Origin of the sequence: Kinneretia sp. DJ1R-11, assembly GCF_025717595.1 — a bacterium.
Taxonomy (GTDB): domain Bacteria; phylum Pseudomonadota; class Gammaproteobacteria; order Burkholderiales; family Burkholderiaceae_C; genus Paucibacter_A.
This window is the reverse complement of record NZ_JAJIRR010000021.1, coordinates 1-52,110: the sequence shown is the minus strand read 5'-3', so window position 1 is coordinate 52,110 and position 52,110 is coordinate 1. Positions and strand designations below refer to the sequence as shown.

Genomic DNA, 52,110 nt, shown 5'->3' with positions numbered 1-52,110 from the left:
AGCCGCTTCCTTGAACAGCGCCCAGGTGGCGGGCCTGACCACTGAGCAAGTCGCCAATCTGGCCACCGACGACCTCCGGGCCATCAACACCGGCGCTCTGCGTGCGTTGAACTCCGAACAGCTGGGCGCCTTGACTTCGGATCAGATCCCGAACCTCAGCACTGCCCAGGTGAACGCGCTGACCAGCAGCCAGATTCAGTCCCTGAGCACCGAGGATCTCAATGCCTTGAGTTCGGACCAGTTCAGGGCCATCAGCTCTGGGCAAGTTGCGGCCTTCACGACCGATCAGGTCAAGGCCCTGACGTCCGATGATTTCGCTTCCATCGGTACGGGTGGCTTGCGCGGTCTGACTTCGGTCCAGGTCGGCGTGCTGACCACCGAACAAGTCGTGGCCCTGACGACAGCCCAAGCAGCGTCCTTGAACAGTGCCCAAGTCGCAGGACTGACGACCGAACAGATCGCCATCCTGGCCACAGACGACCTCAAGGCCATCAATACCGGCGCGCTGCGGGCACTGAGTTCTGACCAGTTGGGTGCGCTGACCTCCGACCAGATCGCCCAGCTGACCACGGCCCAGGTCACCGCCCTGACCAGCAGCCAGATTCAAACGCTGAGCACGGAGGATCTGAATGCGCTGACCAGCACGCAGTTCCGGGTTCTGAGCTCCGGTCAAGTCGGCGCCTTCACGACCGACCAGGTCAAGGCTCTGACCACGGAAGACTTCGCCGCCATCGGCACGGCAGGTTTGCGTGGTCTCAGCTCGGTGCAAGTCGGTGTGTTGACCACAGAACAGATCGTGGCCATGACGACCGCCCAGGCGGCCTCGCTGACCAGTGCACAGGTCGTCGGCCTGAGCACCGAGCAGATGGCCATCCTGGCCACCGATGACCTCAAGGCCATCAACACAGGTGCTCTGCGTGCGCTGAACTCCGACCAACTTGGCGCCCTGACCTCCGACCAGCTCGCAGAGTTGACCACGTCCCAGGTCAATGCGCTGACCAGCACGCAAATCCAGACCCTCAGCACCGAGGATCTCAATGCCTTGACCAGCACCCAGTTCCGGGCCATCAGCTCCGGTCAGGTCGGCGCCTTCACGACCGACCAGGTCAAGGCCTTGACCACGGAAGACTTCGCAGCCATCGGCACGGCCGGTCTGCGCGGCCTGAGCTCGACCCAGGTCGGCGTGCTGACCACGGAGCAAATCGTCGCGCTGACCACGGCCCAGACGGCTTCGCTGAGCAGTGCCCAAGTCGCCGGTCTGACCACCGAGCAGATGGCAACACTGGCGACCGACGACCTGAAGGCCCTGAACACCGCTGCCCTGCGTGCACTGAGCTCCGATCAGTTGGGAGCCCTGACTTCGGACCAGATCCCGAGCCTCAGCACGGCGCAGGTCAATGCCTTGACCAGCACTCAGATTCAGAACTGGAGCACCGAGGATCTCAATGCACTGAGCTCGGATCAGTTCAAGGCCATCAGCTCCGGTCAAGTGGGGGCCATGACCACCGACCAGATCAAGGCCCTGACCACAGATGACTTCGCAGCCATCGGCACCAGCGGCTTGCGCGGTCTGAGTTCAACCCAGGTCGGCGTTCTGACCACCGAGCAGATCGTGGCCCTGACCACGGCGCAAGCGGCCTCCTTGAACAGCGCCCAGGTTGCGGGTCTGACGACCGAGCAAGTCTCCATACTGGCCACCGATGATCTCAAGGCATTGAACACCGGGGCTCTGCGAGCTTTCAACTCGGAACAGTTGGGAGCATTGGGTTCGGATCAAATCTCCAATCTGACCACCTCCCAGGTCAACGCCCTGACCAGCACACAGATCCAAAGCTGGAGCACCGAAGACTTGAACGCGCTGACCAGCAGCCAGTTCAAGGCCATCAGCTCGGGTCAGGTCGCGGCCTTCACGACCGACCAGTTCGCAGCCCTGACCACGGATGACTTTGCCGCCATCGGCACGGCCGGCTTCCGCGGCATGAGCTCGGTGCAGCTGGCGGTGCTGAGCACGGACCAGATCATTGCCTTGACCACGGCTCAGGCCAATTCGCTGACCAGTTCCCAGGTGGCGGGTTTCACCACCGAGCAAGTGCACAACCTGGCCAGCGATGATCTGAAGGCGATGACGACGGCAGCCCTGCGCAGCTTGTCGACCGATCAGTTCGATGCCCTGACGTCCGACCACATCATTGCGATGTCGACGACTCAGCTGCAGGCGATCACGACCGGCCACCTGGCCACCCTGGGCACCGAGGAAATCAACGCCCTGGGCACCGCCCAGGTCGCCGCCTTCACCTCAACCCAGCTGGGCAGCTTGAGCACGGATCAGTTCCGAGCCTTCCAGACCGACGACATCAAGGCCTTCACGACCGGCCAGATGGCCGGCCTGACCACGGATCAGATTGCCAGCATCACCTCGGACCAGATCAAGGGCTTCGACGCCGAGGACCTGGCCAAGCTGAACATGACCCAGGTCTATGCCTTCCAGACCGAGGCCTTGGCTTCGCTGACGGCAGCCCAGCTCGACGGCCTCTACCTGGCCACACCGATCGTGCTGGATCTGGACGGCAACGGCATCAGCACCTTGTCTGCCGCCAACGGTGTCCACTTCGACACCTACGGCACCGGCACGGTTCAGAAGTGGGGCTGGGTCGGCGGCAACGACGGTCTGCTGGTCCGCGATGTCAACGGTGACGGCGTGATCAACAACGGCAAGGAGCTGTTCGGCTCGGGCACGGTGCTGGCTGACGGTCACCGCGCGGCCGACGGCTACGCCGCGATGTCCGCCCTGGATGCCAACCACGACGGCAAGCTCAGCATCCTTGACAAGGAGTGGGGCGAGCTCAAGGTCTGGGTCGATGCCAACCATGACGGCAAGACCGATGCCGGCGAGTTGAAGTCCCTGCAGGACCTGGGCATCACCGAGCTGAATTTGGCCTCGCAAGCCAACAGCGCGATCGACAACGGCAATTTGGTGGGTCTGGTGTCCGACTACAAGACCAGCGACGGTCAGACCCACAGCATGGCTGACGTCTGGTTCGCCAAGGATCTGCCGAAGGACGGTGCGGCCGATGCGGCGCCGCCAAGCCTGGGCGACTTGCTGGCCGGACCGGCGGGCACCTTGCTCGGCGATGGCAGCGCGGTCCAAGGCAGCAAGCTGGAGCACGCGGCGCCCGAGGCTCACTTTGTCCACAAGCCCAAGCTGGACGACGACGACCTCGATCGCATCACACCGCTGATCTGAGCCTAAGCTCGGCAAGAATGGCCGGGCCCTGTGGCCCAGCCGAACGCGGCCCCGACGGTGACTCTCCAGTCGCCGCCGGGGCCGCGTTTCCTTTATGCTGCGCCACCTGGAAGTTCAGCCACGCCACAGCCATGACCGAGACATCGCCGCCCCCCCGCATCCATCCCCTGGCCGATGTACAGACGACCCAGATCGGGCCCGGCTCTCAGATCTGGCAGTTCTGTGTGGTACTGGCGGGCGCGCGCATCGGCCGTGATTGCAATATCAATGCACAGGTCTTCATCGAGAACGATGTGCAGATCGGCGACCGGGTGACGGTCAAGTGCGGGGTGCAGCTCTGGGACGGTCTGACCGTGGCCGACGGTGTCTTCATCGGCCCCAATGTCACCTTCACCAATGACCGGCTGCCGCGCTCCAAGCAGTACCCGGCAGCTTTTCAGCGCACGGTGATCGAGGCGGGCGCCTCGATTGGCGCCAACGCAACCATCCTGGGCGGCCTGCGCATCGGCGCGGGCGCCATGGTCGGTGCCGGCAGCGTGGTGACGCGTGATGTGCCTGCGGGCGAACTCTGGGTCGGCAACCCGGCACGCTCCCGCGGGTCGGTACCGAAACCTGAAAGCGCAGACTGAGCTGAGGCGCTAGATCGCGGCCAAGGGCGGCGCCATGGCCGCAGGATCATCACCAGTCAGCGGCTGCGGAAACAGCGCCGCCTGCGCGAGGTAGCTGGCGTGGTAGGCGCTGCCCGACTGCAGCAGGCCGGGGTTGCGGATCCACTGCACATGCTCGCGCACAACCCGGGCTGGGTTGCCGGCCAAGGCCACATGGGTTTGACTGAAGCGCTTGGTCACCACGCTGCAGGCGCCGACCACAGTCTCGTCGGCGATGCTGACCGACTTGGTGATGTAGACGCCCTCGCCCACCCAGACATGGTTGCCGACCTCGACGCCTTCGCTGATGTCCAGGTAGGCACCGCTCTCGCTGTCGAAGATCAGATGCGGTGATTCGCCGCAGCGCAGGGTGATGGAGCTGGAAAACATGCACTCGCGGCCTATCGTCAGGCGATTGCCGGAGTTGTAGAGAAAGAAGCGGCCGCCCGCCTCGATGGTGAACTCCGGGCCGATCTGGATCACGGTGTTGTGAGCCCGGATGTGGTTGCCGCAGCAAATGCCCAGTCCCTTGATCTCGGAGTCGCGGTCGATGAAGACGCGGTTGTTGTCGCCATTGATGAAGAGATGCAGCTTGGATGCACCGGCGGTGTCGCGAATCTCGATCTGGTTGTTGTCACCGTTGACATAACCGAGCAGCTCGACATTGGCGCCCACGCTGACCCGGTTGCCGCTGCCGCGCTGCTGGAAGCCGGCGCTTTTTCCTAACCCAGTGCCGCCACTCATGCCGAGGCCCTCACGGCCGCAATCACCCGCTGCACCTGCGCTTCGCTCATGCCCGGCCAGAGCGGCAGGCTGAGCACCTGGCTGTGGATGGCTTCAGAGATGGGGAAATCACCGGGGCCGTAGCCCAGCTCGGCATAGGCCGGCTGCAGATGCGGCGGCACCGGGTAATGGATCAGGGTGCCAATGCCCTGGTCTTGCAAGTCGGCCTGAAGCCGGTCGCGCGCCTCGTGACGGACCACGAACAAATGCCAGGCCGATTCGCAACCCTCGGGTTCGATCGGCAGTTGCAGTGGCAAGCCGGCCAGGCCATCGAGCAGCTGGGCGGCGATGCGGCGGCGCGCCTCGGTGGCCGCCCGCAGATGGGGCAGCTTGGCGGCCAGCACGGCGGCCTGGATCTCGTCCAGGCGCGAGTTGATGCCTTTGAGCTCGTTGTGGTACTTCACGCGAGAGCCGTAATTGCGCAGCACCCGAACCTGGGCGTCCAGCTCAGGGCTGCTGCAGCTGACACCGCCGCCATCGCCCATGGCGCCGAGGTTCTTGCCCGGGTAGAAGCTCCAGGCCGAGATGTCAGCCAGGCTGCCCACGGGCCGGCCGCGGTAGCGGGCCGCATGGGCTTGCGCGCAGTCGTCCAGCACCTTGAGCCCATGGCGCTGCGCCAGGGCCTGGATGGCGTCCATCTCGGCCGGCAGGCCGTAGAGATGGACGGGCAGGATGACCTTGCTGCGCGGCGTGATGGCCGCCGCGATGCGGGCCGGGTCCATGTTGTAGCTGCGCGGATCGGGTTCCACCGGCACCGGGCGGGCGCCGCACTGGCTGACGGCCAGCCAGGTCGCCACATAGGTGTTCGAGGGCACGATCACCTCGTCGCCCTCGCCCACGCCAAGTGCGCGCAGGCTCAGGGTCAGCGCATCGAGGCCGTTGGCCACACCGGCGCAATGCGCGCTGCCGCAGAACTCCGCATAGGCGCGCTCGAAGGTCTGCAACTCCTGGCCGAGCAAGAACCAGCCGCTGCCGGCCACGCGCAAGAGGGCCGCGTCGATATCGACCTGGGCCTCGCGGTAGGCCGGCTGCAGATTCAAAAAGGGAACCGTGATTTCAGCGGCACTCATGCCTGGCCTCCAGCGCCGGCCGCCACGGCAGCCAGGAATTCGTCGTAGTTGCGGATGTAGTCGTCCGCGGCATAGGTGTCCGAAGCCAGCACCAACAGCACGGCGTCGGCCGAGAACTGGTATTGGATGCCCCAGACCATGGGCGGGATGTGCAGGCCCAGGCGGGCGCTGTCGAGCAGGATCTCGTCGCGCTGCCCGGCGCCGTCGTCCACCACCAGGCCGACCGAACCTTTGACGCAGACCAGGAACTGGTGGCAGGCCCGGTGCGCATGCTCGCCCCGCACCTCGCGGCTGGGCACGTCGTAGACCATGAAGAAGCGCTGCGGCGTGAAGGGCAGATGGGCACCGATCTCGCCGAAGGACAAGGCACCGCGCATGTCCACGATCTTGGGCAGGCGGTGCAAGGTGGCACGGGCCACGTTCAGACGCGGCAGCTCTGCAGCCGCCGCTGCCGGCCCGGCTGCCACGGTCTGGCCCGGCAGGTCGAGATGCGGTGTGTTGGCGTAACCGGTGATGTGGGCGGGGTTGCCGGCGACGATGGCATTCGGCGGCACATCGCGGGTGACCACCGCGCCGTCGCTGACCAGGGCATTGGCACCGATGGTCAGGCCGGGGCGGATGGTGGCGTTGGAGCCGATGCTGGCACCCTTGCGCACCAGGGTCTGAACGAAGCGCTCGGGCCGCTGCTTGCTGCGCGGGAAGGCATCGTTGGAGAAGGTGACATTGGGGCCGATGAAGACATCGTCCTCGATGCGCACGCCGTCCCAGAGCTGCACACCGCATTTGACGGTGACCCGGTCGCCGACCACGACATCGTTCTCGATGAAGACATGGTCACAGATATTGGCATCGCAACCGATGCGCGCACCGGGCAGGACATGGCTGAAGGCCCAGACCCGGCTGCCGGCGCCGATCTGTTGCGATTCGACCAGGGCCTGCGGGTGCACATAGACATCGAGCATTTTGCGGGGGTCTGCGGGCGGCGGGGCGCTGTGGCTGGGCATAGAGGGGGCTCGCTGCTGTTCCTGGAAAACCGGGTGCCGCACAAGCCGCACCCTCGACCGGAGCAAAGATAGCCGATCACGGCCGGGCCAATGCACCGTTGAAGGCGAGAATTACGGCACAACTCGTGCGGCCGGCGGTATCGGCCCCCCGCGCGGGGAATTGAGGCCGCTGCCGGGGACTGTTCACAGGATCTGGGCGACCGGACAGGCTCTATTCTTCAGCGCATGTACAGCAAGGGACATTCATGAGCAAAACCGCACTGATCACCGGCGTGACAGGCCAGGACGGCGCCTACCTGGCCGAGCTGCTGCTGGACAAGGGCTACAAGGTCCACGGCATCAAGCGCCGCTCCAGCATGTTCAACACCGACCGTGTCGATCATCTGTACCAGGACCCGCATGAACCCGACCCGCGCCTGCAACTGCACTACGGCGACCTGTCCGACAGCACCAATCTGATCCGCATCGTCCAGCAGGTGCAGCCCGACGAGATCTACAACCTCGGCGCCATGAGCCATGTGGGCGTCAGCTTCGAGCAACCCGAGTACACGGCCGATGTCGACGGCATCGGCACCCTGCGCCTGCTGGAGGCGATCCGCATCCTTGGGCTGGAGAAGAAGACCCGCTTCTACCAGGCCAGCACCTCCGAGCTTTACGGCCTGGTGCAAGAAACCCCTCAGCGCGAAAGCACGCCCTTCTACCCACGCAGCCCCTATGCCGTGGCCAAGCTCTACGCCTACTGGATCACGGTCAATTACCGCGAGGCTTACGGCATGTATGCCTGCAACGGCATCCTGTTCAACCACGAAAGCCCGGTGCGCGGCGAGACCTTCGTCACCCGCAAGATCAGCCGCGCCATCGCCCGCATCGCCATCGGCACGCAGAACTGCCTCTACCTTGGCAATTTGAGCGCCCTGCGAGACTGGGGCCATGCCAAGGACTATGTCCATATGCAATGGCTGATGTTGCAGCAAGAGGTGGCCGAAGACTTCGTCGTCGCCACCGGCGTGCAGCACAGCGTGCGCGATTTCGTCCAGCGCGCCGGTGCTGAACTGGGCCTGACGATTGAATTCCAGGGCCAGGGCGTGGACGAGGTCGGCGTGGTGACGGCCGTGGCCAAGAACGAGCTGACCCGCAATCTGCCGCCGCGCTGCAAGCCCGGCGATGTGATCGTGCGCGTGGACCCCGGCTACTTCCGCCCCACCGAGGTTGAGACCCTACTCGGCGACGCCAGCAAGGCGCGGGACAAGCTCGGCTGGCAGCCACAGATCACGTTTGCGGACATGGTCAAGGAAATGGTGCAGAGCGACTACACGGCCGCCAAGCGCGACAGCCTGGTCAAACTGGCCGGCTTCAACGCCTACGACCACCACGAATAATCGGCCGCAGCGCCATCAAAGAAGCCGCCCTCGGGCGGCTTTCTTCATGGGGCGAGCCCTGCACTTCAGGCCAGGCTCAGAACCCGAACGGCGGCCCAGTGGCGGGCGTCCGGCTGGCCTTGCTCCAGCCAGGCCAGGTGCTGCGCATCGCGCCAGCGCGCGCCTTCGATCAGTTCCAGCTCGGGCGCAAACAAGTAGCGCATGGGGTGGGTTTCATGGAACTGCTGCATGGGGCTGCCGTCCGCGGGCTCGACCAGCATGGTGTAGTTGACGTCGCAGACATTGCGCGACCAGTGCATGACCGGCTCGGCCAGGCGGGTGACACGCATCTGCGCATCGCCGAGCCGGCGCACACGCGTCTGCGGCTGCTGACTGAGCACGGCCGGGCCATACCAATGGTCGTGCACGAACACACCGCCGGGCGCCAGATGCCAGGCGGCGGTCTCATGCGCGGCCTGCAGATCGGCATTGCTGGTCTGGTAACTCATGACATGGAACAGGGTGATCACCGCGTCGAAATCGGCTCCGCCGCCCTGCCCCACGCGCACCTCGCGGGCATCGCCGGGTCCGAAGCTCAGGCGTTCAGACAGCTCCTCGGGCAAGGCGGCCCGGCGCGCCTCGGCGCGGGCCAGCATGCTGTCGCTGAGGTCGGTGCCGTGCACCGTGAAACCCAGGCGAGCCAGATGCTCGGCATGGGCACCGGTGCCACAGCCCAACTCCAGGATCCGGCGGGCCTGCGGCAGGCGCTGACGAATCAGAGCGGCCACATAGGCGGCCTCGGCTGCATAGTCCTTGTCGGCGTAGAGCAGGTCGTAGTAGCGGGTGTAGAGCGCAAAACGCGCGTCGGCGGACACGGCCGCCATTTCAGGCGTGCTGGACATGGGCATGCTCCTGGGTGGCACTCATGGCCTGTTCCATCACCTCTCGCACCGCCTGCGCCGAGGCCACCATCTGCTCCTCGCTCAAGGCCAGGCCGCTGGGAATGTAGAAACCACGCCGGGCGATGCGCTCGGACACCGGATGCGACTCGCCCGCCATGAGTCCCATCTTGCGAAAGACCGGCTGTTCATGCATGGGCCAGAAGAAGGGACGTGTGCCAATGCCCCGCTCACCCAAGGCCTTCATCATGGCCTTGGCATCGAGCGGCACCGCATCGTCGAGCACCAGGGGGTAGACCCAGTAGATGTTGTCGGCCTCGGCAGTCTGAGCCACGGGCAGCTGAAGGCCCGGCGTGCCGGCCAGCAGCTCGGTGTAGCGTTGCCCCATGCGGCGCTTGCGGGCCACGAACTCGTCCAGGCGCTCGAGCTGGGCCAGGCCCAGGGCGGCTTGCAGATTGGTCATGCGCATATTCCAGCCCAGCTCCTCATGGACGAAGCGCTGCTCGGGCTTGAAGCAGAGGTTGCGCAGGCTGCGGCAATGGGCGGCCAATTCGGGGCTGTTGCAGACGATCATGCCGCCCTCGCCCGTGGTGATGTGCTTGTTAGGGTAGAAGCTGAAGGTGGAAATGTCGCCAAAGCTGCCGCAAGGCCGGCCCTTGTAGGTCTGACCGTGCATTTCAGCGGCATCTTCGATCAGCTTGAGGCCATGCTGCTGCACCAGGTCCAGCAGCGGGTCCATGTCCACGGGCAGGCCGTAGAGGTGAACCACCATCACCGCCTTGGTGCGAGGCGTGATGCGGGCGGCCACCGCCGCTGCACTCATATTGAAAGTCAGCGGATCGCAGTCGACCACCACCGGCGTGGCACCGGCGCGCACGATGGCGGCGGCGCAGGAAATGATGGTAAAGCTGGGCAGAATCACCTCGTCACCGGGGCCGATACCGAGCGCCACCACGGCCGCATCGAGTGCCACCGAACCATTGCTGACAGCGATCGCATGCTGGCGTTGCACACGCGCGGCAAAAGCAGTTTCAAACTCGGTGATGAAGGGCCCTTCGGACGAGATCCAGCCGCTGTCGATGGCTTGCAGCAGGTACTTGCGCTCGTTGCCGTCGAGCAGGGGTTCATTGACAGCGATCACAGATCGGCTCCTTGGGTCGTTGCCGCCGCAGCAGCGGCAGAGGGAATGTCGGCGCTTCTCAGCTCCGCGGCAGAAACCGGGGAGAAGCGCAGCTTGTCACGGTCGCCGGCATATGGGCCTTGCTTGACCTCGATGATCTCGGCCGCCTCCAGCATCTCGAAGCCATGGCCGCCCTGGGCGAGCAAGACCACATCGCCGGCCTCCAGCACCGCCGAGCGCAGGTACTGCTGCTCCGGGCTGTAGAAGTCCACACGCACCCGGCCGCTCTTGATGAACAGCACTTCTTGGGTGAACTGCACCTGGCGCGGCACCGGCAGATGCACATGGGGCGCAATCACATAACCCTGAGGCCGATGCATATAGCCCAGCTGCTGGGTGCTGTCGTCGCCGGTGAAGAAGGTGATGCCGTCCTGGCGGTGGTGGTGACGCAGGATCAAGGCCAGGTTCAGGCCTTGGTGCACGATCGATTCCAGACTGGGGGGCATGGCGGGACTCGGCTTCATGGGGACATGGGCTCAAGCGGCCGCAGGCACGGCCTGAACCGCAGCGGCCGGATCGACAGGGGCTGCCGGCGCAGCGAGCAAGCCTTGCCACAGCTGCACATGGCGACGCGCGAAGCCGTCCCAGTCGCTGAGGCGCTGACGGCGCGCGTGGATCTCGTCCAGCTCACGCTGCAGGCCTTGGGCGACCGCCAGGAGCTGCTCATGGGTGGCGTAGGTGATGATGTCGCCCTCTTGCTCCAGGTGGTAGCCCTGTGCCGTGACGATGGGCGTGACGCCGTAGAGCAAGGCATCCAGGGTGGAGAGCGCGCCCTCATCATTGCCGGTGTAGAGCAGGTAGTCGCTGCTGCGCAGCCAGTCGATATAGCGGCCGCGCTCGAACTGCGGCTGGTGCTCGACCTGATAGCCCTCAGCGATCAGCTCGGCCAGGCGAGCCTCCCAGCCGGCGCCCATCACACGCAGCAGCAGATCGCCAGGTCGGAAGGCCCGGGCGAAATCAGACACCCAGGCTTCGTTCTTGCGGCCGTCTTCATACAGGCGGCCCGAGACCATCACGGTACGCCGGGTCCGCTCACCCGGCAGCATGGCCGGTGGTGCGAAGTTCGCAAATCGGGGCACGCCGGTGAGCGTGCTGAGCCGTCGGCTGGTTTCCTCGGACATACACAAGCCCCAGATGCCAGCGCGCGCCTGGGCCTGCACCAGGCCAAACTTCTCAGGCGTGTCGATATGGGTCACCATGGTGCAGTGCAAGCCCGGCACCTGGACCTGGCGCAGACAGGCGTAATTGACATGCAGGGTGACATCGAAACCCGGCATCTGGGCGAAGCCGACCACGGCCTCCTGCACATGGGGCGCCAGCGCGGCGGCCAGGCGGGCGGCGTAGTCGTAAAGAATCCAGCCACCGGCCGGCTCATAACTGAGAACGTTGACGCGCATGCAGATCTAGCTGTGGTGGAAATCAGTGGAAGCGAGCAGCAAGGCACTCACTGGAAGCAGAACTCGAGGCGCCCTGATGTCCGCACTGTAAGCCTTGGCGCCAAGGCTGGCGCTCGGAACAACAAAGGGAAAGGAGCTCAGCTCTTCGCCAGGGCCGGGCCAGCCGCCGAAGGCGCCCAGGAAAAGGCCAGCAAGCCATTGGCCAGGGCCTCGGTGGCGCCGTCATGCTGCGTGCCATGGAGCTGGGCCCGGCAGCGGCCGGTGCCGCCCAGGCGCGCCGTCAGCGCCGCCTCCACGGCCGCCACCTCGGACAGCTCGCAGCCTTCGCTGCCCAGCAGGCACAGCAGGCCGCTCGGCAAGAGCGCGCCGGCCACCAAGGTGTGGATCGCGCGCAAAGACGCACCCGGCGCGCCGATCACCAGCACCAGGTCAAAGCCAGCGTCCTCGGGCCGGAAGGCCAGCTGGCCGCCGGCCAGCTGGGCCTCGGTCAAGTCGATGCGGGTGCCACGATGGGCCGGCAGAAAAGCGCACAGCGCGGCTTCGGCACGTGCCCGCTCCTCGGCATCAAAGGCCAGCGGCCCGGCTGCGGCCACCTGGACCAGCAAGAGCCGACCACCGGCCTGGCGGCGCGGCTGCAGCAGCTGCTGCAAAGCGCTGGCCATCTGCCGGCGCGGCGCGACTCGCGAACCGAGGCTGGAGCCATGGCGGTGGCACAGGAATTCCAGCAGTTCCAGGGGCGCGCTGAACTGCTTGCTCTCATGCCGACCATGATCCAGGTAGTGCTGACGCGGGTCCTTCTGCGCGGCCGCATCGCTGCGATGCTGCCAGGCGTAACGCACGGCGTCGAAGTTGGCGTGAACCCGGTTGGGGCTGATATTGGCCGAGTTCTGAATCAAGTCATTGTCATGCTTGAGGCCGGCAAAGTAGCGGATCTGCGCCCCACTCCACTGGCGCGCGAAGTCGAAGGACATCTGGTCGCGTTTGCAGAAGTTGAGGATCTGCTCCCACCAGGTTTGGCCGAAGCGGATCAGGGTCGGGTGCATGTGCTGGCGCAGGATGACCGTGCAAGTGCTCAGCGGTGTGATCTCGGCCAGCGCCTTCTTGCCGGCGTAGAAATCAAGCTGACCACAAATGCGTTCGGCGCTCTCGTAGCCGAGCTGGATGATGGCCTCGGCCTCCTGCTGCGGGTTGCTGCGGGTGGTGTGCGGGAAGGTGCGAAAGACGGGGCTGCCGGCGGCGAACTCCGGCGCATCGAGGGCCAGATCGCGCTGCTGGGGCAGACGTTTGAAGACGACGATGTTGTCGACGTAGAGGCTGTAGTCCCAGTCCTGCAGATACTCATGCGGCAAGGCCTTGGGTCGACGCGAGAGTTTCTCGGCCGGCAAAGGGATGTCGTCGATGTAGCGGAACTGCCAGACCTCGGAGCGCAAGGCCCGGTTGTCGGTGAAGCAGACGAAGCCGATCTCCAGGTCGCTGTCCTGGCGCAGGCCAGGCGGCATGCCGGCCAGCGGGTCACCCAGCGGCTCCTTGGAACCGGTCAGCACGGTGTAGATGACCAGGCGTGGGCGGGCAGCAGTCGTCGTCATGGTTCAGCAGTCAGCAAGGCCTAAGGGCAAGAAACGAAGGCAGCGCGGCTCAGCGGATCGGCGTCAGCACGCCGCGCCCCATGGACCACATCATGGCGACCGCCTGCTGGCCGTCGAACAAGGCGTTGACATGGGCGACCCGCAAGGAGAAATAGTCGGCCTCGCTGCCCATCACGTCGAACAGCGAGCGGCGCCCGAGTTGCTGCCACTGCTGCAAGGTGGAGGCGCGCAAGCGGTCGCTGTTGCGCAGGATGTCGACAATACGGCGCGCCCGGTCGAAGGACGAGACCGCGGATTCATGGATGTCGGCGATTCGGTAACGGCGCGCCTCGATGCCATCCTCACGCTGCAAAACTGCCGCTTGGGCCCGCTTGCGGGCCGCACTGATGGCGGGCTCGGCCGTGGCGTTGTAGAGGGGCATCGACACGCTGAGCCCGGCCGACCAATCACCGCCCTTGCTCATTCCGGCCATGGCCGTGCTGGTGCCGATGACATTGATCTGCGGCTTGTAGCCTGCAGCGACCGATTCCGCATAGCTGGCCTGCGCCTTGGCCTGCGCGTCGAGTTGGCCCACTTCGGGAGACAAGGCCACATCGCGCTGCATCTCGGACAGCTCGGGCACTTGAATCAGCAAGGCCGAATAAACCGCACTGCGCGGCAGCTGATCGCCGACGAAGCGACGCAGCTGTGTCTCCACCTGGGCCAGTGCAGAATCGGTCTGCTGCACGGCCAGCTCCGCCTGCTGCTTGTTCTTGGTCGCCTGCACCAGTTCGCTGGCACGGCCTCGGTCCGCCTTGACGATGGTGTCCAGGGCCTCCACCAGGCAAGCCATCTTGCGCACGTATTGCGCATAGACCTGGGCTTGCAGCTGATAGCGGCTGCGGTCCATGGCCAAGGCGACCGTCTGCAAGGCCAGCTGCTGCTCGGCGCTGGCCAGCCCCAGGCGGGCCGACTCGGCCAACTGGCTGCGCCAGTTGGCCAGCTGTGCCGTGCGGCCGAAGTCATAGAGCGGCGCACTGATGCTGAGGATGGCGCGGCCCTGCATGCCATGTTCCAGAGGCCGGTTGTCGGACTTCAGCCCGATGTGGTTGAGCGATCCGCCCAAATTGATCTGGGGCAAGCGCGCCGCACGCGCTTCCTGCCAGTCGGCATGCGCGGCCTGCGCCAGCAAGGTAGCCGCGCCCAATGACTGGCTGCGCTGCAAGGCCCGGTCCACCAGTTCCTGCAACTGGCTGCGCGGATCGATGGCGCTGGAATCGAGCATCTGGGTGTCTCGGCCCGAGCTGGACGGCAAAGCGTCTTCCTCGCCACACTGGCTCTGCGTGGGGCTGCGCTCGGCGGCGGGCGCCGGAGCGGCTTTGGTCGCGGCCTTGCTGGCGGCTACAGCGGCCGTTGCCTTGGCGCGCGTCTGCGCCACAGCAGCTGCGGGAGGCATCAGGCAGAACAAGCCCAGCAGCAGGGGCAGGTGCTGCAGCATGGCGTGCAAAGGGGCTGCCTTGCGCGCCGTTTTTTCGCCCCGGAAGTTATCGGTCCACATGAACCGTACTTGACCAGTTTGGGCGCCGAGCGAAGCCCGGAACAACAGGCCTTAGCCTGGGCAAATCAAGCGCCTAACTCAGCGTTCGCTCAGGGCTTCACGGGTCTTGAGCACCGGGCGCAGCAGGAAGCTGAGCACGGAGCGTTCGCCGGTCTTGATCTCGACCGTGGCGCTCATGCCGGGAATCACCGCCACGGTCTCGCCCTTGTAGCGCAGATTGTTGCGCTCGGAACGGACCAAGGTCCGGTAGTAGCGGCCGGCACCGGTCTTGTCGGCCTCGCCCAGGGCGTCGGGGCTGATGTACTCAACCCGGCCTTCCAGGCCGCCATAGACGTTGTAGTCAAAGCCTTGCAGCTTGATCTTGGCCGGCATGCCCACGGCCAGATAGCCGACCTCGGCCGGCTTGATCTTGGTCTCGATCAGCACCGCATCGGTCAGGGGCACGATCTCCATGATGGGCGACCCGGTCGTGATGACGCCACCGACGGTATTGGCGCGGATGTTCTTGACCATGCCGCGTACCGGCGAGGTCAGCACGGTGCGCTTCAGGGCATCGTCGCGCACCACCATCTGCTCGTCCTGCATGGCCAGCTCGTTCTGCAATCGCACCAGCTCGGAGCTGGCCTCCTGCCTGAAGCGGCTGATGCGCTCGCTGCGCTGCTGCTGCAACTCATTGACTTGGCGCGACAGGTGCATGACCTCGACATTGGACATCAGCCCCTTGGCCGCCATGTCCTGAGACACCTTGAGCTCGCGGCCCAACATGCCAATGCTGCGCTCGATGCTGGCCACGGCCTCATCGAGCAGACGCTGGCGAGCGGCATAGGCTGCAGCCTCAGCGGCGACGATGGCCGGCACGGCATTGAGCTCGGCCGGGAACTGCAGGGGCTTGCTGGTGGCCTCGGCCGTCAGGCGGGCCACGGTGGCGCGTGAGGCCAGGCGCTTGACCTGCCCCTCGTTCTGCTGCGCCTCGACCCGGGTCGGGTCCAGTTTGGCCAGCACCTGGTCTTTCTCCACCCGGTCGCCCTCGCGAACCAACAGCTCGCGCAAGATACCGATCTCAGCGCTGGCGATCACCTGCTCGCGCCCATCGGGCACGATCACGCCCTCGCTGCGGCTGAGCTGATCGACCTCGGTGAAGGCCGCCCAGACCACGGCCGTGACCAGGGCCGCCAGCAGGAGGTAGAGCGCCCAAGTGACACGCGGCAATGGCTCATCGACCTGCGCGGCCGCCAAGCTGCTCAGAAATGCCTTGTCGCTTTGACCGACGTTCATGAATTCCGTCCCATCCCCATCATTTGCTTCTTGTTCATCGTGGCGCCAATTGCTGCCTGCACAGGCGCGGCCTCAAACTGAGGCGGAGCGCTGCACGGGCTGGGCTGCTGGATGCAGATGCAGATTGGACGCATCGCCCGCGGCCGGCTGGCTCGGGCGCACGCCGGACAGGGCCGCCAGCACCTGGTCGCGCGGCCCGTCCATGACCAGGCGACCCGAATCCATGACCATGATGCGCGTCACCAGCTCCAGCACGGCCGGACGGTGCGTGACCACCACCAGGGTGCAAGCCCCGGCCGCATCGCGCAGCTGGCGCAGAAAGGCCACCTCGGACTGGGCGTCCATGGAACTGGTCGGCTCGTCCATCAAGAGAATCTGCGGCTTGGTCACCAGACTGCGCGCCAGAGCCACCAGCTGACGCTGGCCGCCGGACAACAAATTGCCCATTTCGCCGACCGGCAAGTCCCAGCCCATGGGGTGGTTGGCGACGACGCGGTCCAGGCCGGTCAGGCGTGCCACCTCGACCAGGCGGCTGGCGTCGATATGGGCGCGGCCCATCAGGACGTTGTCCCGCAGGCTGCCATGAAAGAGGCGCGGGTCCTGCGAAACAAAACCGACCCGGGCGCGGAACTCGGCCGGGTCGACCTGACGCAAGTCGATGCCGTCGACCTCGACCATGCCTTCGGTCGGCAGGTAGAGACCGGCCAGCATGCGCAAGACCGTGGACTTGCCGCTGCCGATGCGGCCCAGCACCGCAACGCGCTCGCCCGCAGCCAAACGCAGGCTGACGGCACGCAAGACCTTGGGGGCACTGCCCTCGCCTTCCATGGGATAAGAGAAGCTGACGTCGTGCAAGCCCATGCTGCCCGAGACGCGGGACAGCGGCACATAGTTGCGGCTGGCATCGCGCTCGGTCGGGCGGGCCATCAGTTGATTGAGGGCGATGAAGGCCGCTTGCGCGCTTTGGTAGCGCGAGGCCAGGCTGACCACGCTGTTGAGCGGCGCCATGGCGCGGCTGGCAAACATGATGGCGCCCATCAAGGCACCGGCCGTGATGCTGCCGTCCTCGATCAGATAGACGCCCCAGACCAGCATCACCAGGGTGATGACCTGCTGCATGCTCATGGCGACATTGCTGCTCAGACTGTTCAGGCCGCGGCTGCGCATGGCGGCATCAGCGGCAATCGCTGTGCTGGTTTCGTAGCGCTGCACAAAGCGGCCTTCGGCGCCCGAGGTCTTGAGGTCCTCAAGTCCTTCAATGGCCTCGACCAGGGTGCCCTGCAGATCGGCTGTCTCGTTCATGTGGCTGCGCACCGCATTGCGCATCTGGCTCTTGATGGCCAAGGTCAGCCCCAAGGTCAGCGGGATCGCGCCGACCAGGACCCAGCCCAGCGGCCCGCCGACCATGAAGGCCATCAGCACGAACAAGGCAATGAAGGGCAGATCGGTCACCACGGTGACGCTGGCCGAAGCGAAAAACTCACGCACCACCTCGATCTGCGAAATCGTGCTGGCATAGGAGCCGGCCGAGGCGGGCTTGTGCTCCATGCGCACGCCCAGGGTCTGGCGGAACAGCTTGGAACCGATGATGAGGTCGGCCTTGCGGCCGGCAATGTCGATCACATGGGTGCGCAGCTGGCGCGCGCAGAGGTCGAAGATCACGGCCAGACCAGCGCCCAAGGCCAGGGTCCACAAGGTGACGAAGGACTGGTTGGGGATGACCTTGTCGTAGATGACGGTGGTGACCAGGCCGGTCACCATCATCAGCACATTGCTGAGAAGAGCCGCCACCATGGCGGCGCGGTAGTAGGGAATGAAGCGCTTGAGCGTGCCCCAGAGCCAGTGACTGCCGTCGGTGCGCAGCAGCGGCTCGCCGCGGTTGCTCGCCTGCGAAGTTTCGGGCAGGGTCAGCAGCATCAGGAAGCCGCTGTACTCGGCCTCGAGTTCGCTGGCCGTGGCGGTGCAGACATTGGCATCCGCCCCCGGGAACACGACCTCGTAATGAACCTCGGCGCCTTCGCTGGCCGGCTCCAGGCGGCGCACCAGCACGCAGGCGTCGCCGCCATTGAGCAGCATCACCGCGGGCAGCAGCAAGGGGCTGACTTCCTCGATCTTCTTGCGCGCCAGGCCCGCGCTATAGCCGGCCTCGCGCATCAGGCGCAGCGCCTGGTCGGGGCTCAGTGCGCCTTCGAAATGACTGCCCGCGCAGAGCGACTCGGCCGAGCGCGCCCGACCGAAATGCTGGGTCATCCAGACCAGGGCATGGAGCAAGGGGTTGCCGACATCGGAGCCGGCCTCGGCTTGCCAGCTCTCGTCCGTCACTTGGGCTTGCGCAGGCGCGGCGCTGCGATCGGCAGCCAGGTAGATACCGGGCTGCGCCGCTGGCTTGCCGCCGTCAAAGAAAGGGTCGTGTCGCTGAGTCACGTGAGTCCTTCAGCGCGAGCTGGATCGCTGCGGTCAACGCACATCGCGTTCTCGCTGCGACAGGGCCATGGCTTCCAGTTTGTTTTCGAGATCCCGCACCAGGCCGGGAATGTCGAACAACTTGGACTGCCGCCCCTGTTCGCGCAGAAAGCGCTTGTAAGACTGCGCTCTGGCTGGATTTTGGCCGATCTGAACCGCCCGCTGCTCATATTCAGCCAGGGAATACGTGACAAGGTCCGGCAATCCAACATTGCTGAGCAAGCTGCCGGCCATGCGCGAGATGTAGGTGCGGCCGGAACGGGTCAGCATGGGGGTGCCCATCCACAGGCAATCGCTGGCCGTGGTGCCGGCGTTGTAGGGGAAGGTGTCCAGCACCAGATCCGCCAGCACGAAGCGAGCCAGGTACTCGGGCGGCGCCACCCGGGGCGCGAAGATCAGACGCTCGGCCGCGACACCATGGGCGGCAGCGACCTTGAGCATATTGTCATGGGCCCACTCGTTGTCGGCGAGCAGCCAGAACACGCTGTCCGGCACCTGCTGCAGGATGCGCATCCAGCAGCTGAACATTTCTTCGCTGAACTTGTGGTTGTTGTTGAAGCTGCAGAAGACGAACTTGTCCTCCGGCAACTGGTACTGGGCGCGGGTCGGCTCGGCGCCGACCTGGCGCTGACGGTCGCTGATCTGGTAGCAGTGGTCGAGGTAGATGGGCCGCTCGGTGCAGTAGGGCAAATAGTCCTCGGGCATGACGAAACGGTCGGCAATCATCCAGTCCACGCCCGGCAGGGCCGAAGTGGCGGGCAAGCCCATCCAGCAGGCCTGGATTGGCGCCGGCCGGTAGGCCAGGATATTGGGCCGGGCACCATTTGTGAGCCCTTGCAGGTCGATCAGCACATCGATGCCGGCTTCGGCAATCAGGCGGGCAGCCGTGTGGTCATCGACGCCGGCCAGACGCACATGGTGGTCAAAGCCTTGCAGGATGCGAGCGCGCAGCGCCGTCCCGTCGTCGCGGCTCCAGCAGAAGGCATGGGTCTCGAAGCGCTCGCGGTCATGCAGGCCGTAGAGCTCGGCCGTCATCAGGCCCACCGCATGCATGCAGAGGTCACCCGAGAGATAGCCAATCTTGATGCGGCCGCTGCGCGGCTTGCGTTCGCTGGCCAGCTCATGCAGCGGCCGGCCCTTGTAATTCAGCACCTTTTCGTGGACAAAGCGCTGCGCCACCATCAGCTGCAGCGCCGGGTCGTCGCTGGCGCTGAGCATGGCCAGCAAGGAGGTACCGACCAGCAACTGATTCTGCGTCAGCTCGCCCACGGTCTGGTAGACCGGCCAGTCGCATTGCTTCTGGCGGATGTGTACATAGTGCTGAACCACCGAGCCCTGGCTGGGCTTGAGCTCCAGGCTGCGCCGCATCAAGGCCTGCGACTCGCCATAACGCTTGTGGGTTTCCAGCATGCGCGCGCTGTTGTTCAGGGCATGAAGGAGCAAGTCCAGTGATTCCGGGCCCTTACGGAGCAGGCTGTCATCGGCGGCGACGCGCTGCCACTCGGCCAGCGCTTCGTCGATGCGGCCCAGGTGTTCGAGCTGATGGCCCAGGTTCAAGCGGGCTTGGGTGAAGCCCTCGTTTTGACTCAGGGCCAGGCGGTAAGCATTCTCGGCCGCCGCGTGCTGCTGCAGATTGCCCAAGAGAGTGCCCCAGTTGTAGCAGGCGACATGGCGCATGGGCGAAGGCGTGCTGGCAATCCAGTTCTGATAGACCAGGGCAGCAGCCTCCAGCTGGCCCGCCTGCTGCAGGGCCCCGGTGCGGTCCATCAGTTCCGCCAGTTCCATCTGCCCGGAGCGGGCCCGGCTCAGCAATTGCTCGACATCATTCATGGCGGCCTTGGGGCGGGTGGCGGGCGGTGTGGAAAGGTCCATGGCAAGGGTGGCCGCGGTGACGGCGCAAAGGTGGAGCAATCGGCGCTCGGTGCCAAGGCTCTGGCGCCGAACCCCGAACGGGGACCCGTGCGGAAGCTCAGCCGGCCCCAGGGCCATCAGACCGGTCGCTGAGACTCGATGGTAGGAGCGCAAGGCCCTGAAAGGCGGGTCGATTAGGGCGGGAAAGCCTCGCCTATTCAGACCATGGCAGGCCTGCTGCGCCGGGCCCAGCCCTTCTGGGCGCAGTGCGCCCACCGAAAGCACCGTGCCGGATTTGCTCGGTTTTGGCCCGCCACTTCCAGGCTTCATGCCAGCGGCCGACTGATCAGAATCGCTTCACCCTGTAGGAGGGGGAGGCGGTCGAACCCGACCGTCGAATGAACAACAACACCACATCAAATGTTGAATGACATTCTGAGCCGTTGGGCCAGACGGCGCGCCGCATCCCTGCATCGTCTGCCAACCAGCGGCGGTGACAGCAGCCACATGGCCTCCGGGCGCAGCGGGCAAGCCGTGGACACGATCTGGCAAAGCATCCTGCGCTGGATGCCGGGCGAGGCCGACCCCTGGGGTGCGGCCAGCCCGCCACCGCACCAACGCAGCGACAACATGCCCGCCGCCCGGGCCGAATTCGAGGCCTGCTTGCGCGGGCTGGACAGCGAACGCATCGCCGAGCTGCAACGCAGCATCCGGCGCAGCCGCAGCCTGCGCGACCTCTGGCATCTGCGCACCTGGCTGTACACCGAGGTGGCGCGCAGCTTCTCGCAAGCCGAGGCCGAACTCCGCCTGCAAGCCCTGCGGCCAGTTTTCCAAGGCCAGGCCGGCCTGCGCGCCGACGCCGCCGCCACGGCACAGCCCCGCCACTGATGTCAGCAACGCCATGAACGACACCCTCGCCTCCCCGGCCGTCAGCGGCCGCATCGCCCTGCGCCGCAGCTTCGTCGAACTCAAGCTGTGCTTCATGCAGGCCGCGGCCACTGTGGGCGGGATCACGGGCCAGCACCTGCAGACCCTGGTGCGACAGTCCAGCGAACCGTCCGAACTCTGGCTGCTGCGCAGCAGCCTGCTGGCGGCCCTGGCCCGCCAGGGTGACAGTGGCCTGGCCCATTGCACACGCATACAACTGGCCTCACAGCGGGTCTACCCCGAGCGCCGGCGCCCCTGAACCGGCCGCCAGCACGGCGACACTTGCGTCAGGGTGCAAAATAGCCCTCACGCATGAAAATCATCATCCTTGACGACTATCAGGACGCGGTGCGCAAACTGCACTGCGCGACCAAGCTGGAGCATCTCAATGCCAAAGTCTTCACCAACACGGTGAAAGGCAACGGCCAGCTGTCGATACGGCTGCGCGACGCCGAGGTGCTGGTGCTGATCCGAGAACGCACCCAGTTTCCCCGCCAACTGCTGGACAAGCTGCCCAAGCTCAAGCTGATCGCCCAAACCGGTCGCATCGGCAACCACATCGACATCGAAGCCTGCACGCGCCTGGGCATTGCCGTGGCCGAAGGCGTGGGCTCACCGGTGGCACCGGCCGAATTGAGCTGGGCGCTCATCATGGCCGCCATGCGCCGCCTGCCGCAGTACATCGGCAACCTCAAACATGGCGCCTGGCAGCAGGCCGGGCTCAAGGCTGGATCCATGCCGCCCAATTTCGGCGTCGGCATGGTTTTGCGCGGCAGGACTTTGGGCATCTGGGGCTACGGCAAGATCGGCCAGTTGCTGGCCGGCTACGGCCGCGCTTTCGGCATGCAAGTGCAGGTCTGGGGCAGCGAAGCCTCGCGCTTGCGCGCCCAGAGCGACGGCTTGATCGCTGCCGAAAGCCGCGAAGCTTTTTTTGCCAGCAGCGATGTGCTGAGCTTGCACCTGCGCCTCAGCGATGAAACACGCAGCCTGATCACGCCCGAAGACCTGGCGCGCATGAAGCCCACGGCCCTGCTGGTCAACACCTCACGAGCCGAGTTGCTGGCCGACGGCGCCCTGGTCTCGGCCCTGAACCGAGGCCGGCCCGGCATGGCCGCCATCGACGTGTTCGAGAGCGAACCGATTCTGCAAGGCCACCCTTTGCTGCGCCTGGAAAACGCGGTTTGCACGCCGCACATCGGCTATGTCGAGCAGGACAGCTACGAGATGTATTTCAACGCGGCCTTCGACAACATCCTGAACTTCATTCGGGGCGAACCGACCAATATCGTCAATCCCGAAGCGCTGAAAGTCCAGCGATGAGCCTTCCCGCGCCAGACGCGCCCGAGCTGGCGCAAGCGCCAGGCGCACCGCAAGGCCCGGCCTCGCTCTGGGTTCTTTACCTGGCCTTCAACCGCCTGGCCCTCCAGGGTTTTGGCGGTGTGCTGGCGGTGGCGCAGCGCGAATTGGTGGAGCGCCTGGGCTGGCTGAGCCGCGAAGAGTTTGTCGAAACCCTGGCCATCGCCCAGGTGCTGCCTGGCCCCAATGTGGTCAATCTCTCGCTGATGATTGGCGACCGTTACTTCGGCCTGCGCGGTGCTTTTGCGGCACTGGCCGGCATGTTCGTCCTGCCCTCGCTGCTGGTGCTGAGCATGGCGGCGCTCTATGGCAGCGTGGCGCAACATCCCGTGGTGGGCAACGCACTGCGTGGCATGGGCGCGGTCTCCGCCGGCCTGATCCTGGCTACCGGCCTCAAGCTGCTGCCGGCTGTGCATCGAAACTCCATGGGCCCTGTGCTGGCGGCTGTGCTGGCCGTGGCCACCGTGGTGGCGGTGGTGTGGCTGCGCGTGCCCCTGCCCTGGCTGGTCCTGATGCTCGGCGGCCTGGGCATGGCGGCCGCATGGCACGGCCTTGCTCAGACGGCTGAACGTGCATGATGCTGAGCGCTGCGCATGCGGATCTGCTGGACTTGTTCCTGCATTTCCTGACCCTGTCCCTGCTGTCCATCGGCGGCGCCATCAGCACTGCCCCGGACATGCACCGGTACTTGGTCGGTGAGCGGCACTGGCTCAGCGACACCGAGTTCACGTCCTCGATCGCCCTGGCCCAGGCGGCACCGGGGCCCAACATCCTGTTTGTGGCCGTGCTGGGCTGGAATGTGGCCGGCCTGAGCGGCGCCTTGGCCGCCATGGCCGGCATCATGTTGCCCTCTACCACCCTGGTTCTGGCCGCCACACGCTGGGCGCGTCGCAACAAGGACAGCCTGGGCGTGCGCGCCTTCTCGGCCGGCATGGCGCCACTGACCCTGGGCTTGATGCTGGCCACCGGATGGCTGCTGGCCGAACCCTATCTGCGCCTGCCCAAGCACCGCCTCGCCACCCTGGCCCTGATGGCCGGCACGGTGCTGCTGACGCTCAAGACCCGGATCAGCCTGGTCTGGATGGTGCTGGCGGGTGGGGTGCTGGGTGCCCTGGGCTGGGTGTGAAGGCGGGTCGCCTTCAATGATTGAAAGAAGGCTACGGCGCTTACAGGTCCGCACTTCAGGCCAGCCGGTGTCGGCCAGCTGATTCCTCAATTTCTTCACCCACCAGGCCAAGGCTTGGCGCATGAAGGTCGGTGAGTCCCTCCTGCCCTTCGACATCAAGCCCGACCTGTCGATGCGCCTCAAGGCAAGGCGTATGTGAGGGTCCGGCGAGAACGTCGCAGGATGGACCTGCTGGAACAGCCCTTTGAATGAAGTCTGGGCCTGTCATCTTCGTTCGAGACACACAGGGCCGGGGCCGGGGCTCCACAGAATCGGCCGCTCTTGCAACTCCCTGAGCCCAAGTCAACATGCACAACACGACCCAACCCACCCGCCAGCGCCGCCGCGCACTGGGCACCGTTCTGTCCCTGCATCTGCTGCTGGGCAGCCTGCTGCCTGCTGCGCCTGCTCATGCTGAACCCGAGCGCCATGCCCAGGAGAACCTGGCGGCCAGCCAGCTGATCGGGCTGGACGTGAACCTGCAAATCGAAAAGGCCACGCCGGCCGCCTCGCTCCCCAACCAGGGTGCGATCGTCAAGCGCTACCTGACGTTCGGGCGCTGGACTTCTCAGGGCGCCGGCGGCACTGGCCACCGCCTGGCCAGCGGCAGCTACCAGCTGCGCCATGCTGGCCCCAACACTTTGGAAGAACGCACGGTGGACGACAGCGGCTACGGCCAGTCCACCACCCGCTACAGCTTCGAGCACCCACGTGGCGGCACCTGGGTGCAGAGCTTCAACAATGGCCAACAGCAGCTCAGCGGCCATTTCAGCACCGCGCCCAGCCAGCCCAGCCCGGCCCAGCAGCTGGCCCCGGCCAGCAATGCCGGCCTGCATGTGGCGCTGATCATCAAGAGCGCGGTGGCACCGATGCTGCCGCCCGGCGTCTACCCCTCGGCCGGCCTCGTGCTGCAGAGCTACGCCAGCGACGGCACGCTGAGCTTCCAGGGCTTCGGCCCCGGCACCCTCAACTCCAAGGGCACGTACGTCTACAAGCGACTCTCGGCCAACACGGCAGTGGAGGAAACCATCCAGACCAGTGATTTCTTCAAGGAGCCCTATACGATGGTCTACACCTTCAAGACTCCCAACTCCGGCACTTGGTATCAGAACTTTTCCAATGGCCTGATCCGCTTTTCCGGAACCTTCGACACCTTCCCGCGTTGAACCACAGGTTCGGGCGGCGCGCGGCCGCCCATTCATCGACATGACCCTCAATGCCGAAGCGCTGAAAGCCTGGCTGCTGTTCTCCTTCAGCCTGGGCTGCTGGACCTTGCTGACCCTGCTGCTGAGCCGGCGCGGTGAACGCCGCAACCGAGTCACGATGGCGGTCTTCGTGGGCTTGCTCTTGCTGCCGCCCTTGCAGGCCTATCTGGAGCTGGCACTGGGTGGAACGCCCCTGCCCTGGCTGGACCTGCTGCGCTATCGGCTGACCTGGGCCTATGGGCCCTTGCTGTGGCTGTGCCTGCGCCAGGCGCTGCTGCTGCCGGCGCTGCCTGGGCGCCAGTTGCTGCTGCACGCCTTGCCGATGCTGAGCGTCTGCGCCCTAGGGCGGGCGCAGGCCGATTGGCTCGGTTCGCCACTGCTCGTCGCTGCGCTGCTGCTGCAAGTCTTGGTCTATGCCGTCAGCGGCGTACGCTTGCTGATGCGGCACCGTTCAAGGCTGGCACAGCTGACGTCCGGGCATCGCAACAGCAGCTATTACTGGCTGCTCTATCTGGCAGGCGGCCTGCTGGTGGCCACCTGTTTTGATCTGGTGGTGCATGCCATGGCCTGGCAGGGGCAATTGCCGCCACGCTCCCTGCTGCTTGGCGCGGCCCTGCTGTTGGCCCTGTATGTGGACTTGATGGCCTTGTTCGCGATCTACCAGCCCGAGGTGTTCGTAACCGAGTCGGGCGGCACCGAGGCCCCTCCCCCGGTACCGCTGCCGGCTGAAGAGTTGGCCGCAAGCCCGGCCGAGCCGCCCAAGGGTGCGCCCTTGCGGGTGGTGGAGCTGTCTCCCGAGTTGGCTCGCGAGCTGGCCCAGCGTCTGCAAGCGCTCGCGCAGCAGGACAAGCCCCATCTGGACGAGCACATGTCGCTGGGCAAACTGGCGGCCCTGCTGGATCTGACCTCGCACCAGCTCTCCGAGCTGCTGAACCTGCACATGGGCAGCAGCTTCTACGACTATCTGAACGAGTTGCGCTACCAAGAAGCCCTGCAACTGCTGGAGCAGCCGGAGGGCCTGCAGGCCCTGACGGTGGCCGACATCGCCTACCGTGCCGGCTTCAACAACCGCAACAGCTTCTACAAGGTCTTCAAGGACAAGACCGGCCTCACCCCGGCCGAATACCGCAAGCGCTGGGCCAAGCAAGCCTGAGCCTGAGGCGAAGTGCCCTGTTATGCGCCATGCAGGGTCTTTGGCAGCTCGCCGCTTGGACGGCCAACCCGCGATAGTGCAACTTCACATGGCCGAACTGGCGCTTGATGAACCGGAACGGGTGCTCCACCTTGGCGCTGCAACTTGTCAATCAGGCGGACCATCTCTTCGAGAAGCACCCGGCGCCACGTGCCCTGGCTCAATGGCCCCAAGTCCAAGATTTGTCTGCTCAGGAGCTGAATCGTGCCTGCCATTCAAGCTTCGTGTTTGCCGCGTTGCCCGGGGGGTAGGCAGACGCTGCTTAGCCTTCCAAGATCGAAAGAGGGCTACTAGCCCTCTTTCGTCCCGAAGATTTTGTCGCCGGCGTCGCCGAGGCCGGGAATGATGTAGCCCTGCTCATCCAGATGGCTGTCGATGGCCGCAGTCCAGCAGCGCACATCGGGGTGGGCCGCGGCAAGCGCGGCGACACCCTCGGGTGCGGCGACCAGCACCAGGGCTCGGATGTCCTTGCAGCCACGCTTCTTGAGCAGGTCGATGGTGGCGATCATGGAACCACCGGTGGCCAGCATGGGGTCAACGATCAGGGCGGTTCGCTCATCGAGCTGGCCGACAAAGCGTTCGAAGTAATGGACCGGCTGCAGGGTCTCGTGGTCACGGGCCAGGCCCACGACCGAGATCTTGGCGTTCGGGATCATGTCCAGCACGCCGTCCATCATGCCCAGACCAGCACGCAGGATGGGCACGACCGTGACCTTGCGGCCAGCAATCTGGTCCACGGCCGTCGGACCGCTCCAGCATTCGATCGTGGTCTTTTCCAGCGGAAAGTCGGCCGTGGCCTCGTAGGCCAGCAGGCGGCCGACTTCGCCCGTCAACTCGCGAAACTTCTTGGTCGAGATGTCGGCCTCGCGCATCAGACCAATCTTGTGTTTGACGAGGGGGTGCTGGACTTCAATGACGGCCATGGCTGTGCTCTTCTTGGGTGCGAAAAAGGGGGAGCCGCCGATTATCCCTGGCTGGGGCGGCGTTGGCGCAGCGCCTCGTAGAGGCACACCCCTGCTGCGACCGAGACATTCAGGCTTTCGACCGCGCCCAGCATGGGAATGCTGACCAGCTCGTCACAAGTCTTGGCGGTGAGCTGGCGCAGGCCGTCGCCCTCAGCGCCTAGCACCAGGGCGACCGGGCGGTTCAGGTCGATGTCGTAGATCGATTTGCTCGCCTGGTCGGAGGTGCCGATGATCCAGATGTCTCGTTCTTTCAGCTCATTGAGCGAGCGGGCCAGGTTCGTCACCATGAGGTAAGGCACGGTCTCCGCCGCGCCGCTGGCGACCTTGGCCACGGTGGCGTTCAGGCCCACGGCATGGTCTTTGGGTGCGATCACGGCGTTGGCGCCGGCGCCATCGGCCACGCGCAGGCAGGCGCCGAGGTTGTGCGGATCGGTCACGCCGTCCAGTACCAACAGCAAAGGCATCACCTCGGCCGCTTCCAGGTCTTCCATCACGGCGTCGAGCGAGTGTTGCATGGCCAGGGGCTGCACACGGGCGACCACGCCCTGGTGACGGCTGCTGCCAGCCAGCTTGCCCAGTCGATCGTCATCGCTGTCCACCAGCTTGGCGCCGGCCTCGGTGGCACGCTCGACAAACTGGCGCATGCGCTGGTCGCGCCGGCTGGCGTCGACATGGATCTCGCTGATCGATTTGGGATGCGTCTTCAGGCGCACGGTCACGGCATGGAAGCCAAAGAGAATTTTGTTGCTGCTGCTGCTCATCCCCGCATCGTAGCGGCTGCGCCCAGAAAACCGATCAAAACCGGTTGATGCAACATGTAGAAACTCAAAGACCAGCGGCCCAGCAACGCCAAGGGCTGCAGGGGCGCCGTCAGCCCGCCAGCCAGCCAGGCTGGGCGCGTGTCCAGCAGCCAACGGCCTGCGGCATAGCCCCAAAGCATCAGGCCCAGCCAAGGCAGGACCGGCACAAAGTCCTCGGTGATAGGCAAGCGCGTGACCAGGCCGACCCAGTTGGTCCAGCGGCTGTCAAAGAAAGGATGCGTCCAGAGCTGCGGGGCGCTACAGGCCAGCAGGCCCAGGCCCAGACAGGCCCAGAGCGGCAGGCGCGGCCCGAGCGCACGCAGGATCAAGAGCATCACCGCCATGCCGTGGAGCACGCCGAAGCTGATGAAGCTGCGCGGAAACATCAGCGCCGAACCCGCGCTGACCAGCAGGGCGCAGCCGGCCACCTGGGCCCAGCGCCGCCAGAAGCGAGACCAGGGCTGGCCCTGGTGCAAGGCCAGCGCCTGGCCCAGGCCGGCGCACAGCAGAAAGAGGCTGACGATGGCCGTGCGCTGGCCCGTCCAGAAGGGGTCGCGGTGGAAGTTCTGCGTGATCCAGCCAAAGTGGTTGAGGTCGAAGCAGAAATGGAAGGCCGCCATCCAGACGATGGCGGCGCCGCGCAAGGCGTCGAGGCGAGGCACGCGCTTCAGCGCGGAGTTCGGGGCGGGAGTCAGGTCGGGGGCCAAAAGCATGCCGCGAGAAGAGTCAGAATGGCGGCAGTCTACGGGCAAGCCGCCCTAAAACGCGCTGCCGGACTTGAAACGCGGCCCGGCACAACGATCTGAAGTGTTTGCCCTCTAGAACCTCTTCACCACGCCCGATGAAACTGCCCACCACCCTTGCCTCCCAAGCCGCCCTGCTCGCCCTGGCCTTGTTGGCCGGCGTGACCTTGAGCGCCTGCTGGCCCAACACCGCCCAGAGCAAGCCGCAGGCCGAACCACGCGCCGTGCAGCCGCGCGGCCCGCTTGACGCTGGTGAACAGAACAACATCCAAGTATTCAAGAAGGTCTCGCCTTCCGTGGTGCACATCACCACCTTGGCCCTGAGCCGCGACATGTTTTCCATGAACATCACCCAGCAGCCGCGCGGCACCGGCAGTGGCTTCATCTGGGACGATGCCGGTCATGTGGTAACCAACTTCCACGTCATCCAGGACGGCGACGCCGCCACCGTCACGCTGTCAGACCAGAGCAGCTACCCGGCCAAGCTGGTCGGCAGCTTCCCCGACCGCGACCTGGCCGTGTTGCGCATCGAAGCGCCCAAAGAAAAATTGGCGGCCATCGCGATCGGCAGCAGCCGCGAACTTCAGGTCGGACAGTCGGTCTATGCCATCGGCAACCCTTTCGGTCTGGACCAGTCCTTGACCTTGGGCATCGTCAGCGCCCTCAACCGCGAGATTGAGTCCGTGACCCGGCGAACCATTCGGGGCGCCATCCAAACCGATGCAGCCATCAACCCAGGCAACTCGGGCGGCCCCCTGCTCGACTCGGCCGGCCGACTGATCGGCGTCAACACCTCGATCTACAGCCCGAGCGGCGCCAGCGCCGGCATCGGCTTTGCGATTCCCGTGGACGAGGTCAACCGCATCGTGCCACGGCTGATCCGCGATGGCCGCCTGATCCGCCCGGCCCTGGGCATCACGGCTGCGCCGGACAACGTCAACCAGGCGCTCAAGCTGCCCAAGGGCGTGGCCCTGCTGCGTGTCACCCCGGGCAGCCCGGCGGCACAAGCTGGCTTGCAAGTGTTCGCACGTGGTCGCGACGGCAGGGTGATCCCGGGCGATGTCATCACCGCCGTCAATGAGGAACCCGTGCGTGACCTCGATGAAATGCTGAGTCTGCTCGAGCGCCGCCAGGTCGGTGAGCGGGTGACCCTGAGCCTGTGGAACGCCGGCAAGACACGCAAGCAGGCCGTGCAACTGGGCAGCGCCGACTGAAGCATCAAGCGCTCCACTGCAGGCACTTTCCCGGCTGGCGGGTCGCCGGCGCTGTGATACCGTCGACTCAAACCGTCTTCTTCGCGACCCAGCCCACCGGCGATGAGCCCGCAACCCCAGCCCCAGTCGCCCCCCATCGCCAGCCCCGCGCCTGAACGCCCGAGTCTTGTCCGCACGCTGTTGGCCTACTGGCCGGCCTTGCTGACCGCCGTCATCAGCCTGAGCCTGTGCATCGCCCTGGCTTGGTTGCGTCACGGACAGACCCTGGCCGAGGAGCAGGTCAGGGTTCAGCAGGAGCTGAACGCCTTGCGCAGCCGGCTCGAGGCCGTGGCACAGACGACCTTCGCGCCCACCCTGGGCCTGGAGGCACTGATTCGCCTGGACGGCGGTATTTCCGAGGCACGCTTCCAGGCCATGAGCAGCCAGGTGATCCGCCTGCTACCCCACGTCCGCAGCATCGTCGCCGCACCCGATGATGTGGCGGAGTACGTCTACCCCCTGGCCGGCAATGAAGCCGTCCTGCACCTGGACTACCGCAAGATTCCGCGCCAACACGAGCAGATTCAGAGGGCGCGCCAGCTGGGCCAGCCACTGCTCGTCGGGCCGGTCAAGCTGGTGCAAGGCGGCTATGGCTTGATTCAGCGCGTGCCGGTCTTTCTGCCAAAACGGGAAGGCGGGGCTCCGCAATACTGGGGCGTGATTTCGGTCGTGGCGGACCTGCAACGCTTCGTGCAGAGCACCGGGCTGGAGGGGCGCAGCGACCTCCGCTTGGGCCTCTACTTGCCGGGTCTGAACGCCGACAGTCTTGGGGAGTCGATCTGGGGTGAAGGCAACCTGACCCAAGGCCAGCCCATGCTGCTGGCCGTGAATCTGCCGGGCGCTGTCTGGATGCTGGCAGGCGTCCCGGCCCAGGGCTGGAGCCAAGGCCCGAGCTGGCGCTCGATGGAAACCGTGTTGTCCGCGGGCGTGAGCCTGGCGCTGACCTGGCTGGCCGGTCTGCTGGTTTACCGCCGCCGTCTGCTGCTCATTCACAACCAAACCCTGGGCGAAGAGATCGATCGCAGCCGCCAGATGCAGGCGGCACTGGATTCCGAACAAGCCCGCTTTCGCAGCTTGACCGAACTGTCCACCGACTGGGTCTGGGAGCAGGACCGCGAGCTGCGCCTGAGCTTTGTCTCGCGGCCGGCGGAACGCGCCACCCAGGTTCCCTCGCAGCTCTTGCTGGGCCTCAAGCGCTGGGAATCGCCGGCTCTGGTTCCCGGCACAGACTGGTCGGCTCACCAGGCCCTGCTGGAACGGCACGAACCGTTTCGTAACTTCGAGTATGCGCAGTATGCAGCCGACGGCAGCATCCGCCATGTCAGCGTCTCGGGCGTGCCCTTCTTCGACGCCCAGGGTCAGTTCGCCGGCTACCGCGGCACCGGCCGCAACATCAGCGCGGCCAAAATCGCGCAACAGGCCCTGCTGGAGTCGCAGGCGGCGCTCACCGACACCTTGAATCGCCTACAAGCCATCCTCGACTCGGCCAGTGACGTCGCCATCATTGCCACCGATCTGGCCGGCCGCATCACGGTCTTCAACCGCGGCGCCGAGCGCATGCTGGGCTACAACGAGCGCGAGATGCTGGGCCGCTACCCCGACTTTCTGCACCGGCGCGAGGAAGTGCAGCAGCGCGCCGTCGAGCTGAGCGCTGCTCTGGGCGAGACCATCCAGGGCTTTGACACCTTCGTGGCCTTGGCCAGGGTCCATGGCAGCGAAACGCGGGTCTGGACCTATCTGCGCAAAGACGGCAGCGCGCTCGATGTCTCATTGACCGTCAGCCTGGTGCGCGACCGCGGCGGTCCGGCCATGGGCTACCTGGGCATTGCTCGCGACATCACCGAGCAGCGCCAAGCTGAGCGCGCCCTGGTCAAACTCAATGCCGAACTGGAAGACCGCGTCAGCAGCCGCACGGCCGAGTTGACCGAGGCCATGCACACCCTGCGCCAGGCCCAAGACGAGCTGCTGCGCTCGGAAAAAATGGCAGCCCTGGGCTCACTGGTCGCCGGCGTGGCCCATGAGCTCAACACCCCACTGGGCAACTGCCTGACCACGGCCTCGACCCTGGAGGAGCGCACGCGTGAGATCCAAGCCGAGTTCAACGGCCCGGGCATGCGTCGCCAGCACCTGGCTGACTATTTGCGCGACGCCGGCACGGCGGCCAGCATCCTGCTCCGCTCGCTGAGCACCTCGACCGAACTGGTATCGCATTTCAAGCAGCTCTCGGTCGACCAGACCAGCTCACAGCGTCGCGTCTTCGACCTGGCCAGCGCCCTGGACGATGTGCTGAGCCTGCTGCGACCTCGCATGCGCACCACACCGTTCGAGGTGATCTGCGAGGTGCACACGCAGCGCCCCCTGGACAGCTACCCCGGCCCCCTGGGCCAGGTGATCAACAACCTGGTGCTGAACGCCCTGCTCCATGCCTTTGGCGGCCGCGACCATGGCCGCCTGTCCATCCGCGCCGACGAGCTCTCGCCCGACTGGCTGTTGTTGGTCGTGGAGGACGACGGTGTGGGCATGAGCGAGGCGGTACGGCGCCGCGCCTTCGACCCTTTCTTCACCACCAAGATGGGCAGCGGCGGCACCGGCTTGGGCCTCAACATTGTCTACAACATCGTCACCGGCATCCTGGGCGGCCAGATCGAACTCAGCAGCGAGTTGGGCAAGGGCAGCCGATTCACCTTCCGCCTGCCTTATGTGGCACCGCAGCACTCGGCCAAGGCCGAAGAGCGCGCCCATGACCCCAGGCCGGTGCCGAAGCCGCCGAACTCCTAGACTCGGGGCATGACCCCGCTCTCCATCCCGCTTTCAATTCTCGACCTCGCCCCTATTGTTGAGGGCAGCGACGCGCGCAGCGCTCTGCTCCACAGCATCGCTCTGGCTCGCCATGCCGATGCCATGGGCTACCAGCGCTTCTGGGTGGCCGAACACCACAATATGGAGGGCGTGGCCAGCGCCGCCACCGCGGTCTTGATCAGCCAGCTGGCCGCCGCGACCACGCGCATCCGGGTCGGCTCGGGCGGCGTCATGCTGCCCAACCATGCGCCGCTGACCGTGGCCGAGGCCTTTGGCACCTTGGCCACGCTCTACCCCGGCCGCATCGATCTGGGCCTGGGCCGCGCACCGGGCACCGACGGGCCCACCATGCGCGCTCTGCGCCGCCATCTGAGCAGCGCTTCTGAGGACCGCTTCCCCGAAGATGTGATGGAGCTGCAGGCCTATCTAGCGCCGGCCCGGGAGGGCCAGCTCGTGCGCGCCATCCCCGGCCAGGGCACCGAGGTGCCGATCTGGCTGCTGGGCTCCAGCCTCTACAGCGCGCAGCTGGCGGCCTATCTGGGCCTGCCCTTTGCGTTTGCCTCGCACTTCGCGCCCGAGTTGCTGCAACAGGCGCTCGATCTCTACCGCAGCCAGTACCGGCCCAGCGCGGCACACCCGAAGTCCCACGCCATGGTGGCGCTCAATGTGATCGTGGCCGACAGCTACGCCGAGGCGGGTCGCTTGTTCAGCTCCCTGCAGCAGCGCTTTCTGGGCATGCAGCGCGGCCAGCGCGGGCCGCTGCCGCGGCCGGTGGACAGCATGGCGCCGCTGTGGGCCGCTGCCTCGCCGGCCGAACGTCTGGGGGCTGAGCGCATGCTGGCCGAATCCATCGTCGGCTCGCCAGTGACGGTGCGCGCGGGCTTGCGCGCCACGCAGGAACGCACCGGCGCCGACGAGTTCATCGTCGCCACGGCGGTGCATGATTTCCAGGCCCGGCTGCGCTCCTACGAGCTGCTGGCGCAGCTCGCGGAGCTCAAGAGCTGAGCTATTGCCCCTGAGCGTGAGGATTTTCGTAGCGAGCGGCTGTCAGGCTAGGCTGAGCCTGGACTGATCCAGTCCTGAGGACTGGATCAGCCTGGCGAAGGACTCGGCCTCTGGCCGAGGCGGACGGAGCACAGGAACCGGAACGTACTTTGGTACGTGAGGATTCCGAGCACCGGACCAACGACGCCTGGCGGCCGCGCAGTAGAAAATCAGCCCAAGGCCTTGCGGGCGTTGCGGAACATGCGCATCCACGGGCTGAACGCGCTGACATCGCCCGAGGTCCAGCTCAGCTGCACATTGCGGAACACGCGTTCCGGGTGCGGCATCAGCACGGTGAAGCGGCCATCGGCCGTGGTCACCGAAGTCAGGCCGTCCGGGCTGCCGTTGGGGTTGAGCGGATAGGTCTCGGTGGCTTGCCCCGAATGGTCGACATAGCGCATGGCGCGTGCGACCTGGGCGGCATCGCCGCGCTGCGAGAAGTCGGCAAAACCTTCACCATGCGCCACAGCGATGGGCAGGCGGCTGCCGGCCATGCCCTGGAAGAACAGGCTGGGCGACTCCAGCACTTCCACCATGGCCAGGCGGGCTTCGAACTGCTCGCTCTTGTTGCGCGTGAACTTGGGCCAGTGCTGCGCGCCCGGGATGATGGGCGACAGGGCGGCCATCATCTGGCAGCCATTGCACACGCCGAGGGCGAAGCTGTCGCTGCGGGCGAAGAAGGCCTTGAACTGCTCGGCCAGCACCGGGTTGAACATCACCGAGCGGGCCCAGCCTTCGCCGGCACCCAGGGTGTCGCCGTAGCTGAAACCGCCGCAGGCCACAAAGCCCTTGAACTGCTCCAGCGTCACTGCGCCGGCCTGCAGATCGCTCATGTGCACGTCGAAGGTGTCGAAGCCGGCCTGCGCCATGGCATAGCTCATCTCGACATGCGAGTTGACGCCCTGCTCGCGCAGGATGGCCAGCTTGGGGCGAGCGCCGGTGGCGATGAAGGGCGCGGCCACATCCTCGTTCGGGTCGAAGCTCAGGTGCACATGGCGGCCGGGGTCGCTGGCCAGGCCCGCCTGGGCATGCTCGCTGTCGGCGCAAGCCGGGTTGTCGCGCAGCTGGTTGATGCGCCAGGACACCTCGTCCCAGCTCTTGTGCAGGTTTTCCAGCGATTCGCTGTAGACCTTCTTGGCATCGCGCCAGACCTCGACCTGGCCGTTGCCATTGGGCTTGCCCACCACATGGCTGAGCTTGGACAGGCCGTGGCGGCGCAGCACCTGCAGCACGGCGTCGCGGTCGGCGGTGCGCACCTGCAGCAGCACGCCCAGCTCTTCGCTGAACAAGGCTTTGAGCGTCAGCTCTTCGCGGCGCGCGCCCACTTGCGTGGCCCAGTTCTTGGCGTCGCCGGTGTCGGCGCGGCTGTCGCTGACGCCATCGCCTTCGGTGACCAGCATGTCGACATTGAGGCTCACGCCCACATGGCCGGCAAAAGCCATTTCGCAGGCCGTGACCCAGAGTCCGCCGTCACCGCGGTCGTGGTAAGCCAGCAGCTGGCCGGCAGCGCGCAGCTCATTGACTGCGGCGACCAGGCTCTTCAGCAAGCCCGCGTCGTCCAGATCAGGCACGGCACCGCCGAACTGGTTCAGGGCCTGGGCCAGGATGGAGCCGCCCATGCGGTGCTGGCCAGCACCCAGGTCGACCAGGATCAGGCTGGTGTCGCCGGCATCGGTCTTGAGCTGAGGGGTCAACGTGCCGCGCACGTCGACCACCGAGGCAAACGCGGTGATGATCAGCGAGACAGGGGCCGTCACCTGCTGCTCGCTGCCTTGCGCATCGCTCCAGCGGGTGCGCATGGACAGGGAGTCCTTGCCCACCGGGATGGACACGCCCAGGGCCGGGCACAGCTCCATGCCGACCGCCTTGACGGTGTCGAACAGGGCGGCATCCTCACCAGGCTCGCCGCAGGCGGCCATCCAGTTGGCGCTGAGCTTGACGCGTGGCAGCTCAATCGGCGCGGCCAGCAGGTTGGTGATGGACTCGGCCACCGCCATGCGGCCGGAGGCCGGGCCGTCCACGGCCGCCAGCGGCGTGCGCTCGCCCATGGCCATGGCTTCACCGGCGAAGCCCTTGTAATCGGCCAGGGTCACGGCGCAGTCGGCCACCGGCACCTGCCAGGGGCCGACCATCTGGTCACGGCTGTTCAGGCCGCCCACGGTGCGGTCACCGATGGTGATCAGGAAGCGCTTGGAGGCCACGGTCGGGTGGCGCAGCACGGTGGGGGCCACGCTGGCCAGGCTGACGCCGTTCAGGTCCAGGCGGCCGGCATCGCGGGCGACGCGGCTGACCTCGCGGTGCATCTTGGGCGGCTTGCCCAGCAACACGTCCATGGGCATGTCCACGGCACGCTGGCCGCCGGGGCCGTCTTCCAGAATCAGCTCGCGTTTCTCGGTGGTCACACCGACCACGGCAAAGGGGCAGCGCTCGCGCTCGCACATGCGCTGGAACAGGTCCAGGCTGTCGGCGGCGATGGCCAGCACATAGCGCTCCTGGCTCTCGTTGCACCAGATTTCCTTGGGCGCCATGCCGGACTCTTCCAGCGGCACCTTGCGCAGATCGAAGACGGCGCCGCGATGGGCATCGTTGACCAGCTCAGGGAAGGCATTGGAGATGCCGCCGGCGCCCACATCGTGGATGGCCAGGATGGGGTTCTTCTCGCCCAGACCCCAGCAGTGGTTGATCACCTCCTGCACACGCCGTTCGATTTCGGGGTTACCACGCTGGACCGAGTCGAAGTCCAGGTCGGCGGTGTTGGTGCCGGCGGCCATCGAGCTGGCGGCGCTGCCGCCCATGCCGATGCGCATGCCGGGGCCGCCCAGCTGCACCAGCAGGGAGCCGGCCGGGAACTCGATCTTCTGCGTCTGGTCGTCGCGGATGGCGCCCAGGCCACCGGCGATCATGATGGGCTTGTGATAGCCGCGCTGAATGCCGTCCACCTTCTGCTCGTAGACGCGGAAGTAGCCGTTCAGATTGGGGCGGCCGAACTCATTGTTGAAGGCCGCGCCACCGAGCGGGCCTTCGATCATGATCTGCAAGGCGCTGGCGATGTGGCTGGGCTTGCCGACCGGGTTTTGCTCCCAGGGCTCGCTCAGGCCCGGCAGGTGCAGGTTGGAGACCGAGAAGCCGGTCAGGCCGGCCTTGGGGCGGGAGCCGCGACCGGTGGCGCCTTCGTCACGGATTTCACCGCCGGCGCCGGTCGAGGCACCGGGATACGGCGAGATGGCGGTCGGGTGGTTGTGGGTCTCGACCTTCATCAGCACATGGGCCAGCTCTTCGCGGGCCTGGTACTGCGGGGCGCGCTGGTCGCCGGCTGGCATCCAGCGCTCGATGCGGTGGCCTTCCATGACCGAGGCATTGTCCGAATAGGCCTTGACCGTGTGCTGCGGGCTCAGCTTCTCGGTGTTGCGGATCATGCCGAACAGGCTCAGGTCCTGGTCGACACCGTCCACCGTGAACTTGGCATTGAAGATCTTGTGGCGGCAATGCTCGGAATTGGCCTGCGCGAACATCATCAGCTCAACGTCGCTGGGGTTGCGCTTCAGGGTCTGGAAGGCGTTCTCGAGGTAGTCGATTTCGTCTTCGGACAGGGCCAGACCGAAGGTCTTGTTGGCGGCCACCAGGGCGGCGCGGCCCTGGCCCAGCACATCGACATGCTCCAGCGGCTGGGCGGTCTTTTCGTCGAACAGGTGGGCGGCGTCTTCACGGGCCAGCAGCACGCTCTCGGTCATGCGGTCGTGCAGCAGATCGGCGCAGGCGATCAGCTCGGCCTGGCTCAGAGTCTTGGTGCCGCCCAGCAGGCCGCTCTTGAGGGTGATGCGGTACTCGGTGACGCGCTCGACGCGGTGGATGTTCAGGCCGCAGTTGTGCGCGATGTCGGTGGCCTTGGAAGCCCAAGGGCTGACCGTGCCCAGGCGCGGGGCCACCACCACCAGATGGCCGTCTTCGCCGCCCACATAGGCATCGCCATAGTTCAGCAGCGCGGCCAGTTTGGCACCAGCATCCGCATCCAGGGCCGCATCGGCCCAAACCCAATGCACATGGCGCGCTTGCACACCGTTGATACGTTCGTTGATCGCCTGCAGCTGCGGCAGCAAGGCCTGAGCCCGAAAGGCGGATAGAGCGTTGCCGCCCTCGAAAGAAAGCAAGTGCTTGGGTGTTGCCATGGTGTCCCGCGTGGATGGCACGGCCAAGATGCCGTGTGAAGGTGCGGGATTCTACCGAGAGCGCGGGACCTGGCCGGACAAAGCAGCGAAGGGGCCTGCCAAGAATTCCTGGCGGCCCCTCTTTGCTTCAGCTTTCCCGAGCTTCAGCGCTCGGTTTTCATGGCATGGACGATGGCGTCCACGCGGTCCAGCAGGGCGCCCTGATCCAGAGTGGTCAGCTCTCGGCCCTTGAGCACGCGGCGACCGCCGACCCAGACGTCGGAGACATGCTCGCGGCCGGCCACGTAGACCAGCTGCGCGTCGGCGTGGTAGACCGGGCGGCATTCCAGCGCGTCGAGCGAGACGGCCACCACATCGGCCAGCTTGCCCACTTCCAGCGAGCCCAGATCCGCCTCGCGGCCCATGGCCTTGGCGGCGCGGATGGTGGCCATTTCCAGCGCGGTACGGGCCGAGACGGTGGTGCTGTTCTGCGTCGTGCCCTTGGCCAGCAAGGCTGCGGCGCGGATCTCGCCGAACATGTCCTGGCGGTTGTTGGAGGCCGCGCCATCGGTGCCGAGGATGGTGTTGACGCCGGCCGCCTCCAGGGCCGTGATGGGCGCCACGCCCGAGGCCAGCTTGAGGTTGGAGTTGGGGTTGTGCACCAGGTGCACGCCCTGGCGGGCCAGCATGGTGATTTCGTCCTCGTTCAGGTGCACCATGTGCACGGCCATCATCTTCGAGTTCAACACGCCCAGCTTGTTCAGGCGCTCCAGCGGGCGCATGCCGTACTGCTTCAGGCTGCCTTGCACTTCGTCTTCGGTTTCGTGGATGTGGCAGTGCATCTGGATGTCCAGGCGCTCGGACAGCTCGCGCAGCTTGACGAAGGTTTCGTCCGACACGGTGTAGGGCGCGTGCGGTGCGCTGGTCCAGTCCAGCAAGGCCTCGCCCTTGAACTGCTCATAAGCAGCCACGCCCTTGGCGATGTAATCGTCCGGGCCGGAGGCATAGCCGGTGGGGAAGTCGATCACATTGATGGACACGCCAGCGCGGATGCCAGAATCCACCGCGGCGCGGGCCATGGCCGTGGGGAAGAAGTACATGTCATTGAGGTAGGTGACGCCGCCTCGCAAGGCCTCGGCGGCCGAGAGCAGGCTGCCCTGGTAGGTCCAGTCCTCGCTGACCCACTTCTTCTCCAGCGGCCAGATGTGGTTGTTGAGCCAGTCCATCAGCGGCACATCGTCGGCCACGCCGCGCAGCAAGGACATGGCCGAGTGGGTGTGGCCGTTGATCAGGCCGGGGATCAGCACGTGTTGACCCAGTTCCACGCGCTGTGCATCGGGGAACTGCGCTTCAGCCTCGGCCCAGGGCAGGATGGCGGCAATGCGCACGCCCTGCATGACCAGGGCGTGCTCGTTCAGCACCTCGCTGCCGGGGGTCATGGTCAGCAGCCAGCGGGCTTTCAGGATCGTCGTCGTGCTCATGGTCGGGAACTCCGGGGATGAATGGGTGGATGGGGCCAGACAATGGGTGGATGGGGCCAGACTTTAGGCGGCCGGGCGATCGAACGATGGGTCAAACACCTGCTCAAAAAGCGCCAGAAGTCGCGGGCCGTCGACGGCCACGCAGACCTGCTGCACGGGGCACTGGTCCCAGGGGGCCGTCAGGCTGGCCGCGGGCCGGGTGTTCTGAATGGTCTGGCCCACAGCCAGGCCCTCGGTCACCACCCGCACCGGGCCGGCGCGCAGGGTGAACAGGCTGGGGTCGATGCCATAGGCAATCGCGCTGGCGTCGTGGCCGTAGATGCCCTCGATGCCGGCCACGCTGCGATAGAAGTCCTGGTAGTGGCGGGTGGCCTGCCAGAGAAACTCGCCCACCGCAGCGCCCTGCCCGCCCCGGCCGCGCAGGCCGTCGAGGTAGGACTCCTGCATCACCACCGCATGGGTCACGTCCAGACCGACGACCACCACCGGCCAAGGCGCGGCCAACACCTGATCGGCCGCCTCGGGGTCGTTGATGATGTTGGCCTCGGCCACCGGCGTGACGTTGCCGCTGTGGCCGTGGGTGCCAAAAGCGCCGCCCATGATGATGACCTGGGCCACCTTGCCGGCGATGCCGGGGTCATGCTGCAGGGCCAGGGCCAGATTGGTCATGGGACCGACGGCGATCAGCGTGATCTCGCCCGGTTCGGCATTGACCATGTCGCAGATCAGCTCATGCGCAGGGCGCGGGTCGAGCGGGGCCAGGTTTTGATCAGTCAGGGCCAATTCGGCGCGGCCGCCCAAGCCGTCTTCACCATGAACATGGGTGGAATGCGGCCGCGCGGCATGCGCGAACAAAGGGCCTGCAGCGCCGGCGGCGACGGGCACCGGCTGGCCGTAAAAGGCGCAGAGCGCGCGCGCATTGCGCGTGGTCACCTCGATCGAGGCATTGCCGAACACCGAAGTCACGGCACGCAGCTTGAGCGCCGGATGACGGGCCAGCAGGAACAGCGCCATGGCATCGTCAATGCCTGGGTCGGTGTCGAAAATCACCGAGCGGGGGCGGTGCGAGAAATCAGTCATGACAGTACTGCTTCCAAAAACTCACTCGGAGAAGCCAAGCGCTTCTCCTTCATCATTGATTCGTTCAGCGCGGCGCAAACGCGGCGCCCAATTCAGCGCGGCGCGGCATGGCATCTTGCACGCCGGGGCGGCTGACCGCCAGCGCGGCCGCGGCTTGCCCGAGGCGAACAGCGGCTTGCGCGCCCTGCCCTTCGGCCAAGGCTGCGGCCAAGCCGCCCACCAGGGTGTCGCCGGCGCCGACGGTCTCCACCGCCTTGACCGCTTGGGCCGGCAACAAGACCTGACCCTCGGCATTGCACAGCAATGCACCCTTGGCGCCCAGGGACACCAGCACCTGGGCCGGCCCACGGGCACGCAAACACTCTGCCGCGGCGGCGACATCAAGCGATGCATCGCCAGCCGCCATCAACAAAGCCTCGGTCTCATTGACCACCAGCCAGTCGCTGAGCGCCAGCAGCTCGGCCGGCACCGCCAGGGCCGGTGCGGCATTGAGCACCGTGATGGCACCTGCCGCCCGCGCAATTTCAAAGGCCGCCAGAATGGCCGGCACCGGCACCTCCAGCTGAGCCACCACCACGGCGCTGGCTTGCAGTTGCTCGCGGGCAGCTTGAACATCGGCCGTGCTCAGCTGGGCATTGCTGCCCGGCACGTAGACGATAGCGTTCTCGCCGTCGCGGCTGGCCACCATGATGACGGCGATTCCTGGCAAAGCTTCAGGGTCGCGGTGCACGGCACGGCAATCGATGCCCTCACCTTCCAGCGCCTGCAGCAGCTCACTGCCGTACTGGCGCGTGCCTACGCGCGACAGAAAGGCCGCATGGGCACCGAGGCGGGCCGCAGCCACAGCCTGGTTGGCGCCCTTGCCTCCGGGCGTCATCACAAAGCGCTCTCCCACCAGGGTCTCGCCCGGCTCGGGCAAGCGCTCGGAATGCGCAAGCATGTCGATATTGAGGCTGCCGACCACGGTCACGCTGCGTGCTGTCATCTTGAGTTCTACCGATTTCAAAATCAGGGGGCGACCAGTGCCGCCTCGGGTGCGGCCGTGCTCTCGCGCACAACCAGGCGCGGGGTCAACAAAACATCTTTCAGAGCGGCACCCGGGTTCTCGATGCGTTCGATCAGCACGCGGCCGGCCTCATGGCCCAGCTCCTTGATGGAGCAACCCACCGTGGTCAGCGCCGGGAAAACGTAGCGGCTGAGCTCGATATCATCAAAACCAACCACCGAGAGCTGCTGCGGCACGCGCAGGCCCATCTCTGCAGCAGCGCGCAGCGCGCCCACTGCCATCATGTCGTTGCTGGCAAAGATGCCGGTGAAGGGCGCGTCTGCGCCAAGCGCTGGCTGGGCTTGAGCCATCAGCAGGCGCCGCGCGGCGTCGTAGCCGCCGGGGCTGCTGAAATCGCTCTCGATCACCCAGCGCTCGTCCGGCGTGATGCCTGCTTCCTGCAGGGCACGGCGCCAGCCCTCGATCCGCTCGCGCGCCACTTCAAACTCGGCCGGGCCGCTGATGCAAGCGATGCGGCGGTGGCCGAGCTCGATCAGATGACGCACGGCCTTGTAGGCGCCTTGCTGGTTGTGCACCGACACCCGGTCGGCGCGCGCGCCCGGCACCAGACGGTCCACGGTCACCGAGGGCACGCTGGCCAGCTTGAAGATACGGGCCAGGGCTTCGTCGTCGCCGGCCGAGGACAGCAGCAAGCCATCGACTCGCTTTTCCAGCAAGGTGCGCATGTACTGCTGCTGACGCTTGGGGTCGTTGTCGGAATTGCAGAGGAACACCGAGTAGCCGGCCAGGCGACAGCTTTCTTCGACGCCACAGACCAGCTCGGCGAAGAAGGGGTTCTGCACATTGGGCACCAGCACGCCCACGATCTTGGTCTCGCTCTTGCGCAGCGAGCGCGCCACCGCGCTGGGCAGGTAGCCGATTTCCTCGACTGCGGCCAAGACACGCCGGCGCGCATCGGCACTGACCGGGCGGGTCTCGTTCAGCACATGGGACACGGTGGTGAAGGACACCCCGGCCAGGGCTGCGACATCTTTGATGGTGCTCACAGGATCAACACTCGCACGGTCTCGCTGACGGACAACTCTGGCTTCTGCACCGAAATGCCGAAAACCGAGCCATCTCTCTTTTGATGTGACTTATTGGGGGTTGGCAAACGTTTGCCAACGAGGCCGAAGCATAGCCGATGCAAGACGCATTCTGCGCACATGCAAATTGGGAATTTGCGCAAAGCAGGGTTTGAGCGCTTGAACCGGCGTCGATCGACACTCGATCAGAGCCAGTTTCGATCCTCCGCCGGCACGACCAGCAAGACCGAGACGCAAAAAAACAGCCCCTGCGGCCGATGGCCGGCAGGGGCTGCATTGTGACCTGCGGCAGCAGGCCAACGGACCGGGATCAACCCGGTCTGCGGGCGACGCTCAACGCTCGCCGATGGGCTTGACGTTGCGCGAGTTGGCGCCGACGAAGAGCTGACGCGGACGGCCGATCTTGTACTCCGGATCGCCGATCATTTCGTTCAGCTGGGCAATCCAGCCGACCGTGCGAGCCAGGGCGAAGATGGCGGTGAACAGCGGCACCGGGATGCCGATGGCGCGCTGCACGATGCCCGAGTAGAAGTCGACGTTCGGATAGAGCTTGCGGGCGACGAAGTACTCGTCTTCCAGCGCGATCTTTTCCAGCTTCATGGCCAGTTCGAACAGCGGGTCGTCCTGCAGGCCCAGCTCGCCCAGCACCTCGTAGCAGGTCTCGCGCATCAGCTTGGCACGCGGGTCGTAGTTCTTGTAGACGCGATGACCGAAGCCCATCAGCTTGACGCCGGAGTTCTTGTCCTTGACCTGCTTGATGAACTCGCCAATCTTGTCGACGCCGCCCTGCTTCTGGATGTCACCCAGCATGTTCAGGCAGGCCTCGTTGGCGCCGCCGTGGGCGGGGCCCCACAGGCAAGCCACGCCGGCCGCGATGGCAGCAAACGGATTTGTACCCGACGAGCCGCACAGGCGCACGGTCGAGGTCGAAGCGTTCTGCTCGTGGTCGGCGTGCAGGGTGAAGATGCGGTCCATGGCGCGCACCAGCACGTCATTGGGCTTGTAATCCTCGCAGGGCGTGGCGAACATCATGCGCATGAAGTTGCCGGCGTAGCTGAGGTCGTTCTTCGGGTAGATGTAGGGCTGACCGATGGTGTACTTGTAGGCCATGGCCACCAGGGTCGGCATCTTGGCGATCAAGCGGATCGCCGCGATCTCACGATGCTCGGGGTTATTGATGTCGGTGCTGTCGTGATAGAAAGCCGACATGGCGCCCACCAAGCCGGTCATCACGGCCATCGGGTGCGCGTCGCGACGGAAGCCGCGCAGGAAGAACTGCATCTGCTCATTCACCATGGTGTGGTGCATGACGCGGTTCTCGAAATCGCCCTTCTGCGTCTCGTTCGGCAGCTCTCCGTAGAGCAGCAGATAGCAGGTCTCGAGATAGTCGCAGTTGACGGCCAGCTGCTCGATCGGGTAGCCGCGGTACAGCAGCTCGCCCTTGTCACCGTCGATGTAGGTGATGGTGGAGTTGCACGAAGCCGTGGACAGGAAGCCCGGGTCGTAGGTGAACTTGCCCGTCTGCGCGTACAGCTTGCGGATGTCGATCACATCCGGGCCGACCGAACCCTTGTAAATGGGCAGGTCCATTTGCGGGCTGCCGTCGGAGAACGACAGGGTGGCTTTGACGTCAGACGGTGTCATGAGCAGGTCCTTTGACTTCTTGGGAAAACTTTTACGGGGCAGTCCTGATGAGGCTCAGGACTTCTTCAACATCGGGGCGCAGCAAGTCGCCTTCCGGCTCCTTGCGGCGCAGCAGCAGGTCCAGCAGATCGTTATCGGACAAATCCATCAAATCCCGCAGCCCTTGGGCTTGCGCTTCGGTCAGCCTGTCCGCGTAAGTGTTGAAGAAGCGCTCGATCAAGAGATCGTTCTCCAACAAACCGCGCCGGCAACGCCAGCGCAGCTTGGACAGGGCGCGCTCGTCGATCAGCGCGTCCGGTGCAGGGGTGATGGCAGCTGCTGTGCTCATGGCCAGGGCGGGTGCAGGCGCGTCAGACAGCGCGGCGCACCATCATTTCCTTGATCTTGCCGATGGCCTTGGTGGGGTTCAGACCCTTGGGGCAGACATCGACGCAGTTCATGATGGTGTGGCAACGGAAGAGGCGGTACGGATCTTCCAGATTGTCCAGGCGCTCGGCCGTGGCCTGGTCGCGGCTGTCAGCGATGAAACGATAGGCTTGCAGCAGACCGGCGGGACCGACGAACTTGTCGGGGTTCCACCAGAAGCTGGGGCAGCTGGTCGAACAGCTGGCGCACAGGATGCACTCGTACAGGCCGTTCAGCTCGTCGCGCTCTTCAGGGAACTGCAGACGCTCCTTGTCAGGCAGCGGCGTGTCGTTGATCAGGAAGGGCTTGATCGAGTTGTACTGCTTGAAGAACTGCGTCATGTCGACGATCAGGTCTCGCACCACCGGCAGGCCCGGCAGCGGCTTGAGCACCACAACACCCGGCAAGGTGCGCATATTGGTCAGGCAGGCCAGACCGTTTTTGCCGTTGATGTTCATGGCGTCAGAGCCGCACACGCCTTCGCGGCAGGAACGGCGGAAGCTCAGGGTCGGATCGACCTGTTTGAGCTTCATCAGCGCGTCCAGCAGCATGCGCTCGGAGCCGTCCAGCTCGACCTCGAGGGTCTGCATATAGGGCTTGGCATCCTTGTCCGGGTCGTAGCGGTAGATCTGGAAGGTACGCTTGGTCATGGGGTGTCCTTGATATTCGGGTCGCAGGTGGTCGGTGCGGAGTCGATCAGAAGGTACGAACCTTCGGCGGGATCGACTCGACCGTCAGCGGCTTCAGATTGACCGGCTTGTAGTCCAGGCGGTTGCCGGCCGAATACCAGAGCGTGTGCTTCATCCACTGCGCGTCATTGCGGCCGTTCGGGTGCTCGGGCGTGTCGCCGTAGTCATTGACCGTGTGCGCGCCGCGGCTTTCGGTGCGGGCCGCTGCCGACACGATGGTGGCTTGCGCCGCCTCGATCAGGTTCTCGACTTCCAGCGCTTCGATGCGGGCGGTGTTGAAGACCTTGGACTTGTCCTTCAGGGTGATGTTCTTCACCCGGGCGGCGATCTCGGCGATCTTGCCCACGCCGGCGTTGAGCGACTCCTGGGTGCGGAACACACCGGCGTGCAGCTGCATGGCGGCGCGCAGGTCGTTGGCAACATCCTGGGCATACTCGCCCGAGCTGCTCTGGTCCAGACGTTCCAGGCGAGCGACCGACTGCGCGCCAGCGTCGGCCGGCAGCGCCTTATGCAGCTTCTGCTTCAAACCCGACTCGACGATGTGGTTGCCGGCCGCGCGGCCGAAGACGAGCAGGTCCAGCAGCGAGTTCGTGCCCAGGCGGTTGGCGCCGTGCACGCTGACGCAAGCACATTCGCCCACAGCGTACAGGCCATTGACCACCGCATTCGGGTTGCCGTCCTTGGGCGCCACAACCTGACCGTAAATATTGGTCGGAATGCCACCCATCTGATAGTGGATGGTCGGCACCACCGGGATGGACTCCTTGGTGATGTCGACATTGGCGAAGTTGTGGCCGATCTCGAACACCGAGGGCAGGCGCTTCATGATGGTCTCGGCGCCGAGGTGGGTCATGTCCAGCTCGATGTAGTCCTTGTTCGGACCACAGCCACGGCCTTCCTTGATTTCCTGGTCCATGCAGCGAGACACGAAATCACGCGGCGCCAGGTCCTTCAGCGTCGGTGCATAGCGCTCCATGAAGCGCTCGCCATTGGCATTGCGCAGGATTGCGCCTTCGCCACGGCAGCCTTCGGTCAGCAGCACGCCCGCACCAGCCACGCCGGTCGGGTGGAACTGCCAGAACTCCATGTCTTCCAGCGGAATGCCGGCACGCGCCGCCATGCCCAGGCCGTCACCGGTGTTGATGAAGGCATTGGTCGAGGCCGCGAAGATCCGGCCGGCACCACCGGTGGCCAGCAAGACGGTCTTGGCCTCCATGATGTGCAGCTCGCCGGTTTCCATTTCCAGCGCGGTCACACCGACCACATCGCCGGCCTCGTCCTTGATCAGGTCCAGGGCCATCCACTCGACGAAGAACTGCGTCTTGGCCTTGACGTTCTGCTGGTACAGGGTATGCAGCATGGCGTGGCCGGTACGGTCGGCCGCAGCGCAGGCACGCTGCACCGGCTTTTCACCGTAGTTGGCAGTGTGGCCGCCGAAGGGACGCTGATAGATGGTGCCGTCGGCATTGCGGTCGAAGGGCATGCCGAAGTGTTCCAACTCGTACACGACCTTGGGCGCTTCGCGACACATGAACTCGATCGCGTCCTGGTCACCCAGCCAGTCCGAACCCTTGACGGTGTCGAAGAAGTGATAGTGCCAGTTGTCCTCGCTCATATTGCCCAGCGAAGCGCTGACGCCGCCCTGAGCGGCCACGGTGTGCGAGCGGGTCGGGAAGACTTTGGACAGCACGGCAACATTCAGGCCGGCCAGAGAGAGCTGCAAGGATGCGCGCATGCCCGAGCCACCGGCTCCGACGATCACCACATCAAACTTGCGCTTAGGAATTGTCTTGTTGTTCGCCACCGTCATCACAGTCTCCACAGCACTTGAATCGCCCAACCGGCGCAAGCCACCAACCACACCAGCGTGAACACCTGCAGAGCCAGGCGCACAGCGACCGACTTCACATAGTCCATCCAGATATCCCGAACACCGACCCACGCGTGGTAGGCCAAGGAAAGGATCACGACAAAGGTCAAGGCCTTCATCCACTGCTGCGCGAAGATGCCCGCCCAGCGGTCATAACCGAGTTCGCCGGGCATCAGAAACTGCGCCAGCAAAACCACCGTGAACAAAGCCATCAGAACAGCCGTGATACGTTGCGCCAGCCAGTCGCGCAAACCGTAATGCGCACCGACGACGATGCGTTTGGAGCCAAAAGTACTCATTGCTTGTCTCTTCTTTCCTAAATGGCCATCGATCAGTACAGGCCGAACAGCTTGGCGCCCAGCAGCAAGGTCAGCAGCACACTCAAAGCCAGCGTGATGACGGCCGAGTTGTGACCTTGCTCCTTGCTGACGCTGTGAGTCGCGTCCATCCACAGATGGCGCACGCCAGCGATGAAGTGGTGCAGATAGCCCCAGATCAGGCCCAGCACGGTCAGCTTGACGAACCAGGCAGGCACGAAGCCAATGCCGGCCACAAAGGCGTTGGTGAAACTCTCGTAGGAGATTTCCGAAGTGACGCTGGCGTCAAACATCCAGATGATGAAGGGCAGCAGCAAGAACATCAGCAAGCCGCTGATGCGGTGCAAGATGGACACGATGCCGGCTGGCGGCAGACGGTAGGAGATGATCTCGGTCACATGGATGTTGCGATAGACCGGTCGATTTTTTGCTTTTGAATTGCTGGCGTCTGTCATACCCAACCTTTGTAATCAACGTGAAACCACGGGAGTTTATTGCAATGCAGCACGAGGGCTGCCGAAACAAGTGCGCCGGACACAACGCAGAGAGTGGCAATTCACTGCTGCAAGACTCAGTTCAGCTCATTGCGGTAGAAGTGCGAGGCCGTGTTGTAGAGACCGCGCCGCAACTCTACCGGTTTATCCCCATAGGTGAATGACAGGCGCTCCACACTGAGCAGCGGGGTGCCCGGTGCGACCCGCAACAAGGCCGCACTTTCGACATCGGCCGGTACCGCTCGGATCTTCTCCTGAGCCCGAATCATGTGGACCCCGAACTCGGTCTCGAACAAGCCATAAAACGGACCGCGGTGCTGGTTCAGGAGCTCACTGCTGAGGCCTTTGAACAGCTGCCCTGGCAACCAGATGTCATCCAGAACCACCGGTTCGCCCTTGCTGTGCAGCAAGCGGCGCACTTCAAGCATGGGGTCGCCGGTGCGCAGCTGCAGTTGGCGCGCGATGGCCGCCGGCGCACGCAGGCGCTTGCAATCCAGCAATTGACGGCCTAGCGACTCGCTGCCCTCATCTGGCATCAAGCGCAAAAAACGGTACTGCTGCTTCTGCTCGGCATGGGTGCTGACAAAAGTCCCCTTGCCCTGGCGCCGCACCAACAGGTTCTCGGCCGCCATCTCGTCAATGGCCTTGCGCACGGTGCCTTGGCTGACGCCGAAGCGCGCCGCCAGCTCCAGCTCGCTCGGGATGGCCTCGCCGGCCTTCCACTCACCGGCCTGCAAGCGGCCGATCAGCAGACCCTTGATCTGCCGGTACAGCGGACTGAACGCAGCCGAACCGGCGCCGATCGAGACCTCCGAACCGAGCTCCGCCACCCCGCCCCTGTCGGCAGGCGAACGCATTTTCGTGGTGGCGCTGGACGGCGGGCTAAGGGGCATGGCCGGCATTGCAGCACAGGCGAGGCAAGCGAGTCCAGACGGATCATCATTTCCGAGCGCCCAAGTCTTCTATAAGACACAAGACTGTCAGATTTTCACCATAAAGCCTGGTTTTGCAGCGCCAATCTGCGGCCCGAACGAGCGCCAGCATAGGGGAATGCCCGGAGTCTGTCCTACACTTGCCGCGCACTCGCTGCGCCCGGCCTGGTTCGCCACGGGCTCAGGCAAGCGGCTCGTCCGCAGGGCAGCGTCCAGCGATTTTTTGCAGTACCGATTCGTTCCTACTTCCCAACCTTCGGAGTCACTCCATGAGCAAGAAACCCGTTCGCGTTGCCGTCACCGGCGCTGCCGGCCAAATTGGCTATGCCCTGCTGTTCCGCATCGCCTCCGGCGAAATGCTGGGCAAAGACCAGCCCGTGATCCTGCAATTGCTGGAAGTGCCGGTCGAAGGCCCGCAAAAGGCGCTCAAGGGCGTGATCATGGAGCTGGAAGACTGCGCGTTCCCGCTGCTGGTCGGCATCGAAGCCCACAGCGACCCGATGCAAGCCTTCAAGGACACCGACTACGCCCTGCTGGTCGGCTCGATGCCGCGCAAGGCCGGCATGGAGCGCGCCGAGCTGCTGTCCATCAACGGCCAGATCTTCACGACCCAGGGCAAGGCCTTGAACGCCGTGGCTTCGCGCAATGTCAAGGTGCTGGTGGTCGGCAACCCCGCCAACACCAACGCGTACATCGCCATGAAGTCGGCCCCGGACCTGCCGGCCAAGAACTTCACCGCCATGCTGCGCCTGGACCACAACCGCGCCGCTTCGCAGATCGCCGCCAAGACCGGCAAGCCGGTGGCCGCCATCGAGAAGCTGGCCGTGTGGGGCAACCACTCGCCGACCATGTACGCCGACTACCGTTACGCCACCATCGACGGCGCCTCGGTCAAGGACATGATCAACGACCAGGTCTGGAACAAGGACACCTTCCTGCCCACCGTGGGCAAGCGCGGTGCCGCCATCATCGAAGCACGCGGACTGTCCTCGGCTGCCTCGGCCGCCAACGCCGCCATCGACCACATGCGCGATTGGGCCCTGGGCACACAAGGCAAGTGGGTCACCATGGGCATCCCCTCGAATGGCGAATACGGCATCCCCAAGGAAGTCATGTTCGGCTATCCCGTCACCTGCGAAGGCGGCGAATACAAGATCGTCGAAGGCCTGGAAATCGATGCCTTCTCGCAAGAGTGCATCAAGAAGACTCTGGACGAACTGCTGGCCGAACAAGACGGCGTCAAGCACCTGCTGTGATGCCACTGAAGCCCGCAGCGCGGGCTGTTTGAGCAGAGAATCGGGCCGGCATGGCAATCATGCCGGCCCGATTTGTTTCCACCACATCGCCTGAACCACGCACCGAGTCCGACCGTCATGAGCGCCCTGCCTGCCCTGCACCCCAAACTGGCCCTGTTCGAGGACGGAGATCGTGCCGTCAGCCTTCCCGTGGTCGACCACTACTGCGGCGTCGAGGCACGCATGCGCAAAAGCCTGGACTTGCAGGCCGAAATGGGCCCGGTGTTCGACATCACCCTGGACTGCGAGGACGGCGCGCCCATCGGCGGCGAGGCCGAGCATGTGCAATGCGTGAACGAACTGCTGAACAGCAGCCTGAACCGCCATGGCCGGGTCGGGGCACGCGTCCACCCTTTCGATCACCCGGCGTTTGAAGCAGATGTCGACGGCCTGCTGGCCGGCTCGGGCGAGTGCCTGGCCTATTTGATGATCCCCAAGCCTCGTAGCGCGGCCGATCTCCAACACGCCTGTGACTTCATCGACGCCAGCCTGCTGCGCCACGGCATCGCCAAGCCCCTGCCCTTGCACACCCTGATCGAAACCCATGGAGCACTGCGTGAAGTCGCGCAGATCGCGGCCCACCCTCGGATCGAGTCTCTGTCCTTCGGGCTCATGGACTTCGTCTCGGCCCACCGCGGCGCCATTCCTCGCCATGCACTGACGGCCGAAGGCCAATTCAGCCACCCGCTGGTGGCACGCGCCAAGTTGGAGATTGCTGCGGCAGCCCATGCCCATGCGAAAACCCCATCGCATTGCGTCGTGACCGAATTCAAAGACAGCGCCGCCTTGCAGCACGCCGCCAGCCGGGCCGCGCGTGAGTTCGGCTACACCCGCATGTGGAGCATCCACCCCGCCCAGATCCAGCCCATCCTCGACGCATTTGCGCCCAGCGCTGCCGAGCTCGATGAGGCACTGGAGATCATCCAAGCGGCCCAAGCCGCACAGTGGGCGCCCATCCAGCACCGCGACAGCTTGCATGACCGGGCCAGCTATCGCTATTTCTGGCACGTGCTGGAGCGCGCTCACAGCACCGGCCAGCCCCTGCCGATCGAGGCACGCCAAGCCTACTTTGCAGGCGAGTACGACGCCGCTTAAGGTTGGTGGCAGGCAGGCACCCCTGCTTGCATTTGCTGGCAAACGATTACCCCAGCCGCCTCGGTGCGGAGCGACAATGGTGGCATTCCGAATGCATCTGCCTCAAGAGGCCTCAACTGTCATGAACACCCGATTGAAATCGACTGTGATCGCCTTCGCACTGGCGGCCGTGAGCGCAAGTTCCTGGTCGGCAGCCGTGGAGAGCGCCAAGCCGCGCAACCGCCTGGCGGCCAAGCTCAAGCCAGCCGCTGCTGCGGCCGCGCCCGAGATCGCCACCGAGGATCACAGCCCCTTGAGCGAAGAGCAGCTGGCCGTGGCGCCCCATGTACATGCCGGCGAAGCCAATTGCGAATTCAAAAGCAAGGTGTCCGTGACCCCCCACCCCGAGCAGCCGGGCCGCTTCCGCCTGCAATTCGGCCGCACCATCTACAACATGGCGCCGGAGCCGACCACGACCGGCGCGGTCCGACTTGAGGACAAGCAAGCCGGCGTGGTCTGGCTGCAGATTCCAGCCAAGTCCATGCTGATGAACACCCGCATCGGCCAGCGCTTGGTGGACGGTTGCCAGCACGCCGAGCAAGTGGCCATGGCCCAGGTGAACGAGCCCCTGACTGAGGGCGGAATCGGCATCACCCCGAGCGAGCCACAAACGCCGCCACCAGCTCCTGCAGCGAAGGCCGCTGGCAAGAAACGCAAGTAAAGAAAGAGGGCCTAGGCCCTGCCAACAAAAAAGAGACCCGAGGGTCTCTTTTGTTTTGTGCGGAACGCGGCGGCTGCTGCCGCCCCGCTTCACTCGCCCAGATAAGCGGCGCGGACCTTGGGATCATTG

The 52,110-nt window shown here is 65.3% G+C and carries 43 protein-coding genes and 1 pseudogene; 16 read left to right on the top strand and 28 right to left on the bottom strand.

Annotated elements, in window-relative coordinates:
* Both LNV23_RS23200 and LNV23_RS23195 read left to right on the top strand, forming a co-directional pair.
* A partial coding sequence (locus LNV23_RS23200; RefSeq protein ID WP_505191018.1) for an SPM autocatalytic domain-containing protein occupies nucleotides 1-3,244 on the top strand: 3,244 nt, incomplete at its 5' end.
* A gap of 131 nt (nucleotides 3,245-3,375) precedes the next feature.
* Nucleotides 3,376-3,873: an acyltransferase gene (locus tag LNV23_RS23195; RefSeq protein WP_263565140.1), complete on the top strand. Its 498-nt coding sequence runs from the start codon at nucleotides 3,376-3,378 to the stop codon at nucleotides 3,871-3,873.
* Nucleotides 3,874-3,882: 9 nt separating this feature from the next.
* Here LNV23_RS23195 and LNV23_RS23190 read toward each other — a convergent pair whose 3' ends face one another.
* From LNV23_RS23190 to LNV23_RS23180, 3 genes are read right to left on the bottom strand one after another with little or no spacing between them, the layout of a single operon-like run.
* Nucleotides 3,883-4,635, bottom strand: coding sequence for an acyltransferase (locus tag LNV23_RS23190; protein ID WP_263565139.1), 753 nt, complete (start codon nucleotides 4,633-4,635; stop codon nucleotides 3,883-3,885).
* Entirely contained in the window at nucleotides 4,632-5,744 is a 1,113-nt protein-coding gene (locus LNV23_RS23185; RefSeq protein WP_263565138.1) for a DegT/DnrJ/EryC1/StrS family aminotransferase, read from the bottom strand. The genes LNV23_RS23190 and LNV23_RS23185 overlap by 4 nt, the downstream gene beginning before the upstream one ends.
* Nucleotides 5,741-6,748 carry a WxcM-like domain-containing protein gene (locus LNV23_RS23180; RefSeq protein WP_263565137.1) on the bottom strand — a complete coding sequence of 336 codons (1,008 nt, stop codon included), beginning with the start codon at nucleotides 6,746-6,748 and terminating at the stop codon, nucleotides 5,741-5,743. The genes LNV23_RS23185 and LNV23_RS23180 overlap by 4 nt, the downstream gene beginning before the upstream one ends.
* Before the next feature lie 245 nt (nucleotides 6,749-6,993).
* On the opposite strand from LNV23_RS23180, the gene gmd reads away from it, so the two are divergent.
* Complete coding sequence (gmd, locus tag LNV23_RS23175) at nucleotides 6,994-8,127, top strand: GDP-mannose 4,6-dehydratase (RefSeq protein ID WP_263565136.1); 1,134 nt, start codon at nucleotides 6,994-6,996, stop codon at nucleotides 8,125-8,127.
* A gap of 65 nt (nucleotides 8,128-8,192) precedes the next feature.
* Here the strand turns inward: gmd and LNV23_RS23170 are convergent, their stop codons facing one another.
* The 9 genes from LNV23_RS23170 to LNV23_RS23130 all read right to left on the bottom strand — a co-directional run bounded on the left by LNV23_RS23170 (nucleotide 8,193) and on the right by LNV23_RS23130 (nucleotide 20,315).
* Nucleotides 8,193-9,008, bottom strand: coding sequence for a class I SAM-dependent methyltransferase (locus LNV23_RS23170; protein WP_263565135.1), 816 nt, complete (start codon nucleotides 9,006-9,008; stop codon nucleotides 8,193-8,195).
* Nucleotides 8,992-10,146: a DegT/DnrJ/EryC1/StrS family aminotransferase gene (locus LNV23_RS23165; protein ID WP_263565134.1), complete on the bottom strand. Its 1,155-nt coding sequence runs from the start codon at nucleotides 10,144-10,146 to the stop codon at nucleotides 8,992-8,994. The genes LNV23_RS23170 and LNV23_RS23165 overlap by 17 nt, the downstream gene beginning before the upstream one ends.
* Nucleotides 10,143-10,631 carry a cupin domain-containing protein gene (locus LNV23_RS23160; protein ID WP_263565133.1) on the bottom strand — a complete coding sequence of 163 codons (489 nt, stop codon included), beginning with the start codon at nucleotides 10,629-10,631 and terminating at the stop codon, nucleotides 10,143-10,145. The genes LNV23_RS23165 and LNV23_RS23160 overlap by 4 nt, the downstream gene beginning before the upstream one ends.
* Nucleotides 10,632-10,661: 30 nt before the next feature.
* On the bottom strand, nucleotides 10,662-11,582 hold the full coding sequence (locus tag LNV23_RS23155; RefSeq protein ID WP_263565132.1) for a glycosyltransferase family protein: 921 nt from the start codon (nucleotides 11,580-11,582) through the stop codon (nucleotides 10,662-10,664).
* Nucleotides 11,583-11,719: 137 nt separating this feature from the next.
* Nucleotides 11,720-13,168, bottom strand: a complete 1,449-nt coding sequence (locus tag LNV23_RS23150) for a glycosyltransferase domain-containing protein (protein WP_263565131.1) — start codon at nucleotides 13,166-13,168, stop codon at nucleotides 11,720-11,722.
* Between the two features lie 49 nt (nucleotides 13,169-13,217).
* Nucleotides 13,218-14,705: a TolC family protein gene (locus tag LNV23_RS23145; RefSeq protein WP_263565130.1), complete on the bottom strand. Its 1,488-nt coding sequence runs from the start codon at nucleotides 14,703-14,705 to the stop codon at nucleotides 13,218-13,220.
* A gap of 78 nt (nucleotides 14,706-14,783) precedes the next feature.
* The gene (locus LNV23_RS23140) at nucleotides 14,784-15,980 is read right to left on the bottom strand and encodes a beta-barrel domain-containing protein (RefSeq protein WP_263565129.1); all 1,197 of its coding nucleotides are present in this window, start codon (nucleotides 15,978-15,980) and stop codon (nucleotides 14,784-14,786) included.
* A gap of 72 nt (nucleotides 15,981-16,052) precedes the next feature.
* Nucleotides 16,053-18,404: a type I secretion system permease/ATPase gene (locus tag LNV23_RS23135; protein WP_263565128.1), complete on the bottom strand. Its 2,352-nt coding sequence runs from the start codon at nucleotides 18,402-18,404 to the stop codon at nucleotides 16,053-16,055.
* Nucleotides 18,405-18,437: 33 nt separating this feature from the next.
* Nucleotides 18,438-20,315, bottom strand: a complete 1,878-nt coding sequence (locus tag LNV23_RS23130; RefSeq protein WP_263565127.1) for an O-linked N-acetylglucosamine transferase, SPINDLY family protein — start codon at nucleotides 20,313-20,315, stop codon at nucleotides 18,438-18,440.
* Between the two features lie 399 nt (nucleotides 20,316-20,714).
* Between LNV23_RS23130 and LNV23_RS23125 the strand changes: the two genes are divergently transcribed.
* The 7 genes from LNV23_RS23125 to LNV23_RS23095 all read left to right on the top strand — a co-directional run bounded on the left by LNV23_RS23125 (nucleotide 20,715) and on the right by LNV23_RS23095 (nucleotide 26,100).
* Nucleotides 20,715-21,182, top strand: a complete 468-nt coding sequence (locus tag LNV23_RS23125) for a hypothetical protein (protein ID WP_263565126.1) — start codon at nucleotides 20,715-20,717, stop codon at nucleotides 21,180-21,182.
* 13 nt (nucleotides 21,183-21,195) lie between these two features.
* Entirely contained in the window at nucleotides 21,196-21,480 is a 285-nt protein-coding gene (locus tag LNV23_RS23120; protein WP_263565125.1) for a hypothetical protein, read from the top strand.
* A 53-nt stretch (nucleotides 21,481-21,533) separates the two neighbouring features.
* Complete coding sequence (locus LNV23_RS23115; RefSeq protein WP_263565124.1) at nucleotides 21,534-22,541, top strand: D-2-hydroxyacid dehydrogenase family protein; 1,008 nt, start codon at nucleotides 21,534-21,536, stop codon at nucleotides 22,539-22,541.
* Entirely contained in the window at nucleotides 22,538-23,155 is a 618-nt protein-coding gene (locus LNV23_RS23110; RefSeq protein ID WP_263565123.1) for a chromate transporter, read from the top strand. Before LNV23_RS23115 ends, LNV23_RS23110 begins: the two co-directional genes overlap by 4 nt.
* A complete protein-coding gene (locus LNV23_RS23105; RefSeq protein WP_263565122.1) occupies nucleotides 23,152-23,703 on the top strand; it encodes a chromate transporter in 552 nt (183 codons plus the stop codon). Before LNV23_RS23110 ends, LNV23_RS23105 begins: the two co-directional genes overlap by 4 nt.
* Before the next feature lie 347 nt (nucleotides 23,704-24,050).
* On the top strand, nucleotides 24,051-24,908 hold the full coding sequence (locus tag LNV23_RS23100; protein ID WP_263565121.1) for a hypothetical protein: 858 nt from the start codon (nucleotides 24,051-24,053) through the stop codon (nucleotides 24,906-24,908).
* A gap of 40 nt (nucleotides 24,909-24,948) precedes the next feature.
* Entirely contained in the window at nucleotides 24,949-26,100 is a 1,152-nt protein-coding gene (locus LNV23_RS23095; protein ID WP_263565120.1) for a helix-turn-helix domain-containing protein, read from the top strand.
* Here the strand turns inward: LNV23_RS23095 and LNV23_RS24130 are convergent.
* The 4 genes and pseudogenes from LNV23_RS24130 to LNV23_RS23080 all read right to left on the bottom strand — a co-directional run.
* Nucleotides 26,057-26,236: pseudogene (locus LNV23_RS24130) on the bottom strand (IS5/IS1182 family transposase); the annotation flags it as partial. The gene LNV23_RS23095 and the pseudogene LNV23_RS24130 sit on opposite strands and share 44 nt — an antisense overlap.
* A 193-nt stretch (nucleotides 26,237-26,429) precedes the next feature.
* Nucleotides 26,430-27,062, bottom strand: a complete 633-nt coding sequence (upp, locus tag LNV23_RS23090) for a uracil phosphoribosyltransferase (protein WP_263520044.1) — start codon at nucleotides 27,060-27,062, stop codon at nucleotides 26,430-26,432.
* A 41-nt stretch (nucleotides 27,063-27,103) separates the two neighbouring features.
* The gene (gene rlmB, locus LNV23_RS23085) at nucleotides 27,104-27,865 is read right to left on the bottom strand and encodes a 23S rRNA (guanosine(2251)-2'-O)-methyltransferase RlmB (RefSeq protein ID WP_263565119.1); all 762 of its coding nucleotides are present in this window, start codon (nucleotides 27,863-27,865) and stop codon (nucleotides 27,104-27,106) included.
* On the bottom strand, nucleotides 27,862-28,617 hold the full coding sequence (locus LNV23_RS23080; protein ID WP_263565118.1) for an acetyltransferase domain-containing protein: 756 nt from the start codon (nucleotides 28,615-28,617) through the stop codon (nucleotides 27,862-27,864). Before LNV23_RS23080 ends, rlmB begins: the two co-directional genes overlap by 4 nt.
* 128 nt (nucleotides 28,618-28,745) lie before the next feature.
* On the opposite strand from LNV23_RS23080, the gene LNV23_RS23075 reads away from it, so the two are divergent.
* The 3 genes from LNV23_RS23075 to LNV23_RS23065 all read left to right on the top strand — a co-directional run bounded on the left by LNV23_RS23075 (nucleotide 28,746) and on the right by LNV23_RS23065 (nucleotide 33,704).
* Nucleotides 28,746-29,861, top strand: a complete 1,116-nt coding sequence (locus tag LNV23_RS23075) for a S1C family serine protease (RefSeq protein WP_263565117.1) — start codon at nucleotides 28,746-28,748, stop codon at nucleotides 29,859-29,861.
* Nucleotides 29,862-29,963: 102 nt separating this feature from the next.
* On the top strand, nucleotides 29,964-32,678 hold the full coding sequence (locus LNV23_RS23070) for a PAS domain S-box protein (RefSeq protein ID WP_263565116.1): 2,715 nt from the start codon (nucleotides 29,964-29,966) through the stop codon (nucleotides 32,676-32,678).
* A 9-nt stretch (nucleotides 32,679-32,687) separates the two neighbouring features.
* Nucleotides 32,688-33,704 (top strand): LLM class flavin-dependent oxidoreductase, encoded by a 1,017-nt coding sequence (locus LNV23_RS23065; protein ID WP_263565115.1) that lies wholly within the window; start codon nucleotides 32,688-32,690, stop codon nucleotides 33,702-33,704.
* A 209-nt stretch (nucleotides 33,705-33,913) separates the two neighbouring features.
* Here LNV23_RS23065 and purL read toward each other — a convergent pair whose 3' ends face one another.
* The 12 genes from purL to LNV23_RS23005 all read right to left on the bottom strand — a co-directional run bounded on the left by purL (nucleotide 33,914) and on the right by LNV23_RS23005 (nucleotide 48,852).
* Nucleotides 33,914-37,909: a phosphoribosylformylglycinamidine synthase gene (gene purL, locus LNV23_RS23060; RefSeq protein ID WP_263565114.1), complete on the bottom strand. Its 3,996-nt coding sequence runs from the start codon at nucleotides 37,907-37,909 to the stop codon at nucleotides 33,914-33,916.
* Between the two features lie 143 nt (nucleotides 37,910-38,052).
* Nucleotides 38,053-39,369, bottom strand: a complete 1,317-nt coding sequence (locus LNV23_RS23055) for a TRZ/ATZ family hydrolase (protein WP_263565113.1) — start codon at nucleotides 39,367-39,369, stop codon at nucleotides 38,053-38,055.
* A gap of 63 nt (nucleotides 39,370-39,432) precedes the next feature.
* Nucleotides 39,433-40,449 (bottom strand): nucleoside hydrolase, encoded by a 1,017-nt coding sequence (locus LNV23_RS23050; RefSeq protein ID WP_263565112.1) that lies wholly within the window; start codon nucleotides 40,447-40,449, stop codon nucleotides 39,433-39,435.
* A 64-nt stretch (nucleotides 40,450-40,513) separates the two neighbouring features.
* Nucleotides 40,514-41,434: a ribokinase gene (locus LNV23_RS23045; protein ID WP_263565111.1), complete on the bottom strand. Its 921-nt coding sequence runs from the start codon at nucleotides 41,432-41,434 to the stop codon at nucleotides 40,514-40,516.
* Nucleotides 41,435-41,457: 23 nt separating this feature from the next.
* Nucleotides 41,458-42,501 carry a LacI family DNA-binding transcriptional regulator gene (locus LNV23_RS23040; RefSeq protein ID WP_263565110.1) on the bottom strand — a complete coding sequence of 348 codons (1,044 nt, stop codon included), beginning with the start codon at nucleotides 42,499-42,501 and terminating at the stop codon, nucleotides 41,458-41,460.
* A gap of 372 nt (nucleotides 42,502-42,873) precedes the next feature.
* Nucleotides 42,874-44,184 (bottom strand): citrate synthase, encoded by a 1,311-nt coding sequence (gene gltA / locus LNV23_RS23035; protein ID WP_263520033.1) that lies wholly within the window; start codon nucleotides 44,182-44,184, stop codon nucleotides 42,874-42,876.
* Nucleotides 44,185-44,215: 31 nt separating this feature from the next.
* Nucleotides 44,216-44,512: an FAD assembly factor SdhE gene (locus LNV23_RS23030; protein WP_263565109.1), complete on the bottom strand. Its 297-nt coding sequence runs from the start codon at nucleotides 44,510-44,512 to the stop codon at nucleotides 44,216-44,218.
* A gap of 22 nt (nucleotides 44,513-44,534) precedes the next feature.
* Nucleotides 44,535-45,239, bottom strand: a complete 705-nt coding sequence (locus tag LNV23_RS23025) for a succinate dehydrogenase iron-sulfur subunit (RefSeq protein WP_263520031.1) — start codon at nucleotides 45,237-45,239, stop codon at nucleotides 44,535-44,537.
* Nucleotides 45,240-45,285: 46 nt separating this feature from the next.
* On the bottom strand, nucleotides 45,286-47,088 hold the full coding sequence (sdhA, locus tag LNV23_RS23020) for a succinate dehydrogenase flavoprotein subunit (RefSeq protein ID WP_263565108.1): 1,803 nt from the start codon (nucleotides 47,086-47,088) through the stop codon (nucleotides 45,286-45,288).
* On the bottom strand, nucleotides 47,088-47,447 hold the full coding sequence (gene sdhD, locus LNV23_RS23015; RefSeq protein ID WP_263565107.1) for a succinate dehydrogenase, hydrophobic membrane anchor protein: 360 nt from the start codon (nucleotides 47,445-47,447) through the stop codon (nucleotides 47,088-47,090). The genes sdhA and sdhD overlap by 1 nt, the downstream gene beginning before the upstream one ends.
* A gap of 32 nt (nucleotides 47,448-47,479) precedes the next feature.
* Nucleotides 47,480-47,920, bottom strand: a complete 441-nt coding sequence (gene sdhC, locus LNV23_RS23010; protein WP_263520027.1) for a succinate dehydrogenase, cytochrome b556 subunit — start codon at nucleotides 47,918-47,920, stop codon at nucleotides 47,480-47,482.
* Between the two features lie 116 nt (nucleotides 47,921-48,036).
* Nucleotides 48,037-48,852 (bottom strand): GntR family transcriptional regulator, encoded by an 816-nt coding sequence (locus LNV23_RS23005; RefSeq protein WP_411910624.1) that lies wholly within the window; start codon nucleotides 48,850-48,852, stop codon nucleotides 48,037-48,039.
* Between the two features lie 308 nt (nucleotides 48,853-49,160).
* Here LNV23_RS23005 and LNV23_RS23000 point away from each other — a divergent pair, with 308 nt between their 5' ends.
* The 3 genes from LNV23_RS23000 to LNV23_RS22990 all read left to right on the top strand — a co-directional run bounded on the left by LNV23_RS23000 (nucleotide 49,161) and on the right by LNV23_RS22990 (nucleotide 51,981).
* Nucleotides 49,161-50,147, top strand: a complete 987-nt coding sequence (locus tag LNV23_RS23000) for a malate dehydrogenase (RefSeq protein WP_263565106.1) — start codon at nucleotides 49,161-49,163, stop codon at nucleotides 50,145-50,147.
* Nucleotides 50,148-50,264: 117 nt separating this feature from the next.
* Nucleotides 50,265-51,281 (top strand): HpcH/HpaI aldolase/citrate lyase family protein, encoded by a 1,017-nt coding sequence (locus LNV23_RS22995; protein WP_263565105.1) that lies wholly within the window; start codon nucleotides 50,265-50,267, stop codon nucleotides 51,279-51,281.
* A 121-nt stretch (nucleotides 51,282-51,402) separates the two neighbouring features.
* On the top strand, nucleotides 51,403-51,981 hold the full coding sequence (locus LNV23_RS22990) for a ParB N-terminal domain-containing protein (protein ID WP_263565104.1): 579 nt from the start codon (nucleotides 51,403-51,405) through the stop codon (nucleotides 51,979-51,981).
* Nucleotides 51,982-52,110: the final 129 nt, after the last annotated feature.

Excerpts from the sequence above, each read along its gene's own strand:
- LNV23_RS23130 (WP_263565127.1), bottom strand. The coding sequence starts at position 20,315 with ATGGACCTTTCCACACCGCCCGCCACCCGCCCCAAGGCCGCCATGAAT.
- LNV23_RS23075 (WP_263565117.1), top strand. The coding sequence starts at position 28,746 with ATGAAACTGCCCACCACCCTTGCCTCCCAAGCCGCCCTGCTCGCCCTG.
- LNV23_RS23120 (WP_263565125.1), top strand. The coding sequence starts at position 21,196 with ATGAACGACACCCTCGCCTCCCCGGCCGTCAGCGGCCGCATCGCCCTG.
- LNV23_RS23185 (WP_263565138.1), bottom strand. The coding sequence starts at position 5,744 with ATGAGTGCCGCTGAAATCACGGTTCCCTTTTTGAATCTGCAGCCGGCC.
- sdhD (WP_263565107.1), bottom strand. The coding sequence starts at position 47,447 with ATGAGTACTTTTGGCTCCAAACGCATCGTCGTCGGTGCGCATTACGGT.
- LNV23_RS23080 (WP_263565118.1), bottom strand. The coding sequence starts at position 28,617 with ATGCTTTTGGCCCCCGACCTGACTCCCGCCCCGAACTCCGCGCTGAAG.
- LNV23_RS23025 (WP_263520031.1), bottom strand. The coding sequence starts at position 45,239 with ATGACCAAGCGTACCTTCCAGATCTACCGCTACGACCCGGACAAGGAT.
- LNV23_RS23110 (WP_263565123.1), top strand. The coding sequence starts at position 22,538 with ATGAGCCTTCCCGCGCCAGACGCGCCCGAGCTGGCGCAAGCGCCAGGC.
- LNV23_RS23005 (WP_411910624.1), bottom strand. The coding sequence starts at position 48,852 with ATGCCCCTTAGCCCGCCGTCCAGCGCCACCACGAAAATGCGTTCGCCT.
- gltA (WP_263520033.1), bottom strand. The coding sequence starts at position 44,184 with ATGACACCGTCTGACGTCAAAGCCACCCTGTCGTTCTCCGACGGCAGC.
- LNV23_RS23195 (WP_263565140.1), top strand. The coding sequence starts at position 3,376 with ATGACCGAGACATCGCCGCCCCCCCGCATCCATCCCCTGGCCGATGTA.
- LNV23_RS23050 (WP_263565112.1), bottom strand. The coding sequence starts at position 40,449 with ATGACTGATTTCTCGCACCGCCCCCGCTCGGTGATTTTCGACACCGAC.
- LNV23_RS23045 (WP_263565111.1), bottom strand. The coding sequence starts at position 41,434 with ATGACAGCACGCAGCGTGACCGTGGTCGGCAGCCTCAATATCGACATG.
- LNV23_RS23155 (WP_263565132.1), bottom strand. The coding sequence starts at position 11,582 with ATGCGCGTCAACGTTCTCAGTTATGAGCCGGCCGGTGGCTGGATTCTT.
- LNV23_RS23000 (WP_263565106.1), top strand. The coding sequence starts at position 49,161 with ATGAGCAAGAAACCCGTTCGCGTTGCCGTCACCGGCGCTGCCGGCCAA.
- LNV23_RS23070 (WP_263565116.1), top strand. The coding sequence starts at position 29,964 with ATGAGCCCGCAACCCCAGCCCCAGTCGCCCCCCATCGCCAGCCCCGCG.
- LNV23_RS23140 (WP_263565129.1), bottom strand. The coding sequence starts at position 15,980 with ATGAACGTCGGTCAAAGCGACAAGGCATTTCTGAGCAGCTTGGCGGCC.
- upp (WP_263520044.1), bottom strand. The coding sequence starts at position 27,062 with ATGGCCGTCATTGAAGTCCAGCACCCCCTCGTCAAACACAAGATTGGT.
- LNV23_RS23105 (WP_263565122.1), top strand. The coding sequence starts at position 23,152 with ATGATGCTGAGCGCTGCGCATGCGGATCTGCTGGACTTGTTCCTGCAT.
- LNV23_RS23115 (WP_263565124.1), top strand. The coding sequence starts at position 21,534 with ATGAAAATCATCATCCTTGACGACTATCAGGACGCGGTGCGCAAACTG.
- LNV23_RS22990 (WP_263565104.1), top strand. The coding sequence starts at position 51,403 with ATGAACACCCGATTGAAATCGACTGTGATCGCCTTCGCACTGGCGGCC.
- rlmB (WP_263565119.1), bottom strand. The coding sequence starts at position 27,865 with ATGAGCAGCAGCAGCAACAAAATTCTCTTTGGCTTCCATGCCGTGACC.
- LNV23_RS23180 (WP_263565137.1), bottom strand. The coding sequence starts at position 6,748 with ATGCCCAGCCACAGCGCCCCGCCGCCCGCAGACCCCCGCAAAATGCTC.
- LNV23_RS23100 (WP_263565121.1), top strand. The coding sequence starts at position 24,051 with ATGCACAACACGACCCAACCCACCCGCCAGCGCCGCCGCGCACTGGGC.
- LNV23_RS23030 (WP_263565109.1), bottom strand. The coding sequence starts at position 44,512 with ATGAGCACAGCAGCTGCCATCACCCCTGCACCGGACGCGCTGATCGAC.
- LNV23_RS23150 (WP_263565131.1), bottom strand. The coding sequence starts at position 13,168 with ATGACGACGACTGCTGCCCGCCCACGCCTGGTCATCTACACCGTGCTG.
- LNV23_RS23065 (WP_263565115.1), top strand. The coding sequence starts at position 32,688 with ATGACCCCGCTCTCCATCCCGCTTTCAATTCTCGACCTCGCCCCTATT.
- gmd (WP_263565136.1), top strand. The coding sequence starts at position 6,994 with ATGAGCAAAACCGCACTGATCACCGGCGTGACAGGCCAGGACGGCGCC.
- purL (WP_263565114.1), bottom strand. The coding sequence starts at position 37,909 with ATGGCAACACCCAAGCACTTGCTTTCTTTCGAGGGCGGCAACGCTCTA.
- LNV23_RS23145 (WP_263565130.1), bottom strand. The coding sequence starts at position 14,705 with ATGTGGACCGATAACTTCCGGGGCGAAAAAACGGCGCGCAAGGCAGCC.
- LNV23_RS23125 (WP_263565126.1), top strand. The coding sequence starts at position 20,715 with ATGTTGAATGACATTCTGAGCCGTTGGGCCAGACGGCGCGCCGCATCC.
- LNV23_RS23190 (WP_263565139.1), bottom strand. The coding sequence starts at position 4,635 with ATGAGTGGCGGCACTGGGTTAGGAAAAAGCGCCGGCTTCCAGCAGCGC.
- sdhC (WP_263520027.1), bottom strand. The coding sequence starts at position 47,920 with ATGACAGACGCCAGCAATTCAAAAGCAAAAAATCGACCGGTCTATCGC.
- LNV23_RS22995 (WP_263565105.1), top strand. The coding sequence starts at position 50,265 with ATGAGCGCCCTGCCTGCCCTGCACCCCAAACTGGCCCTGTTCGAGGAC.
- LNV23_RS23160 (WP_263565133.1), bottom strand. The coding sequence starts at position 10,631 with ATGCCCCCCAGTCTGGAATCGATCGTGCACCAAGGCCTGAACCTGGCC.
- LNV23_RS23170 (WP_263565135.1), bottom strand. The coding sequence starts at position 9,008 with ATGTCCAGCACGCCTGAAATGGCGGCCGTGTCCGCCGACGCGCGTTTT.
- sdhA (WP_263565108.1), bottom strand. The coding sequence starts at position 47,088 with ATGACGGTGGCGAACAACAAGACAATTCCTAAGCGCAAGTTTGATGTG.
- LNV23_RS23055 (WP_263565113.1), bottom strand. The coding sequence starts at position 39,369 with ATGAGCACGACGACGATCCTGAAAGCCCGCTGGCTGCTGACCATGACC.
- LNV23_RS23095 (WP_263565120.1), top strand. The coding sequence starts at position 24,949 with ATGACCCTCAATGCCGAAGCGCTGAAAGCCTGGCTGCTGTTCTCCTTC.